Annotated in this window: 36 protein-coding genes, 3 tRNA genes and 1 rRNA gene; 30 read left to right on the top strand and 10 right to left on the bottom strand. The window is 56.0% G+C overall.

The genetic code is table 11. The features are described from left to right. Nucleotides 1–240: 240 nt before the first annotated feature. The 3 genes from rrf (at nucleotide 241) to F8562_RS05045 (ending at nucleotide 617) form a co-directional block, all read left to right on the top strand. Nucleotides 241–356 (top strand): 5S ribosomal RNA (rrf, locus tag F8562_RS05055). A gap of 55 nt (nucleotides 357–411) precedes the next feature. Beyond that, nucleotides 412–488, top strand: a tRNA-Asp gene (locus F8562_RS05050). A 53-nt stretch (nucleotides 489–541) separates the two neighbouring features. Continuing rightward, a tRNA-Trp gene (locus tag F8562_RS05045) sits at nucleotides 542–617 on the top strand. 81 nt (nucleotides 618–698) lie between these two features. Here the strand turns inward: F8562_RS05045 and hdfR are convergent. After that, the gene (gene hdfR, locus F8562_RS05040; RefSeq protein ID WP_004097454.1) at nucleotides 699–1520 is read right to left on the bottom strand and encodes an HTH-type transcriptional regulator HdfR; all 822 of its coding nucleotides are present in this window, start codon (nucleotides 1518–1520) and stop codon (nucleotides 699–701) included. 118 nt (nucleotides 1521–1638) lie between these two features. Here hdfR and F8562_RS05035 point away from each other — a divergent pair, with 118 nt between their 5' ends. Beyond that, nucleotides 1639–1977, top strand: a complete 339-nt coding sequence (locus F8562_RS05035; protein ID WP_004097464.1) for a DUF413 domain-containing protein — start codon at nucleotides 1639–1641, stop codon at nucleotides 1975–1977. 23 nt (nucleotides 1978–2000) lie between these two features. Here F8562_RS05035 and F8562_RS05030 read toward each other — a convergent pair whose 3' ends face one another. Further along, nucleotides 2001–3521 (bottom strand): YifB family Mg chelatase-like AAA ATPase, encoded by a 1521-nt coding sequence (locus F8562_RS05030; protein ID WP_014837058.1) that lies wholly within the window; start codon nucleotides 3519–3521, stop codon nucleotides 2001–2003. Between the two features lie 350 nt (nucleotides 3522–3871). Here F8562_RS05030 and ilvL point away from each other — a divergent pair, with 350 nt between their 5' ends. The 6 genes from ilvL (at nucleotide 3872) to ilvA (ending at nucleotide 10415) form a co-directional block, all read left to right on the top strand. Then, nucleotides 3872–3970, top strand: a complete 99-nt coding sequence (gene ilvL / locus F8562_RS05025; RefSeq protein ID WP_001311244.1) for an ilv operon leader peptide — start codon at nucleotides 3872–3874, stop codon at nucleotides 3968–3970. A 139-nt stretch (nucleotides 3971–4109) separates the two neighbouring features. Further along, nucleotides 4110–5756, top strand: a complete 1647-nt coding sequence (gene ilvG, locus F8562_RS05020; protein WP_014227445.1) for an acetolactate synthase 2 catalytic subunit — start codon at nucleotides 4110–4112, stop codon at nucleotides 5754–5756. Further along, nucleotides 5753–6010: an acetolactate synthase 2 small subunit gene (gene ilvM / locus F8562_RS05015; protein WP_014837061.1), complete on the top strand. Its 258-nt coding sequence runs from the start codon at nucleotides 5753–5755 to the stop codon at nucleotides 6008–6010. The genes ilvG and ilvM overlap by 4 nt, the downstream gene beginning before the upstream one ends. A 16-nt stretch (nucleotides 6011–6026) precedes the next feature. Then, a complete protein-coding gene (locus F8562_RS05010) occupies nucleotides 6027–6956 on the top strand; it encodes a branched-chain amino acid transaminase (protein ID WP_014837062.1) in 930 nt (309 codons plus the stop codon). A gap of 61 nt (nucleotides 6957–7017) precedes the next feature. Further along, nucleotides 7018–8868: a dihydroxy-acid dehydratase gene (gene ilvD, locus F8562_RS05005; RefSeq protein WP_014227447.1), complete on the top strand. Its 1851-nt coding sequence runs from the start codon at nucleotides 7018–7020 to the stop codon at nucleotides 8866–8868. A 2-nt stretch (nucleotides 8869–8870) separates the two neighbouring features. Continuing rightward, nucleotides 8871–10415: a threonine ammonia-lyase, biosynthetic gene (gene ilvA / locus F8562_RS05000; protein ID WP_014227448.1), complete on the top strand. Its 1545-nt coding sequence runs from the start codon at nucleotides 8871–8873 to the stop codon at nucleotides 10413–10415. 56 nt (nucleotides 10416–10471) lie between these two features. Here ilvA and ilvY read toward each other — a convergent pair whose 3' ends face one another. Beyond that, a complete protein-coding gene (gene ilvY, locus F8562_RS04995) occupies nucleotides 10472–11362 on the bottom strand; it encodes an HTH-type transcriptional activator IlvY (protein WP_004097479.1) in 891 nt (296 codons plus the stop codon). Between the two features lie 153 nt (nucleotides 11363–11515). Here ilvY and ilvC point away from each other — a divergent pair, with 153 nt between their 5' ends. Then, entirely contained in the window at nucleotides 11516–12991 is a 1476-nt protein-coding gene (gene ilvC, locus F8562_RS04990; protein WP_003018001.1) for a ketol-acid reductoisomerase, read from the top strand. A 168-nt stretch (nucleotides 12992–13159) separates the two neighbouring features. Here ilvC and ppiC (F8562_RS04985) read toward each other — a convergent pair whose 3' ends face one another. Both ppiC (F8562_RS04985) and ppiC (F8562_RS04980) read right to left on the bottom strand, forming a co-directional pair. Next, nucleotides 13160–13441, bottom strand: a complete 282-nt coding sequence (ppiC, locus tag F8562_RS04985) for a peptidylprolyl isomerase PpiC (RefSeq protein ID WP_004127351.1) — start codon at nucleotides 13439–13441, stop codon at nucleotides 13160–13162. Nucleotides 13442–13493: 52 nt separating this feature from the next. After that, a complete protein-coding gene (gene ppiC, locus F8562_RS04980; protein WP_004127352.1) occupies nucleotides 13494–13775 on the bottom strand; it encodes a peptidylprolyl isomerase PpiC in 282 nt (93 codons plus the stop codon). A 194-nt stretch (nucleotides 13776–13969) separates the two neighbouring features. On the opposite strand from ppiC (F8562_RS04980), the gene F8562_RS04975 reads away from it, so the two are divergent. The 4 genes from F8562_RS04975 to rep all read left to right on the top strand — a co-directional run bounded on the left by F8562_RS04975 (nucleotide 13970) and on the right by rep (nucleotide 18296). Continuing rightward, nucleotides 13970–14674 (top strand): Crp/Fnr family transcriptional regulator, encoded by a 705-nt coding sequence (locus tag F8562_RS04975; protein ID WP_004097483.1) that lies wholly within the window; start codon nucleotides 13970–13972, stop codon nucleotides 14672–14674. Between the two features lie 23 nt (nucleotides 14675–14697). Further along, nucleotides 14698–15447, top strand: a complete 750-nt coding sequence (locus F8562_RS04970; protein ID WP_014227449.1) for a nucleoside phosphorylase — start codon at nucleotides 14698–14700, stop codon at nucleotides 15445–15447. Then, nucleotides 15447–16175, top strand: coding sequence for a nicotinamide riboside transporter PnuC (gene pnuC, locus F8562_RS04965; RefSeq protein ID WP_004097491.1), 729 nt, complete (start codon nucleotides 15447–15449; stop codon nucleotides 16173–16175). Before F8562_RS04970 ends, pnuC begins: the two co-directional genes overlap by 1 nt. 102 nt (nucleotides 16176–16277) lie before the next feature. Next, nucleotides 16278–18296, top strand: a complete 2019-nt coding sequence (gene rep, locus F8562_RS04960; protein ID WP_014837064.1) for a DNA helicase Rep — start codon at nucleotides 16278–16280, stop codon at nucleotides 18294–18296. 3 nt (nucleotides 18297–18299) lie between these two features. Here the strand turns inward: rep and F8562_RS04955 are convergent, their stop codons facing one another. From F8562_RS04955 to F8562_RS04945, 3 genes are read right to left on the bottom strand one after another with little or no spacing between them, the layout of a single operon-like run. Continuing rightward, nucleotides 18300–19262 (bottom strand): PfkB family carbohydrate kinase, encoded by a 963-nt coding sequence (locus tag F8562_RS04955; protein WP_014227451.1) that lies wholly within the window; start codon nucleotides 19260–19262, stop codon nucleotides 18300–18302. Beyond that, entirely contained in the window at nucleotides 19246–20661 is a 1416-nt protein-coding gene (locus F8562_RS04950; protein WP_014837065.1) for a purine-cytosine permease family protein, read from the bottom strand. The genes F8562_RS04955 and F8562_RS04950 overlap by 17 nt, the downstream gene beginning before the upstream one ends. Nucleotides 20662–20679: 18 nt before the next feature. Continuing rightward, nucleotides 20680–21696: an ADP-ribosylglycohydrolase family protein gene (locus F8562_RS04945; protein ID WP_014227452.1), complete on the bottom strand. Its 1017-nt coding sequence runs from the start codon at nucleotides 21694–21696 to the stop codon at nucleotides 20680–20682. A gap of 221 nt (nucleotides 21697–21917) precedes the next feature. On the opposite strand from F8562_RS04945, the gene F8562_RS04940 reads away from it, so the two are divergent. Beyond that, on the top strand, nucleotides 21918–22658 hold the full coding sequence (locus tag F8562_RS04940; protein WP_004097500.1) for a GntR family transcriptional regulator: 741 nt from the start codon (nucleotides 21918–21920) through the stop codon (nucleotides 22656–22658). Between the two features lie 64 nt (nucleotides 22659–22722). Here the strand turns inward: F8562_RS04940 and gppA are convergent, their stop codons facing one another. Continuing rightward, nucleotides 22723–24219, bottom strand: a complete 1497-nt coding sequence (gppA, locus tag F8562_RS04935) for a guanosine-5'-triphosphate,3'-diphosphate diphosphatase (protein WP_162140784.1) — start codon at nucleotides 24217–24219, stop codon at nucleotides 22723–22725. 125 nt (nucleotides 24220–24344) lie between these two features. Further along, the gene (rhlB, locus tag F8562_RS04930; RefSeq protein ID WP_004127388.1) at nucleotides 24345–25610 is read right to left on the bottom strand and encodes an ATP-dependent RNA helicase RhlB; all 1266 of its coding nucleotides are present in this window, start codon (nucleotides 25608–25610) and stop codon (nucleotides 24345–24347) included. Nucleotides 25611–25951: 341 nt separating this feature from the next. On the opposite strand from rhlB, the gene trxA reads away from it, so the two are divergent. The 14 genes from trxA to F8562_RS04860 all read left to right on the top strand — a co-directional run bounded on the left by trxA (nucleotide 25952) and on the right by F8562_RS04860 (nucleotide 40828). After that, nucleotides 25952–26281, top strand: a complete 330-nt coding sequence (trxA, locus tag F8562_RS04925) for a thioredoxin TrxA (RefSeq protein ID WP_004097507.1) — start codon at nucleotides 25952–25954, stop codon at nucleotides 26279–26281. A 329-nt stretch (nucleotides 26282–26610) separates the two neighbouring features. Further along, entirely contained in the window at nucleotides 26611–27870 is a 1260-nt protein-coding gene (gene rho, locus F8562_RS04920) for a transcription termination factor Rho (RefSeq protein WP_002883293.1), read from the top strand. 242 nt (nucleotides 27871–28112) lie between these two features. Further along, nucleotides 28113–29207 carry a UDP-N-acetylglucosamine--undecaprenyl-phosphate N-acetylglucosaminephosphotransferase gene (gene wecA / locus F8562_RS04915; RefSeq protein WP_004097511.1) on the top strand — a complete coding sequence of 365 codons (1095 nt, stop codon included), beginning with the start codon at nucleotides 28113–28115 and terminating at the stop codon, nucleotides 29205–29207. Between the two features lie 21 nt (nucleotides 29208–29228). Further along, complete coding sequence (gene wzzE, locus F8562_RS04910; RefSeq protein WP_014227454.1) at nucleotides 29229–30275, top strand: ECA polysaccharide chain length modulation protein; 1047 nt, start codon at nucleotides 29229–29231, stop codon at nucleotides 30273–30275. 56 nt (nucleotides 30276–30331) lie between these two features. Next, the gene (gene wecB / locus F8562_RS04905) at nucleotides 30332–31462 is read left to right on the top strand and encodes a non-hydrolyzing UDP-N-acetylglucosamine 2-epimerase (RefSeq protein WP_094909532.1); all 1131 of its coding nucleotides are present in this window, start codon (nucleotides 30332–30334) and stop codon (nucleotides 31460–31462) included. Then, nucleotides 31459–32721, top strand: a complete 1263-nt coding sequence (wecC, locus tag F8562_RS04900; RefSeq protein WP_014837068.1) for a UDP-N-acetyl-D-mannosamine dehydrogenase — start codon at nucleotides 31459–31461, stop codon at nucleotides 32719–32721. Before wecB ends, wecC begins: the two co-directional genes overlap by 4 nt. Nucleotides 32722–32799: 78 nt before the next feature. After that, nucleotides 32800–33474 (top strand): dTDP-4-amino-4,6-dideoxy-D-galactose acyltransferase, encoded by a 675-nt coding sequence (gene rffC / locus F8562_RS04895; protein WP_014837069.1) that lies wholly within the window; start codon nucleotides 32800–32802, stop codon nucleotides 33472–33474. A 4-nt stretch (nucleotides 33475–33478) separates the two neighbouring features. Continuing rightward, the gene (rffA, locus tag F8562_RS04890) at nucleotides 33479–34609 is read left to right on the top strand and encodes a dTDP-4-amino-4,6-dideoxygalactose transaminase (protein ID WP_004097526.1); all 1131 of its coding nucleotides are present in this window, start codon (nucleotides 33479–33481) and stop codon (nucleotides 34607–34609) included. 1 nt (nucleotide 34610) lies between these two features. Then, the gene (gene wzxE / locus F8562_RS04885; RefSeq protein WP_014837070.1) at nucleotides 34611–35861 is read left to right on the top strand and encodes a lipid III flippase WzxE; all 1251 of its coding nucleotides are present in this window, start codon (nucleotides 34611–34613) and stop codon (nucleotides 35859–35861) included. Continuing rightward, nucleotides 35858–36937 carry a TDP-N-acetylfucosamine:lipid II N-acetylfucosaminyltransferase gene (locus tag F8562_RS04880; protein WP_014837071.1) on the top strand — a complete coding sequence of 360 codons (1080 nt, stop codon included), beginning with the start codon at nucleotides 35858–35860 and terminating at the stop codon, nucleotides 36935–36937. The genes wzxE and F8562_RS04880 overlap by 4 nt, the downstream gene beginning before the upstream one ends. Continuing rightward, nucleotides 36934–38280, top strand: coding sequence for an ECA oligosaccharide polymerase (gene wzyE, locus F8562_RS04875; RefSeq protein WP_014837072.1), 1347 nt, complete (start codon nucleotides 36934–36936; stop codon nucleotides 38278–38280). The genes F8562_RS04880 and wzyE overlap by 4 nt, the downstream gene beginning before the upstream one ends. Nucleotides 38281–38291: 11 nt before the next feature. Next, nucleotides 38292–39032, top strand: coding sequence for a lipopolysaccharide N-acetylmannosaminouronosyltransferase (gene wecG / locus F8562_RS04870; RefSeq protein ID WP_014227460.1), 741 nt, complete (start codon nucleotides 38292–38294; stop codon nucleotides 39030–39032). Nucleotides 39033–39263: 231 nt separating this feature from the next. Further along, nucleotides 39264–40649 (top strand): bifunctional threonine/serine APC transporter ThrP, encoded by a 1386-nt coding sequence (thrP, locus tag F8562_RS04865; RefSeq protein WP_014837074.1) that lies wholly within the window; start codon nucleotides 39264–39266, stop codon nucleotides 40647–40649. A 102-nt stretch (nucleotides 40650–40751) separates the two neighbouring features. Continuing rightward, nucleotides 40752–40828 (top strand) — tRNA-Arg (locus F8562_RS04860). Nucleotides 40829–40862: the final 34 nt, after the last annotated feature.

Raw genomic sequence — 40862 nt, 5'->3', positions numbered from 1 at the left:
TTGAGCTAACCGGTACTAATGAACCGTGAGGCTTAACCTTACAACGCCGAAGATGTTTTGGCGATTTGAGAAGACAACAATTTCAGCTTAGATTACAGATTTTCGGGAACGAAAGATTTTACGCTGAGGCAAGGCGGCAAATGAAGTAAAGGAAGGAGCATACTGTAGTATGTGACTGACTTTACGAATGCAGCCAACGCAGCATCGGTGTAAAAGATTCGTTTCTGACAACAGAATTTGCCTGGCGGCGACAGCGCGGTGGTCCCACCTGACCCCATGCCGAACTCAGAAGTGAAACGCCGTAGCGCCGATGGTAGTGTGGGGTCTCCCCATGTGAGAGTAGGGAACTGCCAGGCATCAAATTAAGTAGTAAGCCGGTGCATAAATCCGGTGGTTACAGAAGTATTCGGTGGAGCGGTAGTTCAGTCGGTTAGAATACCTGCCTGTCACGCAGGGGGTCGCGGGTTCGAGTCCCGTCCGTTCCGCCACTTATTAAAAGATTAAGCCTGCTGATTAAGCAGGCTTAATGATAAGAAACTTTAGGGGCGTAGCTCAGTTGGTAGAGCACCGGTCTCCAAAACCGGGTGTCGCGAGTTCGAGTCTCTCCGCCCCTGCCATATATAATCCTTTGCTCAGGCAAAGGATTTTTTTTGCTTTAAATTTCCCGCCAATCGTCCTCCATCCCTGGAGGAGTGCGTTTATCCCAATATATTGTGCTTCAGGATCTCCCGAATCTGCGCTTGTTTATCGCTGTTCTGTAGCCAAATCGCATAGAGAGGCCTTGAAAGAGTCGCACTGTCGGTAACCGTATGCAGATTATTTTTCCCCTGTGCCCAGAGCACGGGCAGCCATGTACAGCCCTTAAGCGCGCTGAGCTGTTGGTAAGCTAACTCGGCAGAACTGGTGGTCAGCAGAGGAATATCATCATTTCCGATCAATCCCGCTTCGTTTTGTTGGAAATCGGGCCCCCATTCCAGGCGTAAATAATTCAATTCATTTGTGTATTTAGCCGGAGAGGCACAATAAAGCGCCAGGGTAAAATTACCCAGCAACTGGCTGCTTAGTTCATCCATCTTCGGCGATTCTGTCGTGATCAAGAGATCAAGCTGACGTTCGTGCAGCTGTTTGACCAGCGATTGCCGCTGCGCAATCCGCGCCTCAAACTGTAGGTTATAGGGCTCTGTATAGAGCTTTCCCAGCCATCCATTAAGCAGGCATTCCCACAGAGAAGCGCTGGCACCGATCGAAAATTCATTATGGCGGGAAGCATTCGCGACCTCCTTGCGCGCAGCTTGCCAGGTATTCATCAGGGTTTCGGCGTAGGGTAGCAGTTTCTCTCCGGCTGAGGTCAGACGGATATTATTACGATGACGGGTAAAAAGATTTACCCCCAGCTGGTTCTCCAGCTGACGAATACGAAAGCTAACTGCTGACTGCGTCAGATAAAGCGCCTCTGCGGCTCGGCCAAAGTGGCGAGTTCTGCTCACCTCAAGGAAAGTCTTGAGCAATTCCGTATCCACACTCTTCTCCGCAAAATTATTTGTCGTGATGATTTAAATGTTTTGTTTGACGCTCTGTCAAGCGTAACTAATACTCCGCGCCATAATTAGCTCGGCCAAAGAATCAGGAGCGTGTAGGATGGCGGAAAGCTTTACGACAACTAATCGTTTTTTCGACAATAAAAATTATCCGCGCGGGTTTTCCCGTCATGGAGATTTCACCATCAAAGAGGCGCAACTGCTGGAACGTCATGGTTATGCCTTTAATGAACTCGAACTAGGTAAACGCGAGCCTGTCACCGACGATGAAAAACAGTTTGTTTCGGTATGCCGTGGTGAACGTGAGCCCGCAACGGAAGCAGAACGCGTCTGGATTAAGTACATGGCGCGCATTAAGCGTCCGAAGCGTTTCCATACCCTGTCCGGCGGCAAGCCGCAGGTGGAAGGTACGGAAGATTACACAGAAAGCGATGATTAAGAAAAAGGGCGTAAGCCCTTTTTTTACGCCATCATTTTTTGTAGATGGCTCAACATTCTGTCTATTGCCCGATAGCCGAGAGCCTCCTGCAAATGATGGCGTTCGATGCGTTCGACAGCCTCAATATCGGCAATAGTTCGGGACACTTTAATCAGGCGCTGCCAGGCGCGGATTGAAAGCCCGAGCTGTATTAGCGTCTGCTCCAGCCAGACAGCATCATCTTTATGAAGCCGGCAGCAGATTTTCATCTCATCATTTCCCAGATGCGCGTTAAGTTTTTTCTGCCGCGATAGCTGCCTTTCGCGTGCGGCCAGAACACGTTGGCGTACGCAGGCGCTACTTTCCTCTTCGTTTGTTCCCTGGCTGAGCACCCCCGGCGGCGGAAGTGGGATCTCCAGGGAGAGATCGAATCGGTCAAGAAACGGGCCGGATAAACGACCCAGGTAGCGTAGCGTCTGTTCAGGTGAAGCGCGATTATGCTGGCCCTGATAGTGCCCTGTCGGGCTGGGATTCATTGCTGCAATAAGCTGGAAACGGGCTGGATAATCGATTTTGGCGCGCGTGCGTGAGATATGGATAACCCCTGACTCAATGGGTTCGCGTAACGCATCCAGCACCCTGCGTTCGAATTCAGGCAGCTCATCCAGGAACAGGACTCCGTTATGGGCAAGGGAGATCTCTCCCGGTGCCGGAATTGAGCCTCCGCCCACCATGGCCGCCAGGGAGGCGCTATGATGCGGGGCACGAAAGGGCCTGCGGCGCCAATTTTTCATGGCATGCCTGGAATCGACCAGGCTAAGTATTGCCGCGCTTTCCAGCGCTTCCTGATTACTCAGCGGCGGCAGTAGTCCCGGTAATCGACTGGCGAGCATCGTTTTTCCTGTGCCGGGCGGGCCTATCATCAGCAGGTTGTGACCACCTGCAGCGATGATTTCCAGCGCTCGTTTCCCCTGCCGTTGGCCAATAACATCACGCAGATCAACCGATGTTTCATCCGTATATTCCCCTTCTGGAAGGGGGTTAGCCAGGGCATGTCGACCTTCGAGAAAAGCGCAGACTTCCTGGAGATCGGTGGCGATAAGGCAGTCACTGCCGCCGATTAACCCCACCTCTGGAGAATTCTCATTAGAGATAACAATCTTCCGCCCCGCTTTTATGGCCTCCATGGCGCTGGATATGGCCCCAGGAACGCCACGCAGAGCGCCTGTAAGCGCCAGCTCGCCGACAAACTCATATTGATTTAGCCTGGGGGCCTTTAGCTGCTCTGAGGCCACCAGAAGCGCGAGAGCGATAGGTAAATCATATCTTCCCCCTTCTTTTGGCAGATCGGCCGGGGCCAGATTGATGGTGATTTTTTTCGCCGGATAAGCGTAGCCGCTGTTGATAATCGCACTACGTACCCGGTCACGCGCTTCTCTAACCGTTGTTTCAGGCAGTCCTACCATTGTCAGGCCTGGGAGCCCGTTGCTGATATGAACTTCAACCGTGATAAGCGGGGCACCGATCCCGAGAGCGGCGCGGGTGTAAACAATGGCGAGTGACATAACACCTCCTGAGAACCAGGATTATGTCGGCGATTTGCTGTTGAGTAATTCGGCAATATTAAATTCTGCATGCTTGCTCCCAGCCAATTTCCCGGCAATTTCCGCTTTGCACTGATGTTGGATGCTGGCTCGTAAAATGCTGTCATCAGGCAACAAGATGAAAAAGTGCTGTGGAGCACGCCACAAATTGAAATATTTTCATTTCATATTTTTCCCATTAAAAACAATTGTTTTTTCTTAAATGGTTAGCAAGGTAAGTAATGAGGTCATAAAAAAATCTTGTGTTTAACACGAAGTCTGTGGTACCTCTTTAGGTATTCCTTCGAACATGAAGCCAGAAAGAACATAAAATGACAGCCCTTCTACGAGTGATTAGCCTGGTCGTGATTAGCGTGGTGGTGATTATTATCCCACCGTGCGGGGCTGCACTTGGACGAGGAAAGGCTTAAAAAACAAGCCTTAACGAACTAAGACCCCCGCACCGAAAGGTCCGGGGGTTTTTTTATAACTTAAAAACAGAAAAGAGGAGCAGACGATGGCTGGTAGCATAAAATTCTGTTTCTCTCGATCTACGACGGGGAAGTAACTATGAATGGGGCGCGGTGGGTAGTACATGCTTTGCGAGCACAGGGAGTCGATACCGTTTTTGGCTATCCGGGTGGAGCAATTATGCCGGTTTACGATGCATTGTATGACGGCGGCGTGGAACACCTACTGTGCCGGCATGAACAGGGCGCGGCTATGGCGGCTATCGGCTATGCCAGGGCTACCGGCAAAACCGGGGTGTGTATCGCCACTTCGGGGCCTGGCGCAACCAACCTGATCACCGGCCTCGCCGACGCGCTGCTTGATTCCGTTCCCGTTGTTGCTATCACCGGCCAGGTTGCTGCCCCGTTCATTGGTACTGATGCATTCCAGGAAGTGGATGTTCTCGGATTATCGCTGGCATGCACTAAGCATAGTTTTCTGGTGCAGTCGCTGGAAGAGCTGCCGCGCGTCATTGCTGAAGCTTTCCACGTGGCAAACTCCGGGCGTCCCGGTCCCGTGCTGGTCGATATCCCAAAAGACATCCAGCTGGCTCAGGGCGATCTCGATCCGCATTTTTCCATGGTAGCCGACGACGTTGATTTTCCATATGCGGATATCGAATACGCTTTGCAGATGCTGGCTCAGTCGCAGAAGCCGATGTTATACGTTGGTGGCGGCGTGGGGATGGCGCAGGCGGTACCGGCGCTGCGCGAATTTCTTGCCGTTACGCAAATGCCCGTGACGTCCACCCTGAAAGGGCTGGGAGCGGTAGCGGCGGATTATCCCTACTATCTGGGCATGCTGGGGATGCACGGTACTAAAGCGGCCAACCTTGCAGTACAGGAATGTGACCTGCTGATCGCGGTAGGCGCCCGTTTTGACGATCGCGTCACCGGCAAGCTGAATACGTTTGCCCCGCACGCCAAAGTCATCCATATGGATATCGATCCGGCTGAACTGAACAAGCTCCGTCAGGCACATATCGGCCTGACCGGTGATTTGAATGTGATGCTGCCCGCGCTGCAGCAGCCGCTGTCTATCGACGCCTGGCGCCAACGTAATGCGCAGCTGCGCGCCGAGCATGCCTGGCGTTACGACCATCCGGGAGACGCTATCTATGCCCCGCTGCTGCTGAAGCAGCTTTCCGATCGCAAACCCGCAGACTGCGTCGTGACAACCGATGTGGGCCAGCATCAGATGTGGTCAGCGCAGCATATGACCTATACGCGCCCGGAGAATTTCATCACTTCCAGCGGATTAGGCACTATGGGTTTCGGCTTGCCCGCAGCGGTAGGCGCGCAGGTGGCCCGTCCAGACGATACGGTTATCTGTATCTCCGGTGACGGCTCCTTCATGATGAACGTGCAGGAGCTGGGCACCGTAAAACGCAAGCAGCTGCCGCTGAAGATAGTCTTACTGGACAACCAGCGTTTAGGAATGGTTCGACAATGGCAACAGCTGTTTTTTCAGGAACGTTATAGCGAAACCACCCTTACCGATAACCCCGATTTCCTTACTCTGGCCAGCGCCTTCGGCATCCCTGGTCAACACATCACCCGTAAAGACCAGGTTGAAGCGGCACTCGACACCATGCTTTCGAGCCAGGGGCCTTACCTGCTTCATGTCTCAATCGACGAACTTGAGAACGTCTGGCCGTTGGTGCCGCCCGGTGCCAGTAATGCAGAAATGCTGGAGAAATTATCATGATGCAACATCAGGTCGCCTTGCAGGCTCGCTTTAATCCAGAAACCTTAGAACGCGTGCTGCGCGTCGTGCGCCATCGCGGGTTCCAGATTTGCGCGATGAATATGGCAACCGCCGCCGATGCCCGGAATATTAATATTGAACTGACCGTTGCCAGCCAGCGGCCCGTCGAATTACTGTTTAGTCAATTAAGCAAACTGGTGGACGTCGCCTGCGTCGAGATCCAGCAACCTACATCACAACAAATTCGCGCCTGAGCGCAAAGGAAGAACAATGACGACGAAAAAAGCTGATTACATTTGGTTCAATGGTGAGATGGTTCCGTGGGGCGAGGCGAAGGTTCACGTGATGTCCCATGCGCTGCACTACGGGACTTCCGTATTTGAAGGCATCCGTTGCTACGACTCTCACAAGGGACCGGTGGTGTTCCGTCACCGTGAACATATGCAGCGTTTGCATGACTCAGCAAAAATCTATCGTTTCCCGGTTTCTCAGAGCGTTGATGAGCTGATGGAAGCCTGCCGTGAAGTCATTCGTAAAAACAGTCTGACCAGCGCCTATATCCGCCCGTTAGTTTTTGTCGGCGACGTGGGCATGGGCGTCAACCCGCCTCCGGGCTATAGCACTGACGTGATCATCGCGGCGTTCCCGTGGGGCGCCTACCTGGGTGCCGAAGCGCTGGATCAGGGGATCGATGCGATGGTTTCTTCCTGGAATCGCGCAGCGCCGAACACCATTCCGACCGCGGCCAAAGCCGGCGGTAACTATCTCTCTTCGCTGCTGGTCGGCAGCGAAGCGCGTCGTCATGGCTATCAGGAAGGTATCGCGCTGGACGTGAACGGCTATATCTCTGAAGGCGCCGGTGAAAACCTGTTTGAAGTGAAGGATGGCGTGCTGTTTACCCCGCCGTTCACCTCCTCCGCGCTGCCGGGCATCACCCGCGACGCGATCATCAAGCTGGCGAAAGAGCTGGGTCTGGAAGTGCGCGAACAGGTATTGTCCCGCGAGTCCCTGTACCTGGCCGACGAAGTATTTATGTCCGGCACGGCTGCAGAGATTACGCCGGTGCGCAGCGTTGATGGTATTCAGGTGGGCGAAGGCCGCTGCGGCCCGGTCACCAAACGCATTCAGCAAGCATTCTTTGGCCTCTTCACCGGTGAAACCGAGGATAAATGGGGCTGGTTGGATCAGGTTAATAACTAAGTATAAAAAGATGGGGCGGCACGCAACGCCCCATTTAACAGACACTGGGAGTAACTAAAGCATGCCTAAGTACCGTTCCGCCACAACCACTCACGGCCGTAATATGGCGGGTGCCCGCGCGCTGTGGCGCGCCACTGGAATGACCGACGATGATTTCGGTAAGCCGATTATCGCCGTGGTGAACTCTTTCACCCAGTTCGTGCCGGGCCACGTTCACCTGCGCGATCTCGGCAAACTGGTTGCTGAGCAAATCGAAGCCGCTGGCGGCGTCGCTAAAGAATTCAACACCATTGCGGTGGATGATGGGATCGCGATGGGGCACGGGGGTATGCTTTATTCACTGCCATCCCGCGAACTGATCGCCGACTCGGTTGAGTATATGGTTAACGCCCACTGTGCTGATGCAATGGTCTGTATCTCCAACTGCGACAAAATCACCCCGGGGATGTTAATGGCGTCTCTGCGCCTGAATATTCCGGTCATTTTTGTTTCCGGCGGTCCGATGGAAGCCGGGAAAACTAAACTGTCCGATCAAATCATTAAACTCGACCTCGTTGACGCGATGATTCAGGGCGCTGACCCGAAAGTCTCCGACGATCAGAGTCATCAGGTTGAGCGTTCCGCCTGCCCGACGTGCGGCTCTTGTTCGGGAATGTTCACCGCGAACTCCATGAACTGCCTGACCGAAGCGCTGGGCCTGTCGCAGCCGGGCAACGGCTCGCTGCTGGCGACTCACGCCGATCGTAAACAGCTGTTCCTCAATGCGGGCTCACGTATCGTTGAGCTGACTAAACGCTATTACGAGCAGGACGATGCCTCTGCGCTGCCGCGTAATATCGCCAATAAGGCGGCGTTTGAAAACGCCATGACGCTGGATATCGCCATGGGCGGTTCCACCAATACCGTACTGCATCTGCTGGCGGCGGCGCAGGAAGCGGAAATCGACTTCACCATGAGCGATATCGATAAACTTTCCCGCAAAGTGCCGCAGCTGTGTAAGGTCGCGCCAAGTACGCAGAAATATCATATGGAAGACGTGCATCGCGCGGGCGGCGTATTGGGTATTTTAGGTGAACTGGATCGTGCCGGGCTGCTGAACCGCGATGTGAAAAACGTGCTTGGTTTGTCCCTGCCGCAGACGCTGGAGCAGTACGATATCACCGTCACGCAGGATGAAGCGGTTAAGAAGATGTTCCGCGCTGGCCCTGCGGGTATCCGCACAACGCAGGCTTTCTCTCAGAACTGCCGTTGGGACACCCTGGATGACGATCGCGCAGAAGGCTGTATCCGCTCGCTGGAACATGCTTACAGCAAGGACGGCGGTCTGGCGGTTCTGTACGGCAACTTTGCCGAGAACGGCTGTATCGTGAAAACCGCCGGCGTTGACGACAGCATCCTCAAATTTACCGGCCCGGCGAAGGTATACGAAAGCCAGGACGCGGCTGTGGATGCGATCCTAGGCGGTAAGGTGGTCGCCGGTGACGTAGTCGTCATCCGCTATGAAGGGCCGAAAGGCGGGCCGGGGATGCAGGAGATGCTCTACCCGACGACCTTCCTGAAATCAATGGGCCTGGGTAAAGCCTGTGCGCTGATTACCGACGGGCGCTTCTCCGGCGGTACTTCAGGTCTCTCTATTGGTCACGTTTCTCCGGAAGCGGCCAGCGGTGGCAATATCGCGATCATTGAAGATGGCGACATGATTGCTATCGATATCCCGAACCGCGGTATTCAGCTGCAGCTAAGCGATGCCGAGATTGCGGCACGCCGCGAAGCTCAGGAAGCGCGCGGTGATAAAGCATGGACGCCGAAAGATCGCGAGCGTCAGGTTTCCTTTGCCCTTCGCGCCTATGCCAGCCTGGCAACCAGCGCCGACAAAGGCGCGGTGCGCGATAAATCGAAACTTGGGGGTTAATGATGGCCGAGTCTCAACCCCTGTCCGCCGCCCCCGAGGGGGCGGAATACCTCAGAGCGGTACTGCGCGCGCCGGTATACGAAGCCGCGCAGATCACGCCGCTGCAAAAAATGGAAAAGCTCTCGTCGCGCCTCGATAACGTTGTGCTGGTGAAGCGTGAAGACCGTCAGCCGGTGCACAGCTTTAAGCTGCGCGGAGCCTACGCGATGATGGCGGGCCTGACGGAAGAGCAAAAATCGCATGGCGTGATTACCGCTTCGGCGGGTAATCATGCGCAGGGCGTGGCTTTCTCGGCATCTCGCCTGGGCGTGAAGGCGCTCATCGTCATGCCAACCGCCACCGCGGATATCAAAGTTGATGCGGTGCGCGGCTTCGGCGGTGAAGTGCTGCTGCACGGCGCGAATTTCGATGAAGCCAAAGCCAAAGCCATCGAGCTGGCGCAGCAGCAGGGGTTCACCTGGGTTCCGCCCTTCGACCATCCGATGGTGATTGCCGGGCAGGGGACGCTGGCGCTGGAGCTGCTGCAGCAGGATGCCCATATCGATCGCGTATTTGTCCCGGTCGGCGGCGGCGGTCTCGCGGCCGGCGTAGCGGTGCTGATCAAACAGCTGATGCCGCAGATTAAAGTCATTGCGGTTGAGGCCGAGGATTCTGCCTGTCTGAAAGCCGCGCTGGATGCGGGTCATCCGGTCGATTTACCCCGCGTTGGGCTTTTTGCAGAAGGCGTGGCGGTGAAACGCATCGGCGATGAGACTTTCCGTCTCTGCCAGGAGTATCTCGACGACATCGTTACCGTCGATAGCGATGCCATCTGCGCGGCGATGAAAGACCTGTTTGAAGATGTGCGTGCGGTAGCAGAACCTTCCGGGGCGCTGGCGCTGGCGGGGATGAAAAAATATATCGCTCAGCATAATATTCGCGGCGAACGCCTGGCGCACGTACTTTCGGGCGCGAACGTCAACTTCCACGGCCTGCGCTACGTTTCCGAACGCTGCGAGCTGGGGGAACAGCGCGAAGCGCTGCTGGCGGTCACCATTCCGGAAGAGAAGGGCAGCTTCCTCAAGTTCTGCCAGCTGCTGGGCGGCCGTTCGGTGACCGAGTTCAACTACCGCTTCGCGGATGCGAAAAATGCCTGCATTTTTGTCGGCGTGCGCCTGAGCCGGGGGCTGGAAGAGCGGAAAGAGATCCTCAACCTGCTGCACGACGGTGGCTACAGCGTAGTGGATCTCTCCGACGATGAAATGGCCAAGCTACACGTGCGCTACATGGTCGGCGGGCGTCCGTCTCAGCCGCTGCAGGAGCGTTTGTTCAGCTTCGAGTTTCCGGAATCGCCCGGCGCGCTGCTGAAGTTCCTGCATACGCTGGGCACCCACTGGAACATCTCTCTGTTCCACTATCGCAGTCACGGTACCGATTACGGCCGCGTGCTGGCGGCATTCGAACTGGGCGATCACGAGCCTGACTTCGAAACCCGCTTGCATGAGCTGGGCTACGATTGCCATGATGAGAGCAATAATCCAGCGTTCAGGTTCTTCCTCGCCGGTTAAGAAGCGCTGTGCTTGTCAGGCCTGTGGTCGGGCTGCAGGCCTGAGCAGGCCCGGCATTAGTGGCCAGGCAGCAAATTCCAGAACGCATTAATCAGCGGCTCATGCAGCCGCTTTTTTGGCGCGCAGACGCCCAGCTCAAACGGGGTTTTCTCGTCGCTACGCTCCAGAATCATCACGCGATTGCGCACTGGCTCAGGGCTGTTTTCCAGCACCACCTCCGGCAGCAGCGCGACGCCGCAGCCGAGCGCCACCATGGAGACCATGGCTTCATGCCCGCCCACCGTGGCGTAAATTGACGGATTACTGATTTTATGGCGGCGAAACCATAGCTCAATGCGGCGACGCACGGGCCCCTGGTCGGCCATAATAAAGGGTACCGTTGCCCAGTCAGGCTTCTCCACTGAGACCTGGTTACGAACCGGACAAGGCAGCGCCGGGGCGATCAGCACCACCGCCAGATTCTCCAGCATGGAAAAAGCCACCGCGCCGGGCAGCGTTTCCGGTTTTCCGGCAATCGCCAGATCGGCCTCACCCGTCACCACTTTTTCCATCGCATCAGCGGCATCGCCGGTGGTGAGCTTTATTTCCACCGAGGGATGCTCGGCGCGGAAACGATCGAGAATCGGCGGCAGATGACTGTAGGCGGCGGTCACCGAACAGAAGATATGCAGTTCGCCCGACAGCGACGGACCTTGCTGATCGATAGTGTGGCGCAGCTGCTGATACTGCAACAGCGTCTGCTGGGCAAAGGTGCGGAGCTCTTCTCCCGCTTCGGTAAGCGTTACCGTGCGGTTATCGCGGACAAACAGCGGCTGCCCGAGGTCTTCTTCCAGGCGCTGAATTTGTCGGGAAAGCGTGGAGGGGCTGACGTGCATCGCCCGCGCGCTGCGGCCAAAATGGCGGCTTTCAGCCAGATGCAGGAAGGTTTTCAGATCGCGTAAATCCACCGGCGGCACTCCACGATTTTACATTGCAGAAATTGCAACGTGACGTTGTGAATATATCAATTTCCGCAATAAATTTCCTGTTGTAATGTGGGTACATTCTCGCTGAAACGCGAACCGAACAAAATAAGACACACAACATCACGAGGTATCACCATGGCTAACTACTTTAATACACTGAACCTGCGCCAGCAGCTGGCGCAGCTGGGCAAATGTCGCTTTATGGGTCGCGACGAATTCGCCGATGGCGCAAGCTACCTTCAGGGTAAAAAAGTGGTCATCGTCGGCTGTGGCGCTCAGGGCCTGAACCAGGGTCTGAACATGCGCGACTCCGGTCTGGATATCTCCTACGCGCTGCGTAAAGAAGCGATTGCCGAAAAGCGCGCATCATGGCGCAAAGCAACCGAAAACGGCTTCAAGGTGGGTACCTACGAAGAGCTGATCCCGCAGGCCGATCTGGTGGTTAACCTGACGCCGGACAAACAGCACTCTGACGTTGTACGTTCCGTTCAGCCGCTGATGAAAGACGGCGCGGCGCTGGGCTACTCTCACGGCTTCAACATCGTGGAAGTTGGCGAGCAGATCCGTAAAGATATCACCGTCGTGATGGTGGCGCCGAAGTGCCCGGGTACCGAAGTACGTGAAGAGTACAAACGCGGTTTCGGCGTTCCGACCCTGATCGCGGTTCACCCGGAAAACGATCCGAAAGGCGAAGGTATGGCCATCGCTAAAGCCTGGGCTGCGGCGACCGGCGGTCACCGTGCGGGCGTGCTGGAATCGTCCTTCGTTGCCGAAGTGAAATCCGACCTGATGGGCGAGCAGACCATCCTCTGCGGTATGCTGCAGGCCGGTTCTCTGCTGTGCTTCGATAAGCTGGTGGAAGAGGGTACCGACCCGGCATACGCCGAAAAACTGATTCAGTTCGGCTGGGAAACCATCACCGAAGCGCTGAAGCAGGGCGGTATCACTCTGATGATGGATCGCCTGTCTAACCCGGCTAAGCTGCGTGCTTACGCGCTGTCCGAACAGCTGAAAGAAATTATGGCGCCGCTGTTCCAGAAGCATATGGATGACATCATCTCCGGTGAATTCTCCTCCGGCATGATGGCTGACTGGGCCAACGACGATAAAAAACTGCTGACCTGGCGTGAAGAGACCGGCAAAACCGCGTTCGAAACCGCACCGCAGTTTGAAGGTAAAATTGGCGAGCAGGAGTACTTCGATAAAGGCGTTCTGATGATCGCAATGGTGAAAGCGGGCGTTGAGCTGGCGTTTGAAACCATGGTGGATTCCGGCATCATCGAAGAGTCCGCTTACTACGAATCACTGCACGAGCTGCCGCTGATCGCCAACACCATCGCTCGTAAGCGTCTGTACGAAATGAACGTGGTTATCTCCGATACCGCTGAATACGGTAACTACCTGTTCTCTTACGCTTGCGTACCGCTGCTGAAAGAGTTCATGACCACCCTGCAGACCGGCGACCTGGGCAAAGCGATTGCCGAAGGCGCGGTAGACAACGCTCAGCTGCGCGACGTGAACGAAGCTATTCGCAGCCACGCTATCGAGCAGGTTGGTAAGAAACTGCGCGGCTATATGACCGACATGAAACGCATTGCGGTAGCGGGCTAATTCCCCGTCGTCTTTCAACTTGCAGATGCGTTGGCTGCGTTCGTACACCCCAGTCACATAGTTATCTATGCTCCTGGGGCTGTACTCACTTGCCGCCTTCCTGCAAGCTGAAATCCTTAGGGGAAAGCTGTGAGATAAAAAACCGGTGCAAATAAGACACCGGTTTTTTTATTTGCGGTACAGCACCTTGATGATGTGATAACCAAACTGGGTGTGCAGCGGGCCGGTTGGCTCCAGCTCCGGGCAGGAGAAGACGACTTTATCAAACGCCGGCACCATCTGACCCTGGCGGAATTCACCTAAATCGCCGCCGCGTTTGCCTGACGGGCAGATCGAGTGCTTCTTCGCCAGTTTGCCGAAATCGGCGCCGTTTTTAATTTGCTCCAGAAGATCCAGTGCCAGCTGCTCTTCTTTAACCAGAATATGCAGTGCTGCTGCCGTTTTTGCCATGATCGTACCTTGAGTGAGTGGGGGACAAACCAGGGCGCAATAGTAGCATGGGCTAGCGGCGATACAGCACCTTAATGATGTGGTAGCCGAACTTGGTTTTGACCGGTCCATATGGCTTTAGCAGCGGGCAGCTGAAGACCGCTTTATCGAACGGCCCGACCATAACGCCTTGATTAAACTCCCCGAGATCGCCGCCGTTGCGTCCGGATGGGCACTTTGAATAGCGCTTTGCCAGATGATCGAAGCTCACGCCACGTTCCAGTTTGGCGAGGATCTCTTGCGCCAGCTTCTCTTCTTTTACCAGGATATGCAGGGCTGCTGCGCTCTTTGCCATTATTTTGCTCTCATGTCTCAAAGATATCCCGTTACTTTACCATCCGCTTTGGTCGTGGACCTATACTCTTCGCCATCGCGGGACAGGTGTCTCGCCTGATAGACGGAAGCGGGAGATGGGCAACACTTTTCTTCGGCGTTTTCCTTCTGGCCGGGGACAGCCGTCCTGTCCTTATCGTCGTGGAGCGAGATAACATGGATACAATGAAAAAACCTGAATTTTCAGTCGGCTGGCTTTCCGGGCTGAGCGAGATTGTGCGCGATCCGCTGCTCTATGAATTACTGAAATATTGTCCTCTGGAGATCATGCGGCGCTGGCGCTTCGAAGACATTCCGCGCGGTGATTTTATCTGCCGACAGGGGGAAGTGTGCCAGCGTTTTTCGCTGATTATCGCCGGTGAGGTAGACGTTTTCTATGAGGCTGAAGACGGGCGCCGCTACCGCCAGGCCCGCTACCGTAAAGGCGACATGGTGGGCGAACTCGAGATCTTTGAGTCGCGTCATTACATCTGCTCGGTGGTGGCGGTGGACCATGTGCAGCTCCTGAGCCTGTCGCAGGAACATTTCTGCCGCTGGCTGGCGCTGGATAACCACTTTAACCAGCGGATGCTGCGCTTCTTTAGCCAGCAATATTATCAGCTATCGAAAAAGGCCAGCAGCGACAATCTCTACTCGCTGCATCAGCGGGTGTGTCAGGCGCTATGGCTGCGTTATCAACAGGATGGCGCGAATGAAATCTTGCTGGATAAGCAGAATCTCAGTCAGGAGTTCGCGGCGACGACCCGCAGCATTAACCGTATTTTGCATGACCTGAAAGCGCTACAGATTATTGATACCGATGGTGAACGCATTGTGTTGTTAGCTCCTGAAAAACTGAAGCAGGAGGCTGATATCGGATAACCGCAAGAGAAGGAGGCGGGAGAATGTCGCTGCAACCCCATATCCAGTTAAGCAAAGAGATGACCGGCGCGCGGTACGCGCTGCTGCCGGGCGACCCGCAGCGGGTCGACCGCATCGTCAATTTTCTTGATAATCCACAGCGGCTCGGTCAGAACCGGGAGTTTCGCGCCGCGCGCGGCTGGTATCAGGGCATCGAGATTTTGGTGCTCTCCACCGGTATCGGCGGACCCTCCACGGCGATCGCCATTGAAGAACTGCGCCAGATTGGCGTAACAACCCTGATTCGTATCGGCAGCTGCGGCGCATTGCAGGATAATCTTGCGCTCGGCGATGTGATTATCGCTCACGCTGCGGTGATGGATGATGGTACCAGCCGAACCTATGCGCCGGCGGGCTATCCGGCCTGCGCCGACCCGCTGCTGACCTGGGAACTGGTGGCGCAGGCGCGGCAAATGAACATCCCCGCCGCGTGCGGGCTGGTGCGCAGCCACGACAGTTTCTATACCGATCGTGAGGCGGAACTGGATGCGCAGTGGTCGGCGCGAGGCGTTCTGGGTGCTGATATGGAGAGCGCCGCTCTGATGACTATCGGCGCGCTGCGCGGCCTACGTACGGCATCATTACTCAACGTGGTTGTTGCCCACAACGGTTGCCTGGATAGCAGCATCAATGATTATGTCCAGCAGGAGGCGCTGTGCCAGCAGGGCGAAGAACGGCAAATTACCCTGGCGCTGCGCGCCATTTATTCCGCTAGCCAGCAAGGAGGTCTGTGATGGACTTTTTTAGCATTAACAATGTGATGGTCAACATTCCTCTCGGCGAAGGCGGTTATGCGCTATCGTGGATTGAGGCTATCGGTACCGTATTCGGCCTGCTGTGCATCTGGTGCGCCAGCCGGGAAAAAATCATCAACTATCTGTTTGGCCTGATTAACGTCACGCTGTTTGCGGCGATCTTTTTCCAGATCCAGCTCTATGCCAGCCTGCTGCTGCAGGTCTTTTTCTTCGCTGCTAATATTTACGGCTGGTACGCGTGGAGCCGGCAAAACGAGGCGCAGGAGGCCGCGCTCAAGGTACGCTGGCTTTCCCGTCAGCAAACGCTGGCGCTGGGCGGCGTCTGCGCGGTGGCGATTGTGCTGATGACGCTGTTTATCGATCCGGTGTTCGCGACGCTCACTCGTATCATGATTGCTCTGCTGCAAACGTTCGGTATGCAGGTCGCGATGCCCGACCTCCAGCCCGACGCCTTCCCGTTCTGGGATTCCACCATGCTGGTGTTGTCGATTGCCGCCATGGTGCTGATGACGCGTAAATTCGTCGAAAATTGGCTGCTGTGGGTGGTTATCGACGTGATTAGCGTGGTTATCTACGCGGTACAGGGCGTTTACGCCATGTCGCTTGAGTATGTCCTGCTGACGGCGATCGCGGTAATGGGCTCATACAGCTGGATCAAAAGCGCACAGCGTAACGGCTATACGCCGCTTGCCGCGGCCGCATCCTGATTGACCGATTTCCAGGCTGCCTGAATGGGCAGCCTGTTGCTCTCTGTGCCCCTCTTTCTGCTACAATCCCCACCCCGTTCGAAGATTGAGCAAAAGACTCCCATGCGTTTAAATCCTGGCCAACAACAAGCCGTCGAATTCGTTACCGGACCGTGCCTGGTGCTGGCGGGTGCCGGTTCCGGTAAGACCCGCGTGATTACCAATAAAATCGCCCACCTGATCCGCGGCTGCGGCTATCAGGCGCGTCATATCGCGGCGGTCACCTTTACCAACAAGGCGGCGCGCGAAATGAAAGAGCGCGTCGGGCAAACGCTGGGACGCAAAGAGGCGCGCGGCCTGATGATTTCCACCTTCCACACGCTGGGGCTGGATATCATCAAACGCGAATACGCCGCGTTAGGGATGAAATCAAACTTCTCGCTGTTCGACGATACCGACCAGGTGGCGCTGTTAAAAGAGCTCACCGAAGGGCTGATCGAAGACGATAAAGTGGTGCTTCAGCAGCTGATCTCGACGATCTCCAACTGGAAAAACGATCTGCAAACCCCTGCCCAGGCCGCCGCTGGGGCGAAAGGGGAGCGGGATCGGATCTTTGCTCACTGCTACGGGCTGTACGACGCGCACATGAAAGCCTGCAACGTACTCGACTTTGACGATCTGATCCTGCTGCCAACGCTGCTGCTGCAGCGCAACGAAGAGGTGCGGGAGCGCTGGCAGAATAAGATTCGCTATCTGCTGGTGGATGAATACCAGGACACCAACACCAGCCAGTACGAGCTGGTGAAACTGCTGGTGGGACAGCGGGCGCGCTTTACCGTGGTCGGCGATGACGATCAGTCGATCTACTCCTGGCGCGGCGCGCGGCCGCAGAACCTGGTCCTGCTAAGCCAGGATTTCCCGGCGCTGCAGGTGATCAAGCTGGAGCAAAACTACCGTTCTTCCGGGCGCATCCTGAAGGCGGCTAACATCCTGATTGCCAATAACCCACACGTTTTCGAGAAGCGTCTGTTTTCCGAACTGGGCTATGGCGTAGAGCTGAAGGTGCTCTCTGCCAATAACGAAGACCATGAGGCGGAGCGCGTTGCCGGTGAACTGATCGCGCATCACTTTATTAATAAAACCGCCTATAAGGACTACGCGATTCTGTATCGCGGCAACCATCAGTCGCGGGTTTTTGAAAAGATGCTGATGCAGAACCGCATCCCGTACAAAATTTCCGGCGGCACGTCGTTCTTTTCCCGCCCGGAAATTAAAGACCTGCTGGCCTATCTGCGCGTGCTGACTAATCCCGATGATGACAGCGCTTTCATGCGCATCGTTAATACGCCAAAGCGTGAAATCGGTTCGGCGACGCTGAAAAAGCTGGGTGAATGGGCGATGGGGCGCAATAAAAGCATGTTTACCGCCAGCTTCGATATGGGCCTGACCCAGACCCTGAACGGGCGCGGCTATGAGTGTTTGACCCGCTTTACCCACTGGCTGCGGGAGATCCAGCAGCTTTCAGAGCGTGAACCGATTGCCGCCGTCCGCGATCTGATCCGCGGCGTGGATTATGAATCCTGGCTCTATGAGACCTCGCCCAGCCCGAAAGCCGCCGAAATGCGGATGAAAAACGTCAATACGCTGTTCACGTGGATGACTGAAATGCTCGAAGGCAGCGAGATCGATGAACCGATGACGCTCACTCAGGTCGTTACCCGCTTTACCCTGCGCGATATGATGGAGCGCGGCGAGTCGGATGAGGAGACGGATCAGGTGCAGCTGATGACGCTTCACGCGTCAAAGGGGCTGGAATTCCCATATGTCTACCTGGTTGGTATGGAAGAGGGGCTGCTGCCGCACCAGAGCAGCATTGATGAAGACAACGTCGATGAAGAGCGCCGTCTTGCCTACGTAGGTATCACCCGCGCGCAGAAAGAGCTGACTTTTACCCTGTGCAAAGAGCGCCGTCAGTACGGCGAGCTGGTGCGACCGGAGCCGAGCCGTTTTCTGCTGGAACTGCCGCAGGACGACCTGATTTGGGAACAGGAGCGCAAAGTGATTTCGCCGGAAGAGCGCATGCATAAAGGCCAGGCGAACGTCGCCAACATCCGGGCGATGCTGGCGAAAGCGCGTAAATAGCGGCTAGCGGCTGTTTTGCTGTTGAATCTGGAACTGACGTAGCGCTTTGCGACCGGGTGCGCCGTCTGAACCGGGTTGACTGATGACAATGGCCGCCACTTCATTGCCCAGCCGCGTTGCCTGCTGCAAATCCATTCCACAGGCCAGCCCGGCGATCGTACCGGCACAGTGGCTGTCTCCTGCGGCAATCGTGTCGTGGACCTTCACGCGGCAGGCCGGAATATGCTGCGGTGCTGCGTCAGGTTCAACCACCCATGCGCCATCCTTATCAAACCGACAGATCGCCCGAATATGCCAGTCGCTGGCGAGCCGTGAGGCGGCATCAAGGGTCGCGCTATCCAAATCGTATAAACGCGCGCACAGCACGCTGAGTTCATCGCGATTCAGGGTGAGCAGGGGGCGTTTGCGCAGCAGCGCCTGGATAAAGTGAATATCCAGGTCGCACAGACGCGGGCCAAAATCGACGAACAGCGTTTTATCTTCCGTCTGGGCAAGGATCCACTGGCGCAGCGCTTCGCTGGCCAGTTCGTATCCCGAGACGTAAATAATCGCCTCCTTCGGCAGCGGTATTTGCGCTAATAGTTCATCAGTCCAGTGCTGTTCGCAGCCCTCAATGGTGATAAACGTCCGCTCTTTGCTGGCTTCGACAAGAGCCAGACACCAGCCGTTATCGTGGGTGGGATGGCGCAAGAGGACGGGCAAGTTTTCCAGCGCCATTTTTTGCGCAACGGCCTGCCCCCAATCGCCATTGCCTACCGGTATGGCGTTAATGGGAAACAGTTCGAGGCGCGAGAGCGCGCGGGCGACGTTGAACGCGCAGCCGCCAATCTGCCGTCCGCCGTCGCGGGCGGAGACATCGCTACCGCTTTGCGGCAGCGCATCGAGATGGAGAATAATGTCGCCAAAAGCGGCGCCGATAACCACGATCGGCCGCTGAGGCGATAGCAGGTCAGCGCTGATTGTCACGGCAGGCCCCCTTTCTCGTTCCGAAGGCGAGATACAGCGCCAGGCTCAGAATAAAAGAGACGAATAACCCGAGGCTGGAGTCCGCGAAAATACCGACCGCGAAAGGTCCGTCGATAAAACCGGTTTTAGAGACCATCAATCCTGCCAGCGCACCGACAATCCAGCAGCCCAGCGCGGTACGGTTTGCGCCGCTCTCCCTGAATAAATCAGCTTCAGGATATCCGGCACGGCGGCGCAGCCGATAAAAATCGACCATAAAGATGGCGGCCCAGGCGGCCAGAAATACGCCGCAGAAAATCAAAAACGCGATGAACGGCCCGAGAAAATCTTTCGAGACAAACAGCACGTAGAGGGCAATCCCCAGCACCAGCACGGCGTCGAGGGCCACGGCGGAACGCTGCTGTAGCTTAATCCCCATGCTTAACAGGTTAAGGCTGGCGGAATAGAGGCTCAACACGGCGATGGTCACGACCCCGGCGGTAGCCGCGGCCAGATAGGGGATAGCCATCCACGAAGGCAGCAGTTTACCGATCGCTGAAATGGGGTTCTCGCTGGAGGCCAGATCGGGGATCTGCGCGGTAAGCAGTATTCCGGTGAGCATCAGCAACAGAAGCGGGAGGGCGGCGCCGCTGACCACGGCGAGAAAAATAGGCTTTTCCCCGGAGTCAGGGCGCTGATCGCGGCTATAGTCGGCGCCGGCGATAGCCCAGCTGATGCCGGTGCCCGCGGCAATAATAGACACGGCCGGCAGAAAGCCGGTCAGCCAGCTGCCTGAAGGCAGCGCGAGGATGGCCTGCCAGTCCGCGGTGAAGAGTAAATAGATCACCACCAGCAGCGTCATGGCGCCAAAGATCCGGGTGATCCATTTTTGCATCATCAGCACGGCGTTTTGCCCGAGCACGCTGACCAGTACGGTCAGCCCGCCAAACAAGAAAAGCGACAGCGCGGTGGTGGTCAGACTCTCTTCAAAACCCATGGCGGCAAACAGCGCGACGAGGGTGAGCGTGCCGGTAATGATATTGACCGCTTCCCAGCCCATCAAATTCACCCAACAGAAGCTGGTGGGGGCGATATTACCGCGTTTGCCAAAAATGACGCGGGAGAGGGTTAGCGTCGTCGTACGACCAATTTTCCCGGCGATGCTGGTGATGCCGACCAGCGCAAAGGAGGCGACGCCCGCCACGGCGGCAAGAATCGCCTGCCAGAATGAGAGGCCGAACGACACAATCACCGCGCCGTAAACGACGCCAAGAATGCCAATATTCGCGGCGCACCAGACGAAAAACAGCTGGACCGGTTTCTGGGTCTGGTGGACCGGGGGGACCAGACCGATCCCTAATTCTGCCATTCCGGGATCTGCCGCCTGGATATTTCCATCGTATGAAGCTTTGCTGTCCATAGTGATACCCTCTGTGAATTATGCGAAGCGGTAGCCTGCAAGCCGCTGTGCGTAAGGCGCGAAGTCGATGCTGTTGGCCTGCTTAATCCGTTGTATATGTTCTTCAGGAAAAGCCTCTATGCCATGAAGCGCGCCGCAGATGGCGGTGGCCATCGCGCCAATGGTGTCGGTGTCGCCGCCTAAATTGGCTGCCAGCATAGCGCATTTCATAGGCTGCGTTTTTGCCAGCTCAACCAGAGCAATCGCTGCGGGGACGGACTCGATAATATCCATACCGGCGCCGATGTCCTCATAAATCCGTTCAATACCCGTCAGATGGTCAGTCTCCCCGGCGATCGTTTCCAGCGCCAGGTGGATACGGTTTCCCAGTAGTGGACTAAAAGTGGACTCATAATGGCGCTGCGTCTCATTGGCGAGCGACGCCAGCTCCGTTTTGATTAACGGCCATTCGGCCCCTTCAATGGCGCGGCCGATCGCCCAGGCAATGACCACCGCGCCGGCGATAGCGATGTCTGATTTATGCGTCGGCAGGCAGGATAGCCGCACTTGCTCAATGAAAAACGTTCTGTCCCCGGTGGGCAGTAGACAGCCCATCGGCGCTACGCGCATTGCCGCGCCGTTGGTTACGCCGTTGGCCGCGATCTCCTCCAGCGGCTGCCCCTGTTCAAGCGCGATCAGGGAAGCCTTCGAGGTCGGGCCAAGAATATTTTTTTCAAAGGCCTGACAGCGTCTGGCCCACAGCAGAATATGCCTGGCGATGACCAGTGGATCGGTCACGCCGTTGGTTTCATTCAGGGCATCCATGAGTGCGATGCACTGATGGGTATCATCGGTGAACTCAGCGGCGCGAAATTCGCAGGCCGCAATATTCTCTTTCGGACCGGGGAGGAAGCGCTCAATCCAGCCAAAATGGTTAATAATTCGGCGCTTAGGCCACAGTTCGGAAGGCATACCCATCGCATCACCGATGGCTTGCCCATAAAGGCAGCCGAGGATGCGGTTTTCGGTGGTATAGGTAGGGTGAATAGCAGACATCATCGGCTCCCTGGAAGAAATGAATAAAAGTTATACTAAAAGTAGATCCAGATTAAGTCCAGTTAAAGTCCTTTGTGGCCATGCTGTGATCGAAGACGCATTCTGAAAGAAAAGTGAGAAGCTAAAAAAGGGTGGGGAGACGTTATGAGGGGGCTATTGATTCCAGTATGGATCCACTATGATAAATCCACTGCCACTGAATTCCGGAAGACTACGACATTATGCCGCAATCGCTGCTTGAGTATATAAAAGGGCGTCTGAATGCAGAGGCTCCCGCGCCGCTTTATATTCAACTTAAACAAGCTATTGAAGCGGCAATGACCGAGCGGTTGCTGACGCACGGCAGCATCCTGCCTTCCGAACGCAAAATGTCGCAGACGCTTGAGCTATCGCGCGTGACGGTCGTGAAGGCGCTTGATGCGCTGCTGGAGGCCGGGCTGGTTATTAAACGCCACGGAAAAGGGACTGAGGTGAATCTGCCGGTAAGCTATAACCTTGCCAGCGGCGGATTTTCTGCCCAGCTACAAAATTCAGGCACGGTGTCCAACCGATGGCTGGTGAGGGAAAAGCTGGCGGCGGATGATTTTCTGGCCCGTGAGCTGGAGATCGCGGTCGGCGATCGGGTGGCGAAAATCAAACGCGTCCGTCTGGTCGATGCCCTCCCGGTGTCTATCGAAACCATGTTTATCCCCGAGCGTTTCTTACCCCGCCCGGATCTACTTGAAGGTTCGCTGTACGCGCACTGGGCGGAAAATGATATTTATCCCGATCTTCAGGATTACTCACTGACGGTGCATATTCCTTCGGCGGAAGAGCTGAATTTGCTCGACCTGCCGCAAGGCGTGCCATTGATGAAAATTACGCTGAAAAGCCGCAATGCTCAGGGAGAGGTGCTTGAGTACGGAACCGCATTCTGCCTGAGCAATTACTTTAATTTTGATTTCAGAGTGAAGCTGCAATAAGCGCTTTGGCATGGCCGGTGTATAAAACCCGCCATCGCTTTATGCGAGAGCGGATCGTAGCCGACTACTGCTCGGTAAGCCGCAGCGGCCAGTGAACGTAGCTCTGCCACTGGCACTCCTGTTCGACCATTTCCCGGCCCAGCGGATGATTCTCCAGCCAGCCCTGCGGCAGCGTTAACGTCAAATTTTCATCTTCGGCAGCCAGCGTAAGCATCGGCAGCAGATCGTCGCGTCGGCGGCTGGCAAACAGAATCGCCAGACGCAGCAGACGGCACATATGCTCCGCGACTCGCGGAGGCACCGCGTTTTGTTGATGAATGGATGAAAGGTCGACGGCGTTGGTTTGGTTTAACAGCAGCGTCGCCAGCAGCTTCTTTTGTGCGGGGGTAAAGCCGGGCAGGTCAAGATTGCGCACCAGCCAGGCGGCGTGCAGGGGGGCCTGCTTGTACTCCACGCTCAGACCAATTTCATGCAGCTGGCAGGCACTTTGCAGCAAATCGAAGCATAGCGGCTCAATTTCCCAGCTGTTTTCCACCTGATGAACGAAATGGGCGGCCAGTTGGGCAACGCGCTGTGCCTGTTCAGTATCAACCAGAAACCGGCGCTGAATATTGCGTAAGGTACGACTGCGAATATCCTGATCGATCGACAGGTGCAGCATGCCGTAGACCAGACCTTCACGCAGCGCGCCGCCGGCGAGCGTCATACACTGAATATTCAGCTCGCTGAAGATGGCCATAAGAATCGCCAGCCCGCTGGGAAAGACGAGCGCCCGTTCAAGCGTCAGGCCTTCGATCTCCAGCTCCTCCAGACGACCGCACTGAATCGCGCGCTGTTTGAGCTGCTGTAGCTTGGCTAAGGTGATGCGTTCATCCATCCCTTGCGCCATCATGATTTCCTGTAACGCCTGAACCGTACCGGATGCCCCGACGCACACTTTCCAGCCGTGATAGCGCAGCACATCGGCGACGGGACGCAAAACTTCACGCGCTGCGGTTTCGGCCTGGTCAAAGTTCTCTTTGGTCAGGCTGCGATCGGCAAAGTAGCGTTCCAGCCAGGTCACGCAGCCCATGGACAGGCTGAAAAGCGAGGTGGTTTGCGCGCCGGTACCGGTAACCAGTTCGGTGCTGGCGCCGCCAATATCCACGACCAGACGCTGATCTGCGCCGCCTGTTGTATGCGCAACGCCCTGATAAATGAGGCGCGCTTCCTCTTCACCGCTGATAACCTGAACCGCGCAGCCGAGGATTTCCCGCGCTTTCTCCAGAAACTCACCGGCGTTAACCGCCAGGCGCAGCGTTGCTGTGGCGACCACGCGGATTTGCGTCGGGGGGATATCCTGCAAACGCTCGGCAAACAGGCGTAAACATTGCCAGCCGCGCTCCATGGCTTCTGCCGAGAGCGTATTGTCGCCGCTGAGGCCAGCGGCCAGACGGACCTTGCGTTTGATACGACTCAGGGTCTGGATGCTTCCGGCAACCTCGCGTACAACCAACATATGAAAGCTATTGGAGCCAAGATCGATAGCGGCATAGAGCGAGGTGGAGCTCATACACTTCATCCTTCAAGTTGCCTCTGTGTTGGCTGCGTTCTCTTACCCGAATCACTTACCAGCGTCAGCTCGCCGCGATTCGCTTTCCTGCGGCCTTGATGCAACTTGAATGATTTTGTGTATGGCATAGTGCTTTAACCTGAACGACGACGATTACGTGGCGGACCGTTACGACGCGGGCCGTTGCCCGGGCGCGGGCGCGTAAGACGTAGCGGTCTGGGCAGTTCAGTCATCAGCGCGTCCGAATTGTATTTGCTGACCGGAATTGAATGGCCGATATAGGTTTCAATTGCCGGCAGATTCAGCGCGTACTCTTCACAGGCCAGGCTGATGGAGTGACCGCTGGCGCCAGCGCGGCCGGTACGGCCAATACGGTGAACGTAGTCTTCGCAATCGTCCGGCAGGTCGTAGTTAAAGACGTGCGTAACGGCCGGAATATGCAGACCGCGGGCGGCAACGTCGGTTGCGACCAGAATGTCGATATCGCCGCGGGTAAATTCATCGAGAATGCGCAGGCGTTTTTTCTGCGCAACGTCGCCGGTTAACAGACCAACGCGATGGCCGTCCGCCGCCAGGTGACCCCAGATATCTTCACAACGATGTTTGGTGTTGGCGAAAATAATCGCGCGATCCGGCCACTCTTCTTCCAGCAGCGTCTGCAGCAGGCGCATTTTTTCTTCGTTGGAAGGATAGAACAGCTCTTCTTTAATACGGTGGCCCGTTTTCTGCTCAGGCTCAACTTCGACGTACTCGGCGTTGTTCATTTGTTCGAACGCCAGTTCACGGACGCGATAAGAAAGGGTGGCAGAGAACAGCATGTTCAGGCGCTGATTCGCTGGCGGCATACGGCGGAACAGCCAGCGGATATCTTTAATAAAGCCGAGATCGTACATGCGATCGGCTTCGTCAAGCACGACAACCTGAATGGCGCCGAGGTTAATATGGTTCTGTTTGGCGTAATCGATAAGGCGACCGGTGGTACCGATCAGAATATCCACGCCGCTTTCCAGCACTTTCAGCTGCTTATCGTAGCCGTCGCCGCCGTAAGCCAGGCCGAGTTTCAGACCGGTAGCCTGCGCCAGCGGTTCGGCGTCAGCGTGGATCTGAACCGCCAGTTCACGCGTCGGCGCCATGATCAGCGCGCGCGGCTGGTTGACCTGGCGGTCAGCGATCGCCGGGTGAGTGAGAAGATAATGAAACGTTGACGTCAGAAACGCCATCGTTTTACCGGTACCGGTTTGCGCCTGCCCGGCGACATCGCGACCTTCCAGCGTAAGCGGGAGGGCGAGTGCCTGAATGGGTGTACAATTATGAAACCCTTTCTTTTCAAGGGCTTCAATCACTGCCGGGTGCAGGGCGAAGTCGGAAAACTTCTGTTCTGTTAAATGTGTTTTGCTCATAGTGTGGTAGAATATCAGCTAACTATTGCATTAAGAAAGCGTATCCGGTGAAATAACGTCAACCTTTCGTTGGCTATGTATGAAATTATTCAAGGTGCGTCTGCGGCAACTGAACGAATCTTCGAAAGCTTAGACTACTAAGCGAGGCGAGGGTGACAAATCTGCGATAAGCCGGTTTGAACGCTGGTTGCTTTATCTTTTGCGGGGCAAAGTTCATGATGGGCATTGTGATGCAGAGAGATAAAAGAGGCATTCTGAAGAACAGCGTGCATAACGTAGCATCGACACGTCGTTGATGGCCGCGACACCAACACACCAGGCTTATTCCTGTGGAGTTAAATATGAGCGATAAAATTATTCACCTGACTGACGACAGTTTTGACACGGACGTACTCAAGGCTGACGGGCTAACCCTCGTCGATTTCTGGGCAGAGTGGTGTGGTCCGTGCAAAATGATCGCCCCGATTCTGGATGAGATCGCTGAAGAGTATCAGGGCAAACTGACCATTGCGAAACTGAACATCGATCAGAACCCGGGTACTGCGCCGAAATACGGCATTCGCGGCATCCCGACCCTGCTGCTGTTCAAAAATGGCGAAGTGGCAGCGACCAAAGTTGGCGCGCTGTCCAAAGGCCAGCTGAAAGAGTTCCTCGACGCCAACCTGGCGTAAGCGGCTTGTTCTCCCGGCGTCCAGCGTCCAATTTTTTGCGGATCTCTGGACGCCCGGCGAGAGTCGTGCTAAGTTAATCTCAGACTTCGTTTTAAACATACCTTTGTTTGAATCTTGTTTTACCCAAAGCGTCCCGCAAAAATGCGCGTGAGGCTTATAATCCGGGCTTATCACTCATTCCGTTTAGTCGTTTCAGTTCTGCGTTCTTTCCTGTGACCAGGCAACGTACAGACACGAGATGAAGGCCGTTAACAGGCATGGATGTTCCTGCCATACCATTCACAACATTAAGTTCGAGAATTACCCCGAGTTTAAGAACCCACACCATTATGAATCTTACCGAATTAAAGAATACGCCGGTTTCTGAGCTGATTACTCTCGGCGAAAATATGGGGCTGGAAAACCTGGCCCGTATGCGTAAGCAGGATATTATTTTTGCCATCCTCAAGCAGCATTCGAAGAGTGGCGAGGATATCTTTGGCGATGGCGTACTGGAGATACTGCAGGATGGATTTGGTTTCCTCCGTTCAGCAGACAGCTCCTACCTCGCCGGTCCCGACGACATCTACGTATCCCCCAGCCAAATCCGCCGCTTCAACCTCCGCACTGGTGACACCATTTCCGGTAAGATTCGTCCTCCTAAAGAGGGTGAGCGTTACTTTGCGTTGTTGAAAGTTAACGAAGTTAACTACGATAAGCCGGAAAACGCGCGTAACAAGATTCTGTTCGAGAACTTAACCCCTCTGCACGCAAATTCACGTCTGCGTATGGAGCGTGGTAACGGCTCAACGGAAGACTTAACCGCTCGCGTCCTGGATCTGGCATCGCCGATCGGCCGTGGCCAGCGTGGTCTGATTGTTGCGCCGCCGAAGGCCGGTAAAACCATGCTGCTGCAGAACATCGCGCAGAGCATTGCGTACAACCATCCTGATTGCGTTCTGATGGTACTGCTGATCGACGAACGTCCGGAAGAAGTGACCGAGATGCAGCGTCTGGTTAAAGGTGAAGTTGTCGCTTCTACCTTTGACGAGCCGGCATCTCGCCACGTTCAGGTTGCCGAGATGGTTATCGAGAAAGCGAAGCGTCTGGTTGAGCATAAGAAAGACGTTATCATCCTGCTCGACTCCATTACCCGTCTGGCGCGTGCCTACAACACCGTCGTCCCGGCTTCCGGTAAAGTGTTGACCGGTGGTGTGGACGCCAACGCCCTGCATCGTCCGAAGCGTTTCTTCGGTGCCGCGCGTAACGTGGAAGAGGGCGGCAGCCTGACGATTATCGCTACGGCGCTGATCGATACCGGTTCTAAAATGGACGAAGTTATCTACGAAGAGTTTAAAGGCACCGGTAACATGGAGCTTCACCTCTCTCGTAAGATCGCAGAAAAACGCGTCTTCCCGGCTATCGACTACAACCGTTCCGGTACCCGTAAAGAAGAGCTGCTCACCACTCAGGAAGAGCTGCAGAAGATGTGGATCCTGCGTAAAATCATTCACCCGATGGGTGAGATTGACGCGATGGAATTCCTCATCAATAAACTGGCGATGACCAAAACTAACGATGACTTCTTCGACATGATGAAGCGCTCGTAAGCTAAAAACGCCAGAGAACGCCACGCTATTGCGTGGCGTTTTGTTTTCCGGGTTTGTATGATCCAGGAAGGGAAAACAAAATGGGTCTTAACGTATGATATGCGCAGGATGATGGCAGGCAGAGACGGCTTTAACAGTCTAAAATTTCTACAATAAATTTGTAATGTTCTGCTTTGCCCCTTCTGGAGTTGAGGCATCATCGTTATACTTCCCGGATTAACTATGCTGAGAGCACATGCGTTGTGAATTTACTCACTGCTATTACTGAATTAATCAGTATTTTCTTATTCACCACCCTGTTTATATTTATCGCTCGCAAGGCGGCAAAAAGAGTTGGGCTGGTGGATAAACCTAACTATCGCAAACGGCATCAGGGTTTGATTCCGTTAGTCGGTGGTATTTCAGTTTTCGCAGGTATTTGTTTTACGTTTGCTATCGCCGATTATTACATTCCCCACGCTCGGTTATACCTGGGATGTGCCGGGGTGCTCGTGCTGGTCGGTGCGCTGGACGATCGCTTTGATATCAGCGTAAAAATTCGCGCGGTAATTCAAGCCGCTATCGCCGTCATTATGATGATGGTGGGTAATCTTCATCTTAGTAGCCTCGGTTTTATATTCGGCTCATGGGAGCTGGTGCTCGGCCCTTTTGGCTTCTTCCTCACGCTGTTCGCCGTCTGGGCGGCGATCAACGCCTTCAATATGGTTGATGGTATCGATGGGCTGCTTGGCGGTCTATCGTCAGTCTCTTTCGCGGCAACGGGCATTATCCTGTGGTTTGATGGCCAGTACAGCCTGGCGATGTGGTGTTTTGCGATGATCGCCGCCATTTTGCCCTATATTTTACTTAACCTCGGTGCGCTTGGTCGTCGCTATAAGGTCTTTATGGGTGATGCCGGCAGCACCATGATTGGCTTCACTATCATCTGGATCCTGCTGGAGACCACGCAGGGAAAAACGCATCCTATCAGCCCGGTCACGGCGCTGTGGATTATCGCTATTCCGTTGATGGATATGGTGGCGATTATGTACCGTCGCCTGCGCAAAGGGATGAGCCCATTCTCCCCGGACCGTCAGCATATTCATCATTTAATCATGCGCGCCGGGTTTACTTCCCGTCAGGCGTTTGTGCTGATCACCCTGGCCGCCGCGCTGCTGGCCCTGGTTGGCGTGGTGGCGGAATACACCCGCATTGTTCCTGAATGGGTGATGTTAATACTCTTTTTGTTAGCCTTTTTCCTTTATGGCTACTGCATTAAACGCGCCTGGAAAGTGGCGCGCATGGTTAAGCGCATTAGACGCAGAATACGGCGACACAGCGGCAATAATCCAAATTAACCAAGTCAATCTGGGGACGTGATGACTCAACCATTACCGGGAGCACAAACAGTGAACGTTGAGAACGAGCTGGATATTCGCGGGCTGTTTCGCGCCTTATGGGCCGGAAAAAGCTGGATAGCAGGTATCGCAGTGCTCTTTGCACTGATTGTTTTGGTTTATACCTTTTTTGCTCGTCAGGAGTGGAGCGCGACGGCGATTACCGACCGACCGACGGTGAACATGCTGGGGGGATACTATTCACAACAGCAGTTCTTACGCAATCTCGATATCAAGGCCAATCTCGTCTCTGTCGATCAGCCTTCGGTCATGGACGAAGCATATAAAGAGTTCATCATGCAGCAGGCGTCGTGGGATACCCGCCGCGACTTCTGGTTGCAAACAGACTACTACAAGCAGCGCCAGTCGGGTAACGCTCGCGCCGATGCCGCGCTGTTGGATGACCTGATTAACGATATCCAGTTCATGCCCGGCGATGCGCTAAAAAGCATCAACGATAGCGTGAAGCTGACGGCAGAAACCGCGCCTGATGCCAACAATCTGCTGCGCCAGTATGTGGCTTTCGCCAGCCAGCGTGCGGCAGGGCATCTGAATGATGAGCTCAAAGGCGCCTGGGCCGCGCGTACCGTACAGATGAAAGCGCAGGTGAAGCGCCAGGAAGAGGTGGCGCGAGAGATTTTCAATCGCCGCATGCACAGCGTGGAACAGGCGCTGAAAGTCGCGCAGCAGCACAACATCTCCCGCAGCGAAACCGATATTCCACCAGATCAGCTGCCGGATTCCGAGCTGTTTTTACTGGGGCGGCCAATGCTGCAGGCCCGGCTGGAAAATCTGCAGGCGGTGGGGCCGCAGTACGATCTTGATTATGACCAAAGCCGCGCCATGTTAACGACGTTGAACGTGGGGCCGACCCTGGACCCGCGTTTTCAGACTTACAGGTATTTGCGAACGCCTGAAGAACCGGTAAAACGCGATAGCCCGCGCCGCGTGTTTCTGATGGTGATGTGGGGGATTGTGGGCGCGCTCATCGGCGCAGGCGTTGCGTTATCGCGTCGCCGTGTCCAGTGAATGCGGCCTGTGGTGAAGGACATGTCGCCTTCATCGCCTAATCGAAGAGAATCGATGTGAAAGTACTAACGGTATTTGGCACGAGACCAGAAGCTATCAAGATGGCGCCTCTGGTTCATGCGCTGGCAAAGGATCCTCATTTTGAGGCGAAAGTTTGCGTGACCGCGCAGCATCGGGAGATGCTCGATCAGGTGTTGAAACTTTTTTCTATTGTTCCGGAATACGACCTCAATATTATGCAGCCGGGTCAGGGATTGACGGAGATTACCTGTCGCATCCTTGAAGGTTTAAAGCCGGTGCTGGAGTCGTTTAAGCCAGACGTGGTGCTGGTGCATGGCGATACCACCACGACGATGGCGGCAAGCCTGACCGCTTTCTATCAGCGGATCCCGGTAGGACACGTGGAAGCCGGGCTGCGCACGGGCGATCTGAGCTCGCCGTGGCCGGAAGAGGGGAACCGTACGTTGACCGGGCATCTGGCGACGTACCACTTTGCGCCGACGGAAACCTCAAGGCAGAACCTGCTGCGGGAAAACATCGCCGACAATCGGATCACGGTAACCGGAAATACGGTTATTGACGCGCTATTCTGGGTGCGCGACCGGGTTTTGAGCGATGAAGCCCTGCACAACGAGCTGACTCAGCGTTATCCCTTCCTCGCCAACGGCAAGAAGATGATTCTGGTCACCGGACACCGTCGGGAAAGCTTTGGCCGCGGTTTCGAGCAAATCTGCCATGCGCTGGCGGAGATCGCCGCGAACAATCCGGACGTACAGATCGTCTATCCGGTGCATTTGAATCCGAACGTCAGCGAACCGGTGAAGCGCATTCTCGGCCACGTTGAGAACGTCATACTTATTGAGCCGCAGGATTATTTGCCGTTTGTCTGGCTGATGAACCGCGCGTGGTTGATCCTGACCGATTCCGGCGGTATCCAGGAAGAGGCGCCCTCGCTCGGGAAACCGGTGCTGGTGATGCGTGAAATGACCGAGCGCCCGGAGGCGGTCAGCGCGGGCACCGTGTGCCTGGTGGGTACCGATAGCCAGCGCATCGTCAATGAGGTCACGCGCCTGCTGCAAGATGAGTCCGCGTATCAGGCCATGAGCCGGGCGCATAACCCGTATGGCGATGGACATGCGTGTCATCGTATTTTGTCTGCACTTAAAAATAATCAGGTAACGCTATGAATTTTTCTACCATTTCAGTGATTGGCCTTGGATATATTGGCCTGCCAACCGCTGCCGCGTTCGCCTCCCGGCAAAAGCGGGTGGTCGGCGTTGATATCAATCAACACGCCGTGGAGACCATTAACCGTGGTGAAATTCATATCGTGGAGCCGGATCTGGCGAGCGTCGTCAAAACGGCGGTCGAGCAGGGCTACCTGAGCGCCACTACCGCGCCGGTAGAAGCCGACGCTTACCTGATTGCGGTGCCGACGCCGTTTAAAGACCTGCATGAACCGGATATGGTTTTCGTCGAGTCGGCGGCGAAATCTATCGCACCGACGCTGAAGAAAGGGTCGCTGGTTATCCTTGAGTCCACCTCGCCGGTGGGTTCAACCGAGCAGATGGCGGGCTGGCTGGCGGAAATGCGCCCCGATCTGAGCTTCCCGCAGCAGGTTGGCGAAGCGGCGGACGTCAATATCGCCTACTGTCCGGAGCGCGTGTTGCCGGGGCAGGTGATGGTTGAGCTGATTAAAAACGATCGCGTGATTGGCGGCATGTCGCCGGTTTGCTCAGCCCGCGCCAGCGAGCTGTATAAAATTTTCCTCGAAGGCGAATGCGTGGTGACCAACTCGCGCACCGCCGAAATGTGCAAGCTGACTGAAAACAGCTTCCGCGACGTTAATATCGCTTTTGCCAATGAACTTTCGCTAATTTGCGCCGATCAGGGGATCAACGTCTGGGAACTGATTCGTCTGGCGAATCGTCATCCGCGCGTCAATATCCTCCAGCCGGGGCCGGGTGTTGGCGGCCACTGCATCGCGGTCGACCCGTGGTTTATCGTGGCGCAAAACCCGCAGCAGGCGCGGCTTATCCGGACCGCGCGTGAAGTCAACGACCACAAACCAGAATGGGTGATCGATCAGGTCAAAGCGCGGGTCGCCGACTGCCTCGCCGCCAGCAACAAACGCGCCAGCGAGCTAAAAATCGCCTGTTTTGGCCTGGCGTTTAAGCCGAATATTGATGACCTGCGCGAAAGCCCGGCCATGGCCATTGCCGCGCAGATCGCCCGCTGGCACGGCGGCGAAACCCTGGTCGTTGAGCCAAATATTCATCAGCTGCCGAAAAAGCTCGACGGACTGTGCGCTCTGGCGTCGCTGGACGAGGCGCTGGCGAGCGCCGATGTGCTGGTGATGCTGGTCGATCATAAAGAATTTAAAGCGGTCGGCGGGGAGAGCGTTAGCCAGCAGTTTATCGTCGATACCAAAGGGGTGTGGCGGTGAGAGGGCGTCTGGTAAAAGATGAAAGCGTTCGCAGCTTCGCGCGCTTTCATCGTGACCAAAACTTAACAGATCTATTTTATGTTCGCCCGCGCCAGTATTGAGCCCCTTGAGTGGGAAAACCGCTTCTTCGGCGTCAATAGCGCCATTCTCCGCTTTGGCGACGATGCGCCGCCGCTGACGGTGCAAGCGCTGGCGGGATGGTCGCGGGTGCAGGCGAAAGTTGCGGCGGATGATACCGCGCGCCTGGATGCGCTGCAGGCATTAGGCTTCCGGCTGGTGGAGGGCGAGGTCGATCTTGCGCTTCCGCCCGCGGCTTCTGATGATATCGGCGCCGAGCCGGCGACCGAGGTGGATATCCCCCGGCTGCGCGAACTGGCGGCGCTGGCCTTTGCGCAGAGCCGTTTTCGCGCCCCCTGGTACGCCGACGATGCCAGCGGTCGTTTCTATGCCCAGTGGATTGAAAATGCGGTGCGCGGTACCTTCGATCACCAGTGTCTGGTGCTTCGCGCCCCTGACGGCGATATCCGCGCGTTTGTCTCCCTGCGCCAGCTCAGCGAGCGCGAGGCGAGGATTGGCCTGCTGGCCGGACGCGGCGCCGGAGCGGAATTAATGCAGGCGGCGCAGCGCTGGGCCGCGCTGCGCGAGCTGACGACGCTGCGGGTGGCGACCCAGATGGGCAACACCGCCGCGCTTAAACGTTACATTCTTAGCGGTGCCAATGTCGAAAGCACCGCGTACTGGTTATACAGGTGACATGATGATTCCATTTAACGCGCCGCCGGTGGTGGGTACCGAGCTTGATTATATGCAGTCCGCGATGGGGAGCGGCAAGCTGTGCGGCGATGGCGGTTTTACCCGCCGCTGCCAGCAGTGGATGGAGCAGCGTTTCGGCACCGCGAAAGCGCTGCTGACGCCGTCCTGCACCGCTTCGCTGGAAATGGCCGCGCTGCTGCTGGATATTCAGCCGGGCGATGAAGTGATTATGCCGAGCTATACCTTCGTCTCCACCGCCAACGCCTTTGTGCTGCGCGGCGCGAAAATCGTCTTCGTTGATATTCGTCGCGATACCATGAATATCGATGAAACGCTGATTGAAGCGGCCATCACCGAGAAAACCCGCGCGATTGTACCGGTCCACTACGCCGGCGTGGCCTGCGAGATGGACACCATTATGGCTATCGCCAGCAAGCATAATCTGTTTGTGGTGGAGGATGCCGCTCAGGGCGTGATGTCGACCTATAAAGGCCGGGCGCTCGGCACTATCGGCCATATTGGCTGCTTCAGCTTCCATGAAACCAAAAACTACACCGCGGGCGGTGAAGGCGGCGCAACGCTGATTAACGATCGCACTCTGATAGAGCGCGCGGAGATCATTCGTGAAAAAGGCACCAACCGCAGCCAATTTTTCCGTGGCCTGGTGGATAAATATACGTGGCGCGATATCGGCTCCAGCTACCTGATGTCCGATTTACAGGCGGCCTATCTGTGGGCGCAGCTGGAAGCGGCGGAGCGGATTAACCAGCAGCGTCTGGCGCTGTGGCAGAACTACTACGACGCCCTGCTGCCGCTGGCGCGCGCCGGGCGTATCGATCTGCCCATCGTGCCTGCCGACTGCGGGCAAAATGCGCATATGTTCTATATCAAGCTGCGCGATATTGACGATCGCAGCAAGCTGATCGCCTGGCTGAAAGAGGCGGAAATTCTGGCGGTATTCCACTATATCCCGCTGCACAGCTGCCCGGCCGGGGAGAACTTCGGCGAGTTCCACGGGACGGATCGCTACACGACCCAGGAGAGCGAACGCCTGCTGCGCCTGCCGTTATTCTACAATTTGTCGAACGTTAACCAGCGCACGGTGATTAACTCGCTGCTGAGCTATTTCTCCTGATATGTCGCTGGCAAAAGCGTCTCTGTGGACCGCGGCGTCCACGCTGGTCAAAATCGGCGCCGGTCTGCTGGTGGTAAAACTGCTGGCCGTGTCGTTCGGCCCGGCTGGCGTGGGGCAGGCGGGTAACTTCCGCCAGCTGGTGACCGTGCTTGGCGTGCTGGCGGGGGCCGGGATATTCAACGGCGTCACGAAGCTGGTGGCCCAGCATCATGACGATCGCCGGCAGTTGAACAACGTCGTTGGCACCGCTTCAGCGATGGTACTCGGTTTCTCCACCCTGCTGGCGCTGATCTTCCTGCTGGCGGCCGCGCCAATAAGCCAGGGGCTATTCGGTCATCAACATTACCAGAATCTGGTACGGCTGGTGGCGCTGGTGCAGATGGGGATTGCCTGGGCGAATTTCCTGTTAGCGCTGATGAAAGGCTTTCGCGATGCGGCGGGTAATGCGCTGTCGCTTATCGCCGGAAGCCTGATTGGCGTGGCGGCGTACTATGCCTGCTACCGTTTTGGCGGCTATCAGGGCGCATTGCTGGGGCTGGCGCTGGTGCCGGCGCTGGTGGTGGTGCCGACGGCTATCGTACTGTGGCGTCGCGGCAATATTCCGCTAAGCGCGCTGCGCCCGCGCTGGGACAACGGCCTGGCGGGGCAGCTGTCGAAATTTACCCTGATGGCGCTGATTACCTCGGTGACGCTGCCGGTCGCCTACGTGATGATGCGTAACCTGCTGGCGGCCCACTATGGCTGGGACGCGGTGGGGATCTGGCAAGGAGTGAGCAGCATCTCCGACGCCTATTTGCAGTTTATTACCGCGTCATTTAGCGTTTATCTTTTACCAACGCTGTCCCGTCTGACGGCGAAAGCGGATATCACCCGCGAGATTGGCAAATCGTTAAAATTTGTCCTCCCGGCGGTGGCGGCAGCGAGCTTAACGGTGTGGCTGCTGCGTGATTTCGCTATCTGGCTACTTTTTTCCGACCGCTTTACGGCGATGCGCGATCTGTTTGCCTGGCAGCTGGTGGGCGATGTATTAAAGGTCGGGGCTTATGTTTATGGCTATCTGGTGATCGCCAAAGCCTCGCTGCGTTTTTATATTCTGACGGAAATCAGCCAGTTCACGCTGTTGACCGCATTCTCGCACTGGCTTATCCCGGCGCACGGCGCAATCGGCGCGGCGCAGGCGTATATGGCTACCTATATTGTTTATTTCGCCCTCTGCAGCGGCGTGTTTTTACTTTGGCGTAAACGGGCATGACAGCACTGATACATGTACTGGGATCGGATATCCCGCACCACAACCAGACCGTGCTGCGGTTCTTTAATGATGAGCTGGCCGTGGATGACGAACAGGCTCGCCTGTTTATGGTCGTCGGTGATGCGACAGAAATTTGCGCCGCTTATCCCGCACTCTCCATTCGCTGCTATCCGGGGAAAAAGTCGCTGGCAAAGGCGGTTATCGCGCTGGCAAAGGCGAACCGGCAGCAGCGCTTTTTCTTTCACGGCCAGTTTAATACCGGCCTGTGGCTGGCGCTGCTCAGCGGCGGGATCCGCCCGACGCAGTTTAACTGGCATATCTGGGGAGCGGATCTGTACGAGAACTCCGCGAGCCTGAAGTTTCGCCTGTTTTATCCCCTGCGGCGTCTGGCGCAGGGCCGGGTAGGCCGCGTGTTTGCGACCCGGGGCGATCTGAGCTGGTTCGCCGCCCGCCACTCTGGCGTAGCGGGAGAGCTACTCTACTTTCCGACCCGCATGGATCCGGCGCTGAATTCGCTCGCCGATAGCGCGCCGCGCGGCGACACGCTGACTATCCTGGTGGGTAATTCCGGCGACCGTAGCAACGAGCATATCGCGGCGCTGCGTGCGATTCGCCAGCAGTTTGGCGATACGGTTAACGTTGTCGTGCCGATGGGTTATCCGGCAAATAATGGCGACTATATCAACGAAGTCCGCGCGGCCGGCGCGGCGCTGTTCAGCCCGCAGCATTTCCAGGTATTGGGCGACAAGCTGGCGTTTGATGACTACCTTGCCCTGCTGCGCCGCTGCGATCTTGGCTACTTCCTGTTTGCCCGCCAGCAGGGTATCGGCACGCTGTGCCTGCTGATTCAGGCGGGGATCCCCTGCGTGCTGAACCGGGAGAATCCCTTCTGGCAGGATATGTCGGAGCAGCATATTCCGGTACTCTTTACCAGCGATGCGCTGGACGTGAGCGTTGTGCGTGAAGCGCAGCGCCAGCTGGCCGGCGTAGATAAAAATCAAATCGCCTTTTTCCGGCCGAATTACCTGACGGGCTGGCGACGAGCGTTGCGAATTGCTGCGGGGGTGGACGCATGACATTAATGCAATTTAGCGGGCTGCTGCTGGTCTGGCTGCTGTCGACGCTATTTATCGCCACCGCCACGTACTTTGAATTTCGTCGCGTACGCTTCAACTTCAACGTCTTTTTCTCGCTGCTGTATCTGCTGACGTTTTTCTTTGGCTTCCCGCTGACCAGTATTCTGGTGTTCCGCTTTGACGTCGCGGTCGCCCCGCCGGAAATTCTGCTGCAAACCCTGCTGGTTTCCGTCTGCTTTTATGCGGTTTATTACGTGACTTATAAAACGCGGCTACGGTCGGCGACGCACGGTCATCCGCATCGTCCGCTGTTTACGATGAATCGCGTGGAGGCCCACCTCACCTGGGGCATTTTGCTGGGGCTGGCGCTGCTTTGCGTCGGCATCTTCTTTGCGCATAACGGCTTCTTGTTATTCAAGCTCAACTCCTACAGCCAGATCTTCTCCAGCGAAGTCTCCGGCGTGGCGCTAAAGCGCTTCTTCTACTTTTTCATCCCGGCAATGCTGGTGGTCTATTTTCTGCGTCAGGATTATAAAGCGTGGATATTCTTCCTTGTCAGCACCGTCGCCTTTGGCCTGCTGACCTACGCCATCGTTGGCGGCACCCGGGCGAATATCATCATCGCGTTTGCCATCTTCCTGTTTATCGGCATCATTCGCGGCTGGATCAGCCTGTGGATGCTGGCGGCGGCGGGCGTGCTGGGCATCGTCGGTATGTTCTGGCTGGCCCTGAAGCGCTATGGCATGAACGTCAGCGGCGATGAGGCGTTTTATACTTTCCTCTATCTGACCCGCGACACCTTCTCACCGTGGGAGAATCTGGCCCTGCTGCTGCAAAATTACGACAAGATTGAGTTCCAGGGGCTGGCGCCAATCATCCGGGATTTTTACGTCTTTATCCCCAGCTGGTTGTGGCACGGTCGTCCGACAATGGTGCTCAATACCGCGAACTATTTCACCTGGGAAGTATTGAATAATCATTCTGGTCTGGCGATTTCGCCGACCCTGATTGGCTCGCTGGTGGTGATGGGCGGCGTCTGGTTCGTCCCGCTGGGCGCGGTGGCGGTTGGGCTGATTATTAAATGGTTTGACTGGCTGTACGAGCTTGGCAACCGGGAAACGAACCGCTATAAAGCGGCGATTCTGCACAGTTTCTGTTTTGGCGCTATCTTCAACATGATCGTGCTGGCGCGTGAAGGGCTGGATTCATTTGGCTCTCGCGTGGTTTTTTTCCTCGTTATCTTTGGGATCTGCCTGCTGGCGGCAAAACTGCTGTACTGGTTCCTGGATAGCGTGGGGCTGATTCACCGGCGGGCCAAACCGCTGACGCAACCTCAAGTCTGATAAGGGTGTACATGACTGAGACCACATCCGCGCCGTTGTACCTGCTGAGAGGGCTACAACTCATTGGTTGGCGCGATATGCAACACGCTCTGGATTATCTGTACGCCGATGGTGAGATCCGCACGGGAACGCTGGTGGCGATTAATGCAGAGAAGATGCTGGCGGTAGAAGACAGCCCCGAGGTCCGGGCGCTGATTGAAGCGGCAGAATTCAAATACGCTGATGGCATCAGCGTAGTACGTTCATTACGTAAAAAATACCCTCAGGCTCAGGTGTCGCGCGTCGCCGGAGCCGATTTATGGGAAGCCCTGATGGCGCGCGCAGGCGCTCAGGGAACGCCGGTATTTCTGATCGGCGGCAAGCCTGAGGTGCTGGCGCAGACGGAGCAGCAGCTTCGCCAGCGCTGGAACGTGAATATCGTTGGAAGCCAGGATGGCTATTTTGCCGCTGACCAGCGTCAGGCGCTATTTGAGCGTATCCGCGATAGCGGGGCGAAGATCGTCACGGTGGCGATGGGCTCGCCGCGTCAGGAGATCCTGATGCGCGACTGTCGGGACGTTTATCCGCAGGCGTTGTATATGGGCGTGGGCGGCACCTACGATGTCTTTACCGGCCACGTCCAGCGGGCGCCCAAGTTCTGGCAGGACCTGGGTCTGGAGTGGTTCTATCGCCTGGTTTCGCAGCCGAGCCGCATAAAAAGGCAGGCGCGCCTGCTGCGCTATTTACGCTGGCATTACACCGATAAGCTGTGACATTCCACTGCAAGCGGGCGGGTTTACCTGGGTATTCTGTGTAATGTCTTCACTCGCCTGATACTTTATTTGCCATTTCCCTCAAATTCATTAACCATTCGCATGCTTAAAACGCGACGGTCAGTTTACCGTCGCGCAGGCAGGGCTATTCATTCAATAAAAATAACCGGCATAGACACATCCCGGTTGGGATGCGCTTAAACCCGGAGCAGGGCAAACACAAGAGGCTATATGACTGAGAAAAAAGCGGAACTTCAGCGAGGACTGGAGGCGCGGCACATTGAGCTAATCGCTCTTGGTGGGACAATTGGCGTCGGGTTATTTATGGGCGCGGCCAGTACGCTGAAGTGGGCCGGACCTTCGGTTCTGCTGGCGTATATTATCGCCGGGCTCTTTGTCTTCTTCATCATGCGTTCGATGGGCGAAATGCTGTTCCTCGAACCGGTAACCGGATCGTTCGCCGTTTACGCACACCGCTATATGAGCCCATTTTTCGGCTATCTCACCGCCTGGTCCTACTGGTTTATGTGGATGGCGGTCGGGATATCGGAGATTACCGCAATCGGGGTTTATGTGCAGTTCTGGTTCCCGGATATGGCGCAGTGGATACCGGCGCTGATTGCCGTCGGGCTGGTGGCGCTGGCCAACCTCGCGGCGGTACGGCTGTACGGCGAAATTGAATTCTGGTTTGCCATGATTAAGGTCACCACCATTATTGTGATGATCGTGGTGGGGCTGGGCGTTATTTTCTTTGGCTTTGGCAACGGCGGGCACGCCATTGGCTTTGGCAATCTGACCGAGCACGGTGGCTTCTTCGCCGGCGGCTGGAAGGGCTTCCTGACGGCGCTGTGCATCGTGGTCGCGTCTTATCAGGGCGTCGAGCTTATCGGGATTACCGCCGGTGAAGCGAAGAATCCGCAGGTTACGCTGCGTAGCGCGGTTGGCAAGGTACTGTGGCGAATCCTGATTTTCTATGTCGGGGCGATTTTTGTGATCGTCACTATTTTCCCGTGGGATCAAATTGGCTCCAACGGCAGTCCGTTCGTACTGACCTTTGCCAAAATCGGCATCACCGCGGCGGCGGGCATTATCAACTTTGTGGTGCTCACGGCGGCGCTTTCCGGCTGTAACAGCGGCATGTACAGCTGCGGCCGCATGCTCTACGCGCTGGCAAAAAACCGTCAGCTGCCCGCGGCCATCGCCAAAGTTTCGCGCAACGGCGTGCCGTCAGCGGGCGTGGCGCTGTCGATCCTGATTCTGCTGGTCGGCTCGTGCCTGAACTACATTATCCCTAATCCACAGCGAGTTTTCGTCTACGTTTACAGCGCCAGCGTGCTGCCGGGGATGGTGCCGTGGTTTGTGATTCTGATTAGCCAGCTGCGTTTTCGTTTCGTGCATAAAGAAGCGATGGCCAGCCATCCGTTTCGCTCGCTGCTGTTCCCGTGGGCGAACTATTTGACCATGGCGTTCCTGATTTGCGTGCTGATAGGGATGGGATTTAACGACGATACGCGTATGTCGCTCTTTGTCGGAATGATTTTCCTCGCCGCCGTGACGCTTATTTATAAGGTATTTGGCCTTGGCCGACGCGGAAATGTTGATAATGTGGCGCAATAAGCAACAAAACGCACAAAGCATGAGCAAACAATAATTTTCTTTAAAAAGGCACTAGACAGCGGGGTAGGAAGTCCGTATTATCCGACCCCGCAACGGCGCTAAGCGCCCGTAGCTCAGCTGGATAGAGCGCTGCCCTCCGGAGGCAGAGGTCTCAGGTTCGAATCCTGTCGGGCGCACCATTTACCCGGTGCTGGAGCTGCGGTGGTTTCAATA

This window comes from Klebsiella sp. RCJ4 (genome assembly GCF_009025755.1).
Taxonomy (GTDB): domain Bacteria; phylum Pseudomonadota; class Gammaproteobacteria; order Enterobacterales; family Enterobacteriaceae; genus Klebsiella; species Klebsiella michiganensis.
Note: the sequence above shows the minus strand (reverse complement) of the source record. Positions and strands in the feature narration are given on the sequence as shown.

Bases quoted from the DNA above. Each gene is read 5' to 3' on its own strand.
- thrP (WP_014837074.1), top strand. From the start codon at position 39,264: ATGACTGAGAAAAAAGCGGAACTTCAGCGAGGACTGGAGGCGCGGCAC.
- F8562_RS04945 (WP_014227452.1), bottom strand. From the start codon at position 21,696: ATGTCTGCTATTCACCCTACCTATACCACCGAAAACCGCATCCTCGGC.
- pnuC (WP_004097491.1), top strand. From the start codon at position 15,447: ATGGACTTTTTTAGCATTAACAATGTGATGGTCAACATTCCTCTCGGC.
- trxA (WP_004097507.1), top strand. From the start codon at position 25,952: ATGAGCGATAAAATTATTCACCTGACTGACGACAGTTTTGACACGGAC.
- wzxE (WP_014837070.1), top strand. From the start codon at position 34,611: ATGTCGCTGGCAAAAGCGTCTCTGTGGACCGCGGCGTCCACGCTGGTC.
- ilvD (WP_014227447.1), top strand. From the start codon at position 7,018: ATGCCTAAGTACCGTTCCGCCACAACCACTCACGGCCGTAATATGGCG.
- ppiC (WP_004127352.1), bottom strand. From the start codon at position 13,775: ATGGCAAAGAGCGCAGCAGCCCTGCATATCCTGGTAAAAGAAGAGAAG.
- F8562_RS04950 (WP_014837065.1), bottom strand. From the start codon at position 20,661: ATGGACAGCAAAGCTTCATACGATGGAAATATCCAGGCGGCAGATCCC.
- ppiC (WP_004127351.1), bottom strand. From the start codon at position 13,441: ATGGCAAAAACGGCAGCAGCACTGCATATTCTGGTTAAAGAAGAGCAG.
- gppA (WP_162140784.1), bottom strand. From the start codon at position 24,219: ATGAAGTGTATGAGCTCCACCTCGCTCTATGCCGCTATCGATCTTGGC.
- F8562_RS04970 (WP_014227449.1), top strand. From the start codon at position 14,698: ATGTCGCTGCAACCCCATATCCAGTTAAGCAAAGAGATGACCGGCGCG.
- ilvL (WP_001311244.1), top strand. From the start codon at position 3,872: ATGACAGCCCTTCTACGAGTGATTAGCCTGGTCGTGATTAGCGTGGTG.
- F8562_RS05035 (WP_004097464.1), top strand. From the start codon at position 1,639: ATGGCGGAAAGCTTTACGACAACTAATCGTTTTTTCGACAATAAAAAT.
- wzyE (WP_014837072.1), top strand. From the start codon at position 36,934: ATGACATTAATGCAATTTAGCGGGCTGCTGCTGGTCTGGCTGCTGTCG.
- ilvG (WP_014227445.1), top strand. From the start codon at position 4,110: ATGAATGGGGCGCGGTGGGTAGTACATGCTTTGCGAGCACAGGGAGTC.
- wecC (WP_014837068.1), top strand. From the start codon at position 31,459: ATGAATTTTTCTACCATTTCAGTGATTGGCCTTGGATATATTGGCCTG.
- F8562_RS04975 (WP_004097483.1), top strand. From the start codon at position 13,970: ATGGATACAATGAAAAAACCTGAATTTTCAGTCGGCTGGCTTTCCGGG.
- F8562_RS05030 (WP_014837058.1), bottom strand. From the start codon at position 3,521: ATGTCACTCGCCATTGTTTACACCCGCGCCGCTCTCGGGATCGGTGCC.
- rffA (WP_004097526.1), top strand. From the start codon at position 33,479: ATGATTCCATTTAACGCGCCGCCGGTGGTGGGTACCGAGCTTGATTAT.
- ilvA (WP_014227448.1), top strand. From the start codon at position 8,871: ATGGCCGAGTCTCAACCCCTGTCCGCCGCCCCCGAGGGGGCGGAATAC.
- ilvC (WP_003018001.1), top strand. From the start codon at position 11,516: ATGGCTAACTACTTTAATACACTGAACCTGCGCCAGCAGCTGGCGCAG.
- F8562_RS04940 (WP_004097500.1), top strand. From the start codon at position 21,918: ATGCCGCAATCGCTGCTTGAGTATATAAAAGGGCGTCTGAATGCAGAG.
- rhlB (WP_004127388.1), bottom strand. From the start codon at position 25,610: ATGAGCAAAACACATTTAACAGAACAGAAGTTTTCCGACTTCGCCCTG.
- rffC (WP_014837069.1), top strand. From the start codon at position 32,800: ATGTTCGCCCGCGCCAGTATTGAGCCCCTTGAGTGGGAAAACCGCTTC.
- wzzE (WP_014227454.1), top strand. From the start codon at position 29,229: ATGACTCAACCATTACCGGGAGCACAAACAGTGAACGTTGAGAACGAG.
- wecG (WP_014227460.1), top strand. From the start codon at position 38,292: ATGACTGAGACCACATCCGCGCCGTTGTACCTGCTGAGAGGGCTACAA.
- F8562_RS04880 (WP_014837071.1), top strand. From the start codon at position 35,858: ATGACAGCACTGATACATGTACTGGGATCGGATATCCCGCACCACAAC.
- ilvM (WP_014837061.1), top strand. From the start codon at position 5,753: ATGATGCAACATCAGGTCGCCTTGCAGGCTCGCTTTAATCCAGAAACC.
- F8562_RS05010 (WP_014837062.1), top strand. From the start codon at position 6,027: ATGACGACGAAAAAAGCTGATTACATTTGGTTCAATGGTGAGATGGTT.
- rep (WP_014837064.1), top strand. From the start codon at position 16,278: ATGCGTTTAAATCCTGGCCAACAACAAGCCGTCGAATTCGTTACCGGA.
- rho (WP_002883293.1), top strand. From the start codon at position 26,611: ATGAATCTTACCGAATTAAAGAATACGCCGGTTTCTGAGCTGATTACT.